The sequence below is a fragment of the Myroides gitamensis genome, from assembly GCF_029894455.1.
GTDB lineage: Bacteria > Bacteroidota > Bacteroidia > Flavobacteriales > Flavobacteriaceae > Flavobacterium > Flavobacterium odoratum.
Genome location: NZ_JARYHN010000001.1, coordinates 1614016 through 1671686 on the forward strand (window position 1 = coordinate 1614016; position 57671 = coordinate 1671686).

Genomic DNA, 57671 nt, shown 5'->3' on the forward strand with positions numbered 1-57671 from the left:
ACCTTTGTATGGGAACCAAAACAAGTTGGAGTTTGGCCGTTCTATTGTACGGATTTCTGTTCTGCTTTACACCAAGAAATGCAAGGTTACGTACGCGTATCTCCAGCAGATTCTACACTTCCTCTTTCTTGGTCTTTAGATGGTGAATAACAAGTAATATAAAGCCGCTTTTTAATCTTAATTCACAAAAGGACAGGCGTAAAACCCTGTCCTTTTTAAAAAGAAAAACATGAAAAAATCCTCTATTTTAATGATAGTGGGGGCTAGTTTACTCCTATCCTTATTCTATTTTCCGCTATGGAACATTGAACTTGGAGCTCCACAATATCCTATTCCCTTGGGAATGAATATTTATATTGATGGGATTAAGGGTGTAGGAGAATTTGACCTTCAAAATATTGACGGTTTGAATCATTATATTGGGATGAAAACCATCCCAAAACCAGAACAGATGTGGGAATTTACTGTGTTCCCGATTGTAGTGGCCTCCATGGCTATCCTCGGTATTGCCTTGGGGATTGGGGGATACTTCAATAAAGTAAAACCTTCTTTCTTTTTGGGTTGGCTTGTGCTTATGGCCGTTTTAGGAATTGCAGGGATGTATGATTTTAACCTTTGGTTGATTGATTACGGAAGTGATTTAGATCCACATGCCATCATGAAGATGGTCGATGCCCAAGGAAATCCTTTAACCTATGAGCCTCCGTTATTTGGTCATCGCAAAATACTAAATTTTGACGCTTATTCTTATCCTCATCTTGGGGCTTACCTCATGGGATTCGGATTGCTGCTTACCTTCCTCGCTTATGTGCTGGGAATTAAATCTAAAAAAAAGTAATATGAAACCATTCGCTTATCTTATCCTTCTTGTACTTTTTGTTTCTTGTACCGTAAAAGTACAACCCATTGAATATGGCACGGATGATTGTGACTTTTGTAAAATGGGAATTGTCGATAATAAACACGCCGCTCAATTGGTAACCACCAAAGGCAAAAATTATAAGTTCGATGCCATCGAATGTATGTTGCATTATATCGAACAGCAAAATCAACCCCTCACCGTCTATCAGCATCTTTTGGTTGCCGATTTACTCAATCCAGGGGTCTTGATTCCAGCAGAGGAAGCGAACTTCATCATCTCTAAAAACATTCCGAGTCCGATGGGTGCTTTTTTATCTGCTACAAATACCAAAGAACAAGCCACCAAACTATTGGAAGAATATACCGGCGATCACTATACATTCGCTACGCTTCGTCAACAATTGTCTCATCACTAATCTACTTCGTCTATAACCCCTTACATCTATGAAAAACACACTTAAAATTGCATGTGCTATTATTTTACTTGTACAAGGATGGGGAACAATTGCCAAAACCATTACCGTTCACCCACAAAAAACGGTAAATACGATACAAAAGGCTATTGCATTGGCTGAAGATTATGACCTCATCATTGTAGAAGCAGGAACGTATAAAGAAACGGATATCCGCATTACGAAACCCCTCACACTACTGAGTAAAAATGCGATCGTCGATGGAGAAAACAAAGGCGAAATCTTTATCATTCAAGCCGATTACGTCACCATCAAAGATTTTACGATTATCAATGTTGGAACGAGTTACATCAAAGATTATGCGGCCATTCGCGTACGAGAAAGCAAGCACTTTATCATTGAAAACAATACCATCAGGGATTTATTCTTTGGTATTTACCTTGAAAAATCAAAAGAGGGTAAAGTAATATCCAATAAAATTTACGGCAAAGCCAAGAGTGAATTTAATTCAGGCAATGGGATTCAGCTGTGGTACTGCAACAACATCGAAATCAAAAACAATTATGTAGAAAGAGTACGAGATGGAATCTACTTGGAGTTTTCTAATTATTGTACGATACACAACAATATCAGTAAAAACAATGTTCGTTATGGATTGCATTTTATGTTTTCCAACCATGATGTGGTTACGAATTGCTCGTATACCAACAACGGAGCTGGTGTAGCGATTATGTTTTCTAAATCCATGAAGATGAGTCACAATTTATTTAGTGACAACTGGGGCTCTGCCGCCTATGGTGTGCTCTTAAAAGAGGTCAACGATACTGAAATTAGCTACAATGTGTTTAAAAATAACACCACGGCAATTAATATTGAAGGATCGAACCGCGTACAATATACCCACAATGATTTTATCAGTAATGGATGGGCACTAAACTCTAGAGGAGCAAATTATCAGAACCTCGTGAATCACAATAATTTTTTGAATAACTCTTTTGATTTACTCTATCAAGGACAGCTCAACCAGAATAATTTTGATTCTAATTACTGGAGTAATTACACGGGGTATGATTTGGATAAAGATGGAATTGGGGATGTACCCTATCGCCCAATTAAACTCTTCTCTTATATTGTCAATAAAACACCTGAGTCCATTATTTTTCTCCGCAGCCTATTTGTGGATATCATAGATTTCTCAGAGAAAGTATCTCCTGTATTTACGCCTGATAATCTAGTAGACGCCAAACCTTTCATCAAACAAATTCAACATGATAACGATAACTAATTTACATAAGAGATTTGCGGATAACCAAGTCCTTCAAGGGGTTGATCTCACCATTGACCAAGGGGTATTGGCTATTTTAGGTCCGAATGGAAGTGGTAAAACAACGCTAAACAAGTGTATTTTATCAATGGTTTATCCGGATCAAGGCACCATTGAAATTAATGGACAAAACATTGCCAATCAATGGGAATATCGAAAAAACATCGACTATTTGCCTCAAATTGCCAATTTTCCAAACAACATCACCGTTATAGAACTCATTCAGATGATTAAGGATCTACGGGATGATAAGGGAAAAGATCACCAACCGTTGATTGACTTGTTTAAGCTCTCTCCTTTTCTCAACAAGAAACTGAATAAGTTGTCTGGAGGAACCAAACAAAAGGTCAATCTCTTGTTGACGTTTATGTTTGACAATCCTATTTTGATTCTCGATGAACCGACAACAGGACTTGATCCTGCTGCTATGATTACCTTGAAGCAGCTCATCCTCAATGAAAAACAAAAGGGAAAAACAATTCTTGTTACTTCTCATATTATGAGCTTTGTGGAAGAAATATCCGATCAGATTATTTTTATTCTCGAAGGAAAAATATACTTCAAAGGCACCATTGAGCAGCTAAAAGAATCCACGCAACAAGATTCTTTTGAACACGCTATTGCTAATCTTTTAATCGATTAATATGCTTAAAATTCTAAAATATAGTTGTTACGACTTAATGCGCAGTAGATGGAGCTACTTCTATTTAGGCTTTTACTTGCTCTTGGGATTTGTCTTGTTATTTTTGAATCACGATATTGGCAAGGCCATTATTACATTAATGAATATCATTATTGTACTCGTTCCGCTAATCAGTACAATTTTCGGAATCATGTACTACTATGACTCCAAAGAGTTTACAGAGCTTTTATTAGCGCTACCCATTAAGCGATCTTCCATCTTTATTGGGACAATACCTCGGTGTTGCGCTATCATTATCGATGAGTTTATTAATCGGATTGGGTATTCCTTTTATTTGCTATGGTCTCTTTGAATCGGATATCATCTTTGAGTTTCTCTCCCTCCTTGGGATTGGTGCTTTCTTAACTTTTATCTTTAGTGCACTGGCCTATAACCTAGGGTTGAGAAATGAAAACAAGATCAAAGGGTTTGGTCTAGCCATCCTCTTGTGGTTGTTTTTAGCGGTTATCTACGATGGTATCTTCTTGAGTATCTTAATGGTTTTTGGCGATTATCCTTTAGAGAATATTTCTCTTATTGGAACCATCCTCAATCCCATCGACTTATCGCGTATTCTCATCTTACTCAAACTCGATATCTCTGCGCTATTAGGCTATACAGGAGCGGTATTTAAAAAATTCTTCGGCAGTAGTTCTGGAAGTATTATTTCTTTTCTACTCTTATCCCTCTGGACCTTACTTCCTATTCTATTGATTTATGTAACAGGGAAGAAGAAAAATTTTTAAGAAGGGTGAGGCGGTGTGAATGGTGAGGGGGGGAAGACGGTGTGAAGGTGAGGCGGTGAAATCGGAACGCAGTGGAGATTCATCGAATACGAAAACAAATATAAACCCATGAGATAGACGGTGAGGCGGTGTGAATGGTGAGGGGGTGTGATGGTGAGGCGATGAACAAACCTCACAAAGAGCAAACCCTCACAAAGAGCAAACCTCACAAAGAGCAAACCTCACAAAGAACAACTCCTAACCCTAAAAAAACAACTTCCCTTTTTTAATTCGAATTTGTTGTTTGACTTCAATTTCCTTAATAGTTCGGATGACCGTTTCTACGCGTAGTCCAGTCATATCGGCAATTTGTTGTCTGGTTAAATCGACCTGAAATTCCTTTTGATTGGCGTTGCTTTGGTCTTTGATGTAGTGAAGGAGTGTTAGTATTCGTTTTTCTGAATCATTAGACGAAATCTCAGGGGCCATAATCGACTTGTAGTACAAACGAGAAGAAAGCGCTTGTAAAATAGCAAAACAGCTTTTCTTTTCGTTTTCCAACAAGGTAAAGAAATCACATTTACTAATGAGGAGGATACGCGTGGGTTGTAAGGTAACGGCATTGGCAGGGTAATTCACGGCGCAAAATAAAGGAGGTTCGCCGAAACTTTCTCCATCAGTAAACAGCCCTTGGATGAATTCCTTGCCATCTTCATTGTAATTATTCATTTTGACTTTTCCTTGTACAATTTGGTAGTAGTATCGCGGTTCCTCTCCTTGAGAAAAAACCGTTTCATTCTTGTCAAATTCTTTGATAAAACCCTGATAACGAAGTAAAATACTTGGATCAATCATAGTAAAGTGGTATTGGATGTAAATACTTCTAAATTTACGACTAATTTCAGGGATAACGACAAAAAAAGAGCGATAATCTGAGGATTACCGCTCTTTTCTATTTATTTTCTCTTTTCAAAAGATGCTTTATCTAATCGATACCAATGATGGGGAATTCCGTCTAAATCAAACGTTTCTAAACGCACAAAACCAAGCTTGTTTAAGATATTATTCGATCCATCATTACCACAATCCGCCGTGGCAAATACTTCTTGAAAACCAAGTTCTTTAAACCCATAGGCTAAGCAAGCAATCGCTCCTTCTGTCGCGATTCCTTTTCCCCAGTATTTCTGACGCAAGCGATAACCCAAGTCATAGTAATGAGTGTGTTTATTGGTTTCTTCCGTTTCATACTTAAATCCCGTCCACCCAATAAAATCTTGCGTTTCCTTATCAATCATCGCCCAACGTCCAATACCGTTATCTACATACTGTTGACGGATAAAAGCGATTACCTCAGCTGCTTCTTCTTTACTTTGTACGGGGTGATTTCCCAAATAGAGGTGCACTTCTGCATTGGAATCTAAATCAAACATCCCTTCCACATCTGTGGATAATAATTCTCGAATAAGCAATCGCGAGGTTTCTATTATATGTTCCAAATTCTTAGATTTTTAAAATTATGACCCCTCGTTTCCATACATCATACGAAACGAACGAGGTAGATTCAGAACAAAAATACAAAAAAAGAGCTGTTTTTTTGATGGGAAATTCACGGGATACCCCACTACTTGACCTCCTTTTATTTTTAATGGACCAACGCAGTTCGTATAATCGTTGATATAAATGCGCATTTTTCAAATCAAAATCCTAAATTTGAAGGTTAACCTATTCAATTTTATTGATGATTAGACTCGCACATCACCTTGATTTAGCTGCCATTCAGCAGTTGTATACCCTACTCTTCAAAGGTATGGGAGAATTAGAACCGGCCTATATGAAAAAAGCTATCCAAGACAAAGCTTTTGTAGAAAGTGTCATTCGTGGGGAACAAGATTTTGCTTTATTTGTTGTTGAAGATGAGGGAGCCATACAAGGATTCGCTATTGCACAACTGCAAAACAGTCCGCCTTACAATGCCTTTGTACCTCAGCGCTGTGTATACTTGATGGATTTGGTGGTTCATCCTACTACTCGCGGTAAAGGATACGGTAAAGCCTTAATCCAACACGTTAAAGAATGGGGAATCGAAAATCAGGTGGATTATTTCGAATTGACCGTATTGCATCGCAATCAACAAGCTATTGCCCTTTATGAAAGAGAAGGCTTCCTGCCTTTTAGTCAATCCATGCGCATGCGTTTGGATGCAGAATAATGCAATAATTAAACCCGTAATCCAGTCAAAAAAGCAGTGAAATACCTTCATACAAAAAGGCATGATCCTCCCGGTCATGCCTCTTTTCTCAAACCAAAATATCCATGAAAAAGATAATTTTTCCTTTTTAATTGAACGAGTGAATCCTCCTTCGTCCTTACAAGATGCGATTCAGATTTGCCAACTGAATCAAATAGACAATCTTGGCTTCAATCACCTGACTAAACGCTTCTTGCCATAAGGCATTGGCCTCCAACACATCTTTGCTTACAATGGTGCCTGCTTCAAAGCGATCTTGAACAATACGTCTATTCTCTGTACTCTGCTCCAAGGCAAGTTCTGAAGATTTCAAATCTTCTCGCGCTTGGCTCACTCCTATTTCTACATTTCGCACCTCCAAGTACAAGAGCTCTTTCGTTTGTTCTAATTCCTCTTCTGCAGCTAAGGCTTTTAAGCGTTGTTCTTTAGCCTTTGCCCCTCGTTTCCCCCAATCAAATACGGGAATTTCAATACTGACCACCCCAACATAGGAAGTCAAATTATCTTTCCCATTGGTGAAATTAATACCCTCTCCAAAACCAGAGATTCCAATCATACTCAAGGCAACCGTTGGATAATACTCCGATTTGAGCATCTTCGCTTGTAGGTTTTCCAAGTGAGTTACTTCTTCCAAAATCTGTATTTCTGGACGAGCTAAAATTGAATTCTCTCGTTGTTCATCCGAGATTAGCGTGGTATACTCCGTCATATCCAAGCGATAGTTTACCTCTATTTCTTCACTTTGATCCAACCCAATGAGTTGTTTTAATGCTAATTGAGAGAGATACTGTCCATCTTGTACTTTGGTTAACCCTGCTCTAGCATTCGTTAAAGCCACTTGTACTTTGAGCAGATCATTCTTATACGTTAGTCCCACTTCATAACTGTTCTTAACATCTTGTTCCAACGCTTCTAACAACGTAATATACTCTTGGGCTAACTTTTCTTTCTCTTGTAATTTGACTACCTCATAATAGGTTTTCTCTGTTTCAAACAAGACCTCTCTTTCTGTCATTGCGACTGTTTGAGTCGCTATATGTTGTTGAGATTTACTTGCTTTTACTCCATCTCTTAGTTTACCCCCTGCATATAAGGGTACACTTGCCGATACCATTGCATTGGCCATTTTTTCGGGTATCAGACCATTCATGGCTCCTCCTAAAGGATCGCCTAAATAAGCACCAGACACCGAGGCATCAAGCATGGGATAGGCACTTAATTTAGCCGCTTTTATTCCTTGATTTGCTGCATCGACTTGTCGTTTTGCTTTGGTTATTCTTCTATTATTATCTAGGGCTAACTGCTTACACGTTGCCAATTCAAGTACTTTAGAATCTTGTGCAAAAGAAGTTAATGTAAACAGAAAGCCTAGAAATATGATATAATTGCGATTTACTCTCATGATTTTCTTTTTTAATGTTGAACGCATTACTGTTCGTGTTGCGGGACATACTTGGTAAATCGATAGTATAAAACCGGTACCACAAACAAGGTCAGTACCATAGATACAATCAATCCAAAAGCAAGTACACTTCCCAAGGGTGCCCACATCGGGGATTTTCCAATAATCATTGGCAATACAGCTACAGCTGCGGCTGCGGAGGTAAGGAAGATTGGTCGCATGCGTCGTTTTGCGGCAGCTAGGGCTGCTCCACGGCGGCTATATCCGTGATCGCGAACTAATTCATCCGCATAATCGACAATGATAATTCCGTTTCGCACCACAATTCCAATCAAACTAATAATACCCATAAAAGCCGTCATACTCATTGGATTTCCCGTCACCCATAAACCTAAAAAGGCACCGAGTAAACTCAAAGGGAAAGTAGCTAAGACAAACAGCGACTTGCCAATTGTTTTGAATTCCATCATCAGAATCAGGAAAATCAAAACCAAGCTCACTCCTAACGCTTTCATCATCGCTGGTCCGTTTTCTTCCGATGTTTCCATATCACCACCGTATTGAATTTTAATTCCATGTGGCAAGTTAATCGCCTCAATTTCCCCTTTTACATCCGCCATAATAGAAGCCGCTTTAATGCCCATTTGCGTTTCGCTATTTACTTCTAGCGTACGAAGTCCATTGCAATGTGTAATCACACCGGGAGTCCATTGTGGCTCTACTTGTGCCACTTCACTCAACGGAACGGCATGCCCAAAAATAGAAGGCACATAAATTTGTGCAATATCCCCTAAATCCTTTCTGTTCTCCTCTACAAAGCGCAACTGTACATCCACGGGTTTATCTCCTTCGTAAAATCGCGTCACTGGTGCTCCTTTTGTTCCAGTTCCCACCGTTTGCACAATAGACGAATTCAATACACCATAGCGTTCAGCTTTATCTTCTAACGGAACGATGTTCAACGAAAACAAATCCTCTTGGTAACTCGTGCGTACCCAATTTGTCCCTTTGTGGCGTTTCAATATTTGTTCAATCTGATCCGCTACTATTTTTTGATTTTCTATATCCTCACCAATAATGCGGATGGAAATAGGTGCTCCTTCTTGTAAACTAAGTTGACGCAAGCGTACATACCCCTCTTCCAAATAGGAGTCAAACTGTGGCAAATAATCTTGTACCACTTGATTGGCTTCTTTGGCATCGTGGGTTGTAATGAAAATCTGCGCATAATTTTCTCTTGGAATTTCTGGTGAATACGTCACATTAAAACGAGGAGAACTCATCCCAATAAAACTAGCAATACTCACTACACGTTCATCCTTTTGGAAAATAGCTTCTACTTCTTTGGCTACTTTTATCCGTTTCTTCTAAGGAAGTTCCCGTTGGCAACCACAATTCCACATTAAACTGTTTGGTTTCACTCAACGGATAAAACTCCTGCTCTACTTGAGAAGCAATTCCCAGTGCCAAAACAACAGAACCAATGGCAATAACATAGGTGTATTTCGGATGTCTAAACGCCAAGGCAATTCCCTTATTGAAATAATGCTGTAAGTAATCCAATACATTCTTTTTCTTCTTTTCTTTCTTTTTACTTCCTGTTTCCTCTGGGCTATGTAATCCCTTCTTAATGAAGATATAACAAGTCAAAGGCGTAATAAAAAACGAAACAAAAAGAGAAGAGATTAAGGCAATGGCAATCGTTATAGGCAAAGCCATTAAGAAATCCCTTGCAATTCCATCCATAAAAAACGGAATCGGTGCAAAAGCACAAATAATAGCTGTAGTAGCAGAAAGCACTGGAATCGTTAATTGTCTAGCCGATTGCCAAGCAGCAGTCCAAGGTTCAATACCCTCATCGAGCTTTTCGACGTAATTATCGACAATTACAATGGCGTTATCAATCACCATCCCTAATACAATCACCAAAGCAGCTAAGGATACTTGATGCAACTCAATGCCAAACAAACTCATGATTCCAAACGTAATAACAAATGAAATCGGAGCAGCGATTGAAGCAACAGCAGCCACGCGGAACGGTAGTAATAGCACAACAACCAATACACACGCACCAATTGCCATAACAAACTCGGTCATAAAGTGAGAAACACTCAAATCCACAGCATCGGGCTGACTAACAATCGTATCAATTTTAATGTCTTGCGGCAATCGCTCTCCTATTTCTGCTAATTTCTGATCAATTAACGCCCCAAACTCAACGATGTTATTTCCACTTTGCATCTCTATAGCAAGCATCAATACTTTATCTTCTCCCATGCGGATAAAGGACGTGCGATCTGTATACGAACGTTCTATTTTAGCCACATCTTGTAGGCGCACTACTTCCCCATTGGGATGAGTATACACCATCAGGTTTTCAATATCGCGTTGGCTTCCAAGTTCACTGGTCGTAAAAATAAGAATCGTATTGTTGAGCATTTTTACTTCCCCTGAATACATGGTTAAGTTCTGCGCTTGTAAAACCGAAACAATTTGCGCGGCCGTAATACCGTAATCCAGTAACTTCTGGTTGTTAATCTCTACGCTAATTTGCGGCTGCTGAAGTCCCGAGCGATTAATCTTAGCCACCGTTGGAATGGTTTTTAACTCATCTTCTACCTGATCCAAATACCCCTCTAATTCACTATAATCTTTCGTGGGTGACGAAAGGGACAAAATCAAAGCGGTAACATCTCCAAAACTACTGTTGACAATCGGCCCAATACTTCCCTGAGGTAAATTGGGCATTACTTCTGTATTCATCCCGTGTTGTAACGTTGCCCAGAAGCGCTTTCTATCTTTGACCTCCGTACGCAAACGCACCGTAATAAATGTCTGTCCAGCTTTGGTTTCAGAGGTTGTTTTCTTTTTGTCTATCTCCTCAAACGTAAACAAGTATTGTTCAATCTTCTTGGTGATTTGCTGTTCCGTTTGATACACATCTGCTCCGGGATAAAAAGAGACCACCATTGCAATGGGCATCTCAATATTGGGGTTTTCTGCTCTGGACATATGCTTGACTGCATAGATTCCCAATCCCAAGAGTATTACTGCGAGTGCTAACGTCACTTGACGATATTTCATCGCAGCTTCTATTATATTTATCTTTATCTTTTTTGACATAATCCTTTTCTTTTATTGCGCAACTACCGCGCCTTCATATAACTTAGCGCTAGCCGTTGTCACCAGGCGCTCTCCCGCTTCCAAGCCCTGTTGAATGATTAATTCACTTGATCCGCGTACTTGTGCCACTTTCACTCTTTTTCGTACTACCCCTGTAGAACTTCCATCCAACACATATACATGGGTAACGCCATTCTCTCCAATCTGAACGGCACTAGCCGAGATGATAATTTTGTTCTTGTGGTTCATCTGCTACCCACACATCTCCTAACATTCCTCCGAGTATTTCGCGGTTTTGATTGTCCAAACGCACCTTTACACGATACGTTCGCGTTACTGGATCAGCTTGTGGATTGACCAAATCAATAATGCCCTGATATTCCTTTTGTAAAGAAGGGATGTACAAACTCGCTAGCTGTCCTTTTTTAAATTGGTTAATTTCACTTTCGGGAACATTAATTTTGGCAAAAACCACAGCTAAATTGGACAAGGTAAATAGTGGTTGTCCTGGAGCAATCACCATGCCCTTTTCTGCCGCTTTCATCGTAATAATACCGGAGAAAGAAGCCGTTAAGTTGGCGTCTTTCAACTGTTTGGCATTGATGTTTTTATTTGCTTGGGCTTGAGCTAATTTGGTCTTTACATCTAAATAATCGCGTTCAGGCAAACTTCCCTTCTCATAAAGCTTGTGTAAACGCTGATATAAATCCACCACTTGATCGTAGCTCACGGCTGCAATTTGATAGGTATTTGCATACGCTTGATCATCCAATTTTGCCAATACTTGTCCGGCGCTAACTGTTTGTCCTTCTTTGACATAAACGCCTGTTATTGTACCCGGAACTGCAAATCCTACCGTTGCCATTTGGTCGGGTTCTAAGGTAGCAGCATACGATTTGGGATTGGCAATCTTGACTTTTTTGACTACTTGACTTTTTACTTGTATAGCAGTCGGAGGTGCACTAAGATTTGATTCTTTTTTTGCACAACTCATTGTTGTTAACAGCAAGGCAGCAAAAACAGTGCCTCTTACTAAATTCCTTTGCATAGTACTTGATTATTTATTCTTTAGCAAAGGTCAAGTAAAGTCAAAGCTCCCAGAAGGGGAAAACTGCTTCTAATTTGGTATAAATTTCTGTTTTTTAATTAAAACACAAGAGACAAAGGACTTTATATTGGTTCAATTAACCTTTTTTGAAGTTCCTCGCGATATGCTTTAGGAGATACATTCGCTGCATTTTTAAAATACTTGCCAAACATGGATTGGTCATTGAAATTCAACATGGTAGCAATTTCATAGATTGGCACCGTCTGATCGGCTAATAAGTACTTCGCTTCGTGAATAACAATATCTTCAATCAGCTTTTTAGCCGATGAACCGTAATATTCCTTAACTACTTCAGATAAGTATTTGGGAGTAACGAATAGCTGATCGCTGTAAAAAGACAAGGTTCTATTTTGCTTCACGTGTTTTTTAACCAATAAAAAGAAATCCATAAATAGTTTTTTCTTTACTGTTGGCTTTTCATCAATCAATTGGGCATACTTGGTAACCATGCGAACCAACTCATAAAAAAACACTTTAAATAGTGCTTGTAGGCTATCTATGCGGTAAGCATAACTTGGATCAAGCTGAATGTACGTATCTATCATCTGAATCACTTCTTTGATACGCGCTAATTCTTCTGCTGGTAAGTTCTTGATGGGATAAAACTTCCTCGCAAAATAATAGGTAATCAATTGCGTAAATTCATTGCTAAACTCTAAGGGAATTGGCATATTGGATGCAAAAGTAAGCATCAGTAATTCGAATTCTTCAGAGTATTGCGGATAGGCCGTGAAAGGAATAAAAGAACTGACAATGAATACGGAGTTCTCCTCGAAATTATGGGTTTCTTGATCGTATTCAATGGAGATGGTTCCTTTTTGTAAAATACAAATGGAATAACTATCAATACGCGAATCGAGATAATTGAGTACATCGTCAATAGCATGCGTATTGTTTTGATTCGCATGCAGAACGCTAACACCTAATTCTCTAAGATTTACATCTAACATAGTTTCCTCCTTACCTCATCAAAAATAAACACTTTAATTGAAATTCGTATCCGAAAGTCAAAAAAGTCTAGGAATAGTTTATGCTGTTTCTTTTTGTTCGATGCAGATAAAAAAAACGTCCAGACAAGTTCATCTTATCTGGACGTTCGACTCATAACATAAAAAATAAAAATAACTGGTTGTTTGTTTTAGACTCCTTTATTTTGTTGTTCATTTACTTGTTCTACTTCTGCTTTGGCTAGGGCTAACGCTTCTTCATACGTTTCAACTACAATCAGCTTATGTCCCCAATATTTTTGAAAAATAGGTTGAAAATCAATCGCTGCTTGACGTTTGATTGCATCGGGTTCCACTTGAATCATCGCTAAAACGTTTGCTGAGAGTGCTACTCTATTTTGTTTCATCCAAAGGTTCATCTTCTTCATATGCGCTTTATCGCTCTTGGTTTCCTCCACATCTGGAGCACTCACTTCATTAATCATGACAAATTTTTCTCCTCGTTGAAGTAAATTCTCATAATCTATAAAATATTGATCTTGGTTCTTTTCCTTTTGTGTAGATGCGATAGATACATGCACAATTGGAAAATCGACTGCATTGATTGTACTCATGATATTTTTTTAACAAAGGAAGCAGTTTAAACACCTAGAGGCAATGGATATAACTTAGAAAGGAGTGGACATTTCAAAGGATTTCAGTGGATAAACAAAATCAAATTTTACAAAACACAAAAAATAAATTAGCTAAATTCAGTACATTTACGGTTAACCCTTAACTCCTAACCCTTAACCCTTAACCCTTAACCCTTAACCCTTAACCCTTAACTCCTAACCCTTAACCATTCCCCCATGCAAAGACTTCTAACCCATCTTTCTGAAAAATACAACATCGATGCAACTGCTTTAACGCTATTGCTTTCTAAAATGGAATACATTACGTTTGACAACAAGCAAACCATTTTAGACAATAGCAACACAAAATCAACCTTTTACATTCTTTCTAAGGGTATTTGGAGAGCCTATAAAGTAGTAGATGGGGATGAAAATACCTTGTGGTTTGAACGTTATAGCGATGTTATTTACAGTGAGATTGCACCAAATTACCTGCTTGAATCTGTGGGAGAAAGTGAGGCTTATCGCATGGATAAAAAGGACTTAGACGAACTTTGTTTAGCTTCGCATGACATCTCCAACTTAATTCGCATCTTGATTGAAAAATTCTATTTTGACGTCACGCGTATTTCTGTTGATTTGTCCCACCAATTGGCGAAAGAGCGCTATCTCTCGATGTTAGAAAATGATCCCGAGCTTTTTCAACTCGTTCCCCAAAAATACATCGCCTCTTTCTTGGGGCTTACTCCCCAATCTTTAAGTCGACTACGCAGAAAAATTTTGGATAAATAACCGAAGTTACCAAATGGTAACGTAGCTCTAGGGATAAACTTTTATTCTTGCAAAAAAAAGTTTTACCATGACGCAGGTTTATGATGTACAGCACTGGAAACAGAAATTTATTTTAATTTGGACGGGACAAACCTTTTCCATCTTGACGAGTTCAATTGCTCAATTTGCACTTGTTCTTTGGATTGGAATGGAAACAGGATCCGCCAAAGTATTGGCTTATGCCACTATTGCAGGTTTATTACCTCAAATTCTTTTAGGCCCATTTGCAGGGGTATTTGTGGATCGTTGGAACAAAAAAATAACCATGATTGCTTCGGATAGCTTTGTGGCGATTTGTTCTGCTCTAATTGCCTTGCTTTTTTACTTGAATCTACTTGAACTTTGGTCCATCTATGTACTCTTGGCTCTTCGTTCGATTGGGGGTGCTTTTCACTCTCCCGCGATGAAGTCAACGGTACCGATGCTCGCACCGAAAGATCAATTGGTCCGCGTTGCAGGAGTCAATGAAGTCATACAATCCATTTCATTCATTAGTGGTCCCGCATTGGGAGCCTTCTTACTGTTGCAGTACAATATGACCATCGTGATGTTATTGGATGTGGTAGGTGCGTTTATTGCGTGTGTGATGTTGTTATTTGTTTCTTTTCCTAAAGTGAAAAAAGTAACGGAAACTACAGCGTCTGTTTATAAAGATATGGTAGAAGGTGGTCGCGTAATTCTAAAAAACAGGCCGATGTCTTGGTTATTATTTTCTGAAATTATCGCGCGATTCTTCATCTTTCCTGTTGTAGCTGTAACGCCTTTGGTTACCCTAAACTATTATAAAGGAACTCCTTATCAAGTTAGTTTAGTGGAGATTCTCTTTGGTGTTGGGTTGCTATTGGGTGGTGGTTTATTAGCTGTGCTCAATCAACATTTTAGAAAAATATCGCTAGCCATTGTGGGGTATATCATCCTCGGACTTGCTCTTTTGGTGTGTGGTTCACTCGCCCCGCATTTGTTTATTGTATATGCTGTGCTGACTGTTTTTCAAGGAATTGCAGTTCCACTTTATGAAGGTTCTATTACAGCCTTGATTCAAACGCAATTCGAATCCCAATACTTAGGTCGAATCTTTGGCTTAATCGGTAGTATTTGTCAAATACCCGCAATCATAGGACTCTTATTTACCGCTGAATTGGCTGATCAATTCGGCGTTCAAAATGTATATGTAGCTGGAGGTATTGCCTTGTGCTTCTGTGCGGTATTAGTGGGAAGTATTAAACGAGTTCGACAGCTGGAGGGGGAATAGTTTAAGGGGGAATAGTTTAAGGGGGTATTTGTGAGGTTTGTAAATCGAGGGTTTGATCGATTAAAGATGATTGTTGCAAAAAAACAAAAAAGCTTCGTGCAAAAAAGCATTATGTGAGCGCTGGATGCGACCCTTCGTTGCCTCAGGGGCATACTGGGTGTGGATTATGAGACGATGAGAAATTCTTCTTTAATCGACAAATCTCACAAAGCACAAACATCACAAAAAACAAACATCACAAAGAGCAAAACACAAACATCACAACGCCCCCTTCCCAATATACAACAAGGTATCATATCGAAATATTACCTTACCGTCTTCTTGGTATTTAGCAAAGAGTGTAGCTATTGCTTCCATGACTTGCTCGTAATTTGCGTCTCCTTCTTTAGGAGCATAGGAGGATGACTTCAAGCGTCCTTTTAGTTCTTCCAGATCGAAAACTTGTTGGTTATACAACATCTCTGTTTGCATGATGCGCGGAGCTAAAAATGCACGAATATCTTCTAGGTCGATATTGCGGTGTGTCACTTGACTATATTCTGGAATTAAATCACGCATTAACTGTTCATATTCTTGTTGCAGTGGATCAAGTCTACTGCGTTCATTCCAAGCGAGAACAATCACCCCTGTAGGTTTCAGGATTCGGTTAAATTCTACTTGTGCTTTTTCAAAATCAAACCAATGATAAGCTTGTCCGCAAAAAATCAAATCGATGGATTGCGTCGCCAAATTGGTTTGTTCTGCAGTTCCTTCCAGGGCTTTAAAGTTTTTAGCCCCTTGAAAGAACACCTCACTGGCTTGTCTCATTTCTTTACTGGGCTCTACACCATAAACAATAGCATCTGCCTCAATAAAACGCTGAGATGAAAATCCCGTTCCACTACCAATATCTGCAATAACAAATTGAGGATTTAACCCGACCTCCTTTTCCAATCGGTCAATCATCTCTACGGGATAGGTTGGTCTATAGCGAACATAATCGGCTACGCGATCTGAAAATCGCGTAGTATTTGATTTTTGGATTTGCATTACAATTAGGTATTTAAGTGGATATCTTATAAAGATACGACTTCTCTTTTTGATTTACCTTGTTTGTTCTTCTTTTCTTTTCGTATAAGTCAAGACGACCATCCCTGTTTTAAAGGTTTTGGTATCCGTAAGTTCCCAATGAGAAGGCAAACTCCCTTCAGGGAATAAACGAATACCTGCTCCGAGTAATTTTGGGGTAACTGACAGGATCATTTGATCTAAAATTTCAGCATTTAATGCCATTTGAACTACTTGACCTCCTCCAACGAGCCAAATATCCTTTCCTGTCTCTTGTTGTTTTAACTGTTGAATCGTCGTTGTGATATCTGTAGATAATACGCTTGTTTTTGGACTTTCGATTGTCAATTGTTTATTCGACGTAATCACGTGGGTTTCTTGTTCCATATAAGGCCAAGGAAAACCAAAATCTAAGATTGCGCGATAAGTAGCGCTCCCCATTATGCAGGTATCAATAGTCGATACAAAATCTTGGTACCCGTAATCCCCAACTGTTTCATCCTGAAAATCATCTAAAAAAGCTACACTTCCATCAGGTGAGGCAATGTAACCATCCAAACTCATCGCGATATATAAAATAACATTTCTCATTTTTCACACTTTCTTTTTTACCAATGTTTCACTACATGAGGCTTCCAATCTGCTGGTAGTAGTGACTCTAAGGTTACAATAGTGTCTTCATTAATCATGACTTGGGTTTGGTTGTTTTCTTGTGTGAGCTGACTCATCAATTCACGACAACGCCCACATGGTGGTACAATTGTGCCTGAATCTGTTACAGCGATTACTTTTTCAATTCTTACTTCTTGATGCTTGAGCATTTCTGCTACAGCCCCATGTTCTGCACAGAATCCCATAGAGCAAGCCGTATCAATACTAATACCGACATGCACTTTGCCTTCTGCCGTTAAAATAGCTGCAGCCACAGAGCCACAAGCAACAAAATTATTAATCTCTCTGTGCTTTGCATAAGCTAAAGCATGTTCTTTTAATACACTAAATTCCATGGATATTGTTGTTTATGATTGTTGTTGATTAGCTAATTAATCCGTACTGTTTTGCATATTCCTCTTCAAGCGCATAATTAAATTGCTCAAATGGATATGCAGCTAATTGGGGGTAGTTCACCTGCCAATTTTCACCCGCTGCTTGTTGAAGCAATCCTCCGATTGCATCCAATACGGCTGTCTTATAATTTGGGAGTACCTGATGATCTGCTGCAAGTAGTTCTTTTGATACGGTTGTATCCAATAAAAAAGGCCCAGGCACAGACCAAGGAGATACACCTACCCATTGGTAGGGAGCCTTCGCTGCTGGTATAGGGCTAATTTTCCCTTCGTATCCCAAATAATCAGCAATACAGGTGATAATCTCATATACGGTTAAGGGGTTTTCATCTCCTACATTCACTATAGCCGCTGTTTTATGGCGAAAGGCGGCGAAGCCTACTTGAGCCACCAGCTGAGCTGCTGTGGTATGAAATAAACTTGTTCCTTCGTAGGTAATAGGAATAAATGGACGTTGATCTAGTATGCGCTTCACTACCCACCACTCTCGTGGATGATGCGTAAAACGCCCATAAATAGCACAAGGTCGTAGAATAGTAAAGGGAACCTGTGCTTGTTCTAACAAAACATTTTCTACCGCCACCTTTTGTGTCGAATAGGTCTGATTGCCAGGAGCCACTCTCGCTTGTGTTTCTACAATCGGTTTCTCAAATAATGGAAAACCGTGTAAACCCGCTTCATCTAAGGTACGTCCTGCTATATCTGCATAAACACTAGAAGAAGAAATAACCGTCAAATGACCGATATTACTTTGGTATTGCAGCAGTTGCACGACATCTTGGGGATGAAAGGCTAAAAGATCAATAACCCAATCCGCACCCTCTTTTAGAAGTTGATGGAGCCCTTTTGAATCCTTTCGATCGAGACGACAATGTTGAGCCTTAGCTGCTTCAATGGCATAAGGCAAGTCTGTACGAGAAACGAGTACCAATTGGCAGTCTCTTTGACTTAATTCGCGATAAAAAGCATAGCCTAGTTGTCCAGAAGCACCAATAATAATTACTTTCATTCCGTTGTATTTCTATTTGAAGCCAGCACGAGTACTCACTAATTCAAAGATAAAAGCTTTTCGGGAACTCACCTTCATTTATATGACCAATCCTCAGAAAATTCATCAAAAACAAGCTAGGTTATGCCTTTTTATGTTAGACATCAGCATCCCTACATTAAAGCAGTAATGCTTCTTGTTGATATAGTTCTTCCTCCTCTCTGTGCATAGGTACACAGTAAAAGCCATTTTTAATCAGGCGGTTAGCCAAAAATTGTTGGGTGTCAATGGCAGCCATACATCCCGTTCCTGCAGCAGTAATGGCTTGTCGATACACCGTATCTTGAACATCCCCACAAGCCTGAATGCCAGGTATATTGGTATAGGTACTACCTTTTTGTGTACGGATGTATTCTTGTGCGTCCAAAGCTAATTTATTTTTAAAGATATGAGTATTCGGTTGATGTCCGATGGCAATAAATACCCCATCAATCGCTTTCACTTCTCGCGTATGGGATGTATTATCCAGCACTTCGACCCCAGTTAATTGGTCTTGATCTCCCAAAAGTGCCACAACTTCCTTATTAAATTGAACTTCGATATTGCTATAATTCGCTAATCGGTCAATTAATATTTGCGAAGCGCGCATATAATCCTTGCGGACCAGTACATACACTTTACGAGCTAATTCAGCAAGGAAAAAAGCCTCTTCAATCGCCGTATCACCACCCCCTACTACGAGAACGTCTTTTCCTTTATAGAAATAACCATCACAGGTTGCACAAGCTGAAAGTCCTTTGCCAAAATATTGTGTTTCATTCGGCAAGCCCAACCACTTTGCACTAGCCCCTGTGGCCACGATAACACTGTGTGCATAATACACTTCCTCTGTATTGGTAATCAACTTAAAAGGGCGGTCATGGGTATCAATTTCCTCAATCGTTTGGTAGATAATCTGTGTACCAAATCGCTCAGCTTGTTCCTGTAAATCAGTCATCAATTCTATTCCTTGTATCCCTTTGGGATATCCAGGAAAATTATCCACATCTGTCGTTTGGGTCAGTTGTCCGCCCAACTGAAGACCTGTGAACATAAGGGGTGTTTTTCCATATCTGGCCATATAAATCGCTGCAGTATACCCTGCAGGACCCGATCCAATAATAATACAATCGTGAATATTCATCTTGTCTATAGATTTAAAAATATAGGAAATATAGCAGCAAGTAAAAGAGGCTCCTTTACTTGCTGCATCTCAACAATAACATAAAAAAAATTACTATCAGTTGATGGTAGTACTTTAAAAATTATCCAAGCACAGCTGCATATTAATCGACGCACCTGCTTGGGACCCAGTAGCTATAGCAGTGGCTAAGGATCTAAAACTACTCGTATCACCACAGGCATAAATACCTGAAATACTAGTTTCTTGTTTTGCATTTACTTGAAGTAAACCTTGTGGTGTTAACGTACATCCTAAGTGGATGGGAATCGCACAATGTTGCTTTGCATCGGGTTTAGCATAAATAGCTTCAGTAGCTACAACCTGACCGGTTTTTAAAACAACACGCGTCACCTGTCCTTGTTGATGGATTAACTGAGTGATCTCCTCTTCAATTATTCCTATTTTATTCTTTGCCAGCGCTTGCAGTTGTTCGGGGGGAAAACTAGCTTTCCCTTGGGTTACAATTTGCAAATCTGAAGTAAGATTATGAACTAAAATAGCATAGTGAAAGGCTAAATCGCCATTCCCTAAAATCAGGGTTTTCTTATTTTTCACTTCATACCCATGACAATACGGGCAATGTAAAATCGAAGTTCCCCAACAAGCCTCAAAACCAGCGATATCTGGCATAATATCCGTCAGTCCTGTTGCAAATAAAACATACTTTGCGCGAAAGGTTTTCCCTTCTTTACTCTGTACAGTGAAACTCCCGCTTTCTTTCTTTTTAACGTCCGTTACTTCATCCAGGTAATAATGAACAGTGTCATAACGCACTACATCTTCTTTTGCCTGATGGGCAATCACGACTGGGGAATTACCGTCTTGCGCCAATAAATTATGGGTATGCTTCACCATTTTATTGCATGGGTTCTGCGTATCTAAAATCAATACCTTGCGATTGGAACGCCCCAAGGCCAAAGCCGCTGATAACCCAGAGAAACTACCCCCTATAATGACAACATCAAATAAGGTATCGCGCTGTTCGGGGGCTAAGGGAGTAAATGACCACAAAGAATCGGACATTAGCAAACCCAAGGTAAACAAGCTACTCTTGAGTAAAAAATCTCGTCTTGAAGTCATAAAATAATCTTTACTTTATTGTGCTACTTGTTTTAAAATATCAGGTACTGCCATCACTCCTGTATGTTTCCATAAGATTGCTCCTTGTTGGTCAATTAATACCATGGTAGGTACCGCACGAACAAAAAACTCAGCAGCTAATTGCGGATCGTGATCCACATCAATACGTTGTAATTCAACTTTTTCTGTTACAGCATCCATTGATTCATCAATCATACGCGATAACATTTTACAGGGTCCACACCATTCAGCAAAAAATTGCACTAAAATCGGTTTGTCTGATTTTCCTAATAGGTCTTCTACTTTCATCTTTACCTTGTTTTTAATTTACTTCAAAAGTAAAAAGCGCAGCACAAACCGCTGTTGCACAAGTTGGAGTAAAAATCGGATAAATCACAGCAGGGGGTGTTTTGTGAGGTTTGTGCTTTGTGAGGTTTGCTCTTTGTGAGGTTTGTATGTCATGCTGACGAAGGAAGCATCGCATCCGTTACTCAACACTCGTTACTCTAACCAGTCACTCCACACAGTATCCCGTCTAGTATGTATACACACTCAGTATGTCATGCTGGCGAAGGAAGCATCGCATCCGTTACTCAACACTTGTTACTCTAACCAGTCACGCCTCACCGCCTTGCGTCAGCGCGGGATGCGACCCTTCGTTGCCTCAGGGTGATTACATACTGGGTGTGGATGGTGAGAGGGTGAGGTGGTGAGAAATTCAACACTAGTCACGCTACACAGTCACTCCACACAGTATCCCGTCTAGTATGTATACACACTCAGTATGTCATACTGACGAAGGAAGCATCGCATCCGTTACTCAACACTTGTTACCCTAACCAGTTACTCCACACAGTATTCCGTCAGCGCGGGATGCAACCCTTCGTTGCTTCAGGGTGATTACTGGGTGTGGATGATGAGACGATGAAAAATTCTTCTTTAATCGACAAATCTCACAAAAAGCAAACCTCACAAAAAGCAAACCTCACAAAAAGCAAACCTCACAAAAAACAAACCTCACAAAGAGCAAACCTCACAAAAAACAACCATACAGCCTCCATTCATCATAAAAAAAACGAACCCCAAAAAAAACCATGTAACTTTACGTCACGATAAATCCTATACCACCATGTTTAATCCAATGCATATTCAAAACCAAGTCTTAGACTTAGCATCCAACGATACGAGAATACGTGCAGTGCTATTAAATGGTTCAAGGGCTAATCCTAACGTAATTCCCGATGTATATCAAGATTTTGATCTTGTCTTTGTTGTGGAAGATTTGCCTTCCTTCTTGAATGATCGCAGTTGGTTTTTAGCTTTAGGAACACCGATACTGCAACAAAGACCTGATGAGATGGAATTGGGTAGTGATCCCAATAATCCTCCTATTTCTTTTGGTATACTTACCTATTTTGAAGAGGGATATCGCATTGATTTGACCTTGTTTCCAAAAGAAAAGCTGCATCTAGCATACCAAGCGGATAGTCTGACTGTAGTTTGGTTAGATAAAGACAATCTATTTACGGGGATTGCAGCCACCTCAGATCAGGATTACCAGGTGCAACGACCAACACAACGTCACTTCTCCGAAATGAGTAATGAATTTTGGTGGTGCGTTGTCAATGTAGCCAAAGGGTTGAAAAGAGGGGAAATAACCTACGCGAAAGACATGATGGAAACGGTGGTCCGTCCTGTTTTTATGGAAATGATCGCATGGAATATTGGTTTTCAAACTAATTTTGAAGTAGCTGTGGGTAAAGCAGGGAAATTTATGAACCGATATCTTACGGCTGAAGACTATCATACGCTCTTACAAACCTATAGCGATTCGAATATTGAACACAATTGGAAGGCATTATTTACGATGATGCAGTTCTTCTTAGCCCAACAACAAAAACTAGCCGACGGACTTCAGTATGAAATAAACCTAGAAGAGGCCAAACAGGCCAATCAACTGGTTACAAACCTATACGAGGCTTAATAACAAGGTCTACTTGCGTAATCTGCTTATGAGCACATTCCCTTTTAAACAAAAAAAACGAACAACATAAAACAAACAAATGAAACACGCAATTCACGAATTTGAACAGCTCATCGAACAATTTCCTACAGAGGTATTGGCGATTCCTTTAGCAGATCTCCAACATAAATTATCGGAAGAAAAATGGAGTAAAAAAGAAATCATTGGCCATCTAATCGATAGTGCTACAGTTAATTACCTTCGTTTTATTAAAGCTCAGTTTCAAGAGAATCCTCAGCTTTTTTATGAGCAAGTGGAATATTGTGCGGGTGCTAATTATCAAGAAACAGAGTTAACGCAGCTTTTATCCTTATGGCAAAGCTTAAATAGACAATTGGTGTTTTTATTTCACACCATACACACCCGTAATCTAGGCGATCGCTTGTGCAATGATCAGACCCTCGCTTATTTAATAGAAGATTATGTGCAACATTTTAAACATCATCGCGCACAAATTCTAGCTTAACCACGCATACAAATTAAACTAAGTTGTTATTTTATTCTCCTCTTTGCTGCTACTTGATAATCCCTATCTTGTAATTTTACTATATCTATTATTTTAGGTAAATTTACAAGTATAAAAATCAAAAAGAGCCATGAAGATTTTAGTTATTGAAGATGAAAAAGAACTGCGTTCCATCATGAAGGAATCTTTAGCAAAAGAGCTTTATGTGGTTGAAGTAGCAGAAAACTATAAAACGGGAATAGAAAAACTCATTGGATATGATTATGATTGTATCTTATTGGATATCATGCTTCCCGATGGCAATGGCATTGATTTACTAAGAGAAATTAAGCGCATGGGGAAGGATGATTCTGTTATTATCATTTCAGCCAAAGACTCCATTGACGACAAAGTATCGGGATTGGAGCTCGGTGCGGATGATTACCTGACCAAACCTTTCCATTTATCGGAGCTACTCGCCCGAATTAAATCCGTTTTACGAAGAAAAAATCAGCAAGGTTTTCAGAGCATTAAGTGGAACAATGTAGAGATTTTTACCGATGAACGCACCGTATTGGTCAATAATACGCCCGTGACCTTAAACCATAAAGAGTTCGAATTATTATATTATTTCGTGGTGAATGCCAATCGATTGGTTACTAAATCCTCTCTCGTCGAACAAATTTGGGGCGACAATATGGATGAGGCAGACAGCTATGATTTTGTGTATTCTCAAGTCAAGAATCTTCGAAAAAAATTAAAAACGCACCACGCTGAGGTGAATATACAGTCCGTTTATGGCATGGGATATAAACTTGTACAAGAATAAGATGAAATTACATCATTATATGTTGGGCTATTTATCGGTGGGAATCATTGTGGTTTTAACTGCTTGGATTGTCATTTTTTATGCCTTCATGACCGATGAAGTATATGATAATATTGATGACGGATTGAAAAATAGCAAGACTGAAATCATCAAAAAGGCGTATACCAATCCCCAAGTGGAGAGCTTCTTGCCCTTTAGCACCAATGGTTTTCGCATTACTCCTTTAGCTCCAGGAGAATACTCTCGAAAGAATGTATTCACTACGGAGATGATTTACATGGATTCGGATGATAATGATGAACCTGTTCGCATGTTAACCACGACTTTTATCGATCAAAAAGGGGATCCTTACAAACTGGAGATTCGTACCTCTACTATTGAGGCAGATGATTTATTGCGCGACTTTGGCCTAGCGGTCTTTATCTTATACCTCGCTTTGTTAGCGAGTATTTACCTCATTAATCACATCATTTTGCGCCGTGCTGTTTGGAGTCCGTTTTATCGCTTACTCCACAACCTCAAAACCTATACACTTGGGCAAAAGATTCTCACCGCAGATACGAAAACGCCTATTAAAGAATTTACAGATTTACAAAGTGAAATCAACAAAATGATTGGTCGTATTGAGGATATGGTGGAGCAACAAAAAACCTTTGTTTCCAATGCGGCTCATGAATCTCAAACTCCCCTCGCTATTATCAACAACAAGCTTGAATTATTAGTAGAAGCGGAGGAATTAAATGAAAATCAAATCAATCAAATTCAATCCATCCACCAGAGTTTAACGCGATTAATTAAATTGAATAAATCCCTTTTAATGCTCGCAAAAATTGAAAATAAGCAGTTTGTTCAAGTGCAAGAAGTTTACTTCAACCAGATCGTTCAAGATCTTGTGGAAGACTGGGAGGATATATTTGCCTATAAACACGTGGAAGTCGTACTGAATGAACTGGCTCCTTCAAATCCAGTATTAATGGATAAAGGGCTCGCCATTACTTTGGTGCAAAACCTATTAAAAAATGCCATCGCTCATAATATACCTCAGGGAAAAGTTATCATTGACTTACAGGCAAATTCCTTCTCAATCAGCAATACAAGTACAGCCAAAACTCCTTTGGATGAAAAACTAATTTACAATCGCTTTTATAGAAGCACCACCAATGAGGAATCTACAGGATTGGGATTATCCCTCGTACAGACGATTATTAGGGTCACTGACGCCTTGTCTATTCGCTATGAGTACAATGGCATGCATTGCTTTACGGTGAGTTGGTAGAGGGAGTTTTGTGAGGTTTGCTTTTTGTGAGGTTTGTGCTTTGTGAGAGGGTGAGACGATGAGGTGGTGAGGGGAGAGATTTATCGATTAAAGAAGAATTTCTCACCCTCTCATCGCCTCACCACTATTTGGTAAGCCATACTGGGTAAGATAAAATTTATCGATTAAAGAAGAATTTCTCAACTTCTCATCGCCTCACCACAATAATGATGTGAGGTTCGCTCTTTGTGAGGTTTGTTTTTTGTGAAATGGTTCAATTAAAAGAAGTCTTTCTTTAATTAGAATTTACTTCATACTTTGGAATGACATACGAATTGGTAATACATACTGGGTAACCGCACACTCTTAACTCTTAACCCTTAACTCTTAACTCTTAACCCTTAACTCTTAACCCTTAACTCTTAACCCTTAACTCCTAACCTTTAACTCCTAACCCCAAAAAAAACACACCCCATAAACGATGTTTTTTTGAGGTGTGTTCTACTTAACATTACATAAAATTGAGTACAGTTCGTTAGTACGAACTTGGTTTTTATTTTGTGTACTGTTTTTCGCCGTGGATGTAAAGTACACCTTCTTTAGCGTCAAACTTGTACGTATTATCTTCATACAGATTTTCTTCTTTTCGATCTAAAATAAAACTGGTCTTCTCTTCCTCTGGTAAAAACAATTCCAATTTAGATTGATCGTCGTTATACACAACAAAAGCACTAATAACTGCACTTTGTTCTGTGGATATTGGGTCCAAGCGTACACCAGCTTCAAACAAACGCAAACAATTTTGTTTCAACGTACTCCAGGTTTCTCCGGCACCAACAAGACAACCATGATCATCTTTATCCCCTCCTACTTGTTGTACTTCTTTGGATAGCTCTTCCTCGCTATTAGTTGCGCTTTTGGGTGTATTGTTACAAGCAACCAAAATAAATAATCCTAAAATTAATCCGATTCCTTTCTTCATCTTTTTTATCTTTTGATTTTAAATTTTAAGCTGATAAAACTTGTACGCTCTACTATTGATTTAAAAATTTGTCTTCTCAAATTAGCTCTCTCTAATACCTTACAAGGTACAAAAAATATTTAAGGACAGCTAAACCAAGGGTTTAATCTTAATAAAAATTTAATATATATCACTGTTTTCCAATAACATAACAAACAAATACTAGACAAAAACTATTCTTTTGTAAAAATGTAGCGCAAAACACACGTTCTTTTTCTATTCCCAATTCATTCCAGATTCTCTCTGTAAGTTTGTACTATAAATTTAAAAACAGAAACAGCTATGAAAACATTAAGAACATTATTTTTAGGAATTTTCAGTGTATTTGCTTTAGTTATGAGCCAACCTGTACAAGCCAAAGACGTTATTATCACAAAAAATGAACTTCCTAAAAAAGCACTTGCTTTTATGGATACGCATTTTAATGGTAAAGCGATACAAACGGTAGAGAAAGATGCTGATTTTCTATCTGTATCCTACAAAGTAACCTTTGCTGATCGTATCGAAATAGAGTTTGATAAAGGAGGCGAATGGGATGAAGTAGACGGAAACAGAAATCCACTTCCAACTAGCTTCATCTTAGAACCGATTGTAACCTATGTGAAAACCAACTATCCTGAGGCTCACATTATCAAGATCGAAAAGGAAACAAGATTATATGAGGTTAAACTGGACAATGGACTTGAATTGGAGTTTTCTACATCAGGTGTATTTAAAAGAATTGACAATTAATAAAAGTAAAAAAAAATGAACAAGAAAATAATCGCTATCGCTTTATTTGCAGCACTGAATTTGAGTTTCACTGCTTGTAGTAGTGACGATTCCAATGCTGTTGAATTAGAACAAGTAACCGTAGAACAGTTACCTGCCAATACCCAACAATTTATTGCAGGTATATTTCCAAATGCTGCAGTAATACAGGCTAATAAAGTAAACAAACCAAATTATTACGGTTCTTTTTATAAGCTAAGATTAAACAATAAGATTGAAATAGATTTTGATCAAAATGGAAATTGGACCGAAATTGAAACAGAAGACCGTTCAGCTATTCCTGCTGACTTCCTAACTCAAGAAGTTCCACTTATCCAGGCGTATGTAGCGGAGCACTATAAAAGCAACCACATCATTGAAATTGATCGCGATCGCAAGGGATATGAAGTAACATTGAATAATGAGTTAGAGTTGATTTTCAACGCAGCACAGGGCTTTATTGGTATAGATACGGATTTAGACGAAGAGGAACAACTAATTGACTATGCCGCATTACCTACAACCGCTCAAACGTTGCTAAAAACGCATTTCACAGCTTCTGAAGTTGTATTGATTAAACAAGAAACAGAGGCGAAAGAAACAACATACAAAGTGTATACACAGGATGGATTTAAGATTGAATTCAACCAACAAGGAGATTGGACAGAAATGGAAAGCAAACAAGGAAAAACAATTCCTTCTGCCCTACTTCCAACTCCACTAACTACTTACATCCAAACAAACTACAGCGATTTTCAATTCACTGGTGTAGAGAAAAAAAGAAATGGATTTGAAGTAGAACTGAAAAAAGGGAAACAAGAAATTGAACTTCTCTTTGATCGTGAAGGAAATTTCCTTCAACTAGATGATGAATAACCTAAACCACATTTCAAAATTTGGGGGTTGCCTTAGCTAAGGCAACCCCCTCGTTTTAGGTAGTGCTGTTGGTTTTATATCCTACAGCAGGATAGTGAAAAAATTATTCGGCTACTTGAATATTTTTTCGTTCTTACTTGCTTGTTGTTTTTGATTTTTTCTTCTTGATGTACCTGTAAACACACAAAAACAGATACCCTCACTCCTCTATTTTTGAACAATAATTAGGCCAAAATTTCGGATGGTGCAAAACCATAAACATCAACGAATGCCCGATAAAAAGACAACCGTGTGTTAAAACCACAAAGCAAGCTCAATTCTTCAACGGTATAACTTTCTTCTCGTTCTCGAATTAACAGAATCGCATATTCTACCTTCAACCGATTGATGTATTGCTTAAAGGTTAATGCATGTGATTCTTTGAAAAAACGCGTTAAATCACTTTTGGGTAATTGAAGTAAATCGGTCAATTGATCTAAGGTTAGCGCCGGATTTAGAAACAACCGAGTATCAATTAACTGTGTACTTATCATCCCTCGAATATCAACTGTTTTAACTGGTGCATGAGCAGTCAAAACTTCCTGTACTACAGGAAAATTGGCAACAGCAATCTGATTAAAAGCATGATGACTTCCCAAATCAATCTGTTGTGTCTTTAATCCAGATATATCCAAGGCTATTTTCTTCAGTAAACGTTGATCTAATCTTGTCATTGTCGCAATTTCATTGGAATTTATCCTTTTCTTCTTTGTGTAGAACAACAAGCTTGCTTCATAAAAGAAAGCACCAAAAAGGAGGCAACCACTAAGTAGTAGAAATAAAAATCGGACGTACTCAAAAAAGGATTCTTGATAGAAATAAATAATCAAAAACACAATAGACGTACAATACAACGTCGTGATATAAAATGCTGTAAACTGTCGTAAGTTTTTATAAAATTTTCCCTTAATTAAACACCAATACCCATAATTAGCATAGACAAAGGACAAAATCCCAATGTAGGCTATTCCCTGTCTATTCAGTGTAGGTAATGTAAGCAGCGTCCAATCGGAAATAACTGCCAGTAGATACAAAAGTCCAAACAAAACAAAAGGTAACACATGTAAATAACGGTTCCATCGACTTGTCTTTATTAGCTGTACCAAGCCAAATCCTTGCAGAAAAAACAACACAATGCTCAAATGCAAACAAGGCCTATCGGGATAAACAAGTTCAAATCCGTACAAGAAAACATTCAACACTAAAATGCCACAACTCATCCATAGCATTTTCCTTCCCCCTTTATATCTTACATTCGTATCCAAGCACAAACAAAAATAACCTGAAAAAATAACCAATATCCAAAACATCCTTACCCTCTTTTTTTATCCAAAATAACACGATACTCCACAGGAGTTAATCCTGTTAAATCCTTAAAATATTTATTAAATGTATTAATTGACTTAAAACCAACACTTTCCGCAATAGCCAGTACAGTCCAATCATTTCGATCTGTAAGCAATTTCAATGCATATAGAATCCTATGATAGACAACAAGCTTATAGAACGTAGAATTTAAATGATGGTTAATTACGAAACTAATGACATGGAGATTGGAATTTGAAATACACTGCCCTAATATTTCTAGTGTAAAATCAGTCTTTAAATAGGCATCACTTGTTTCAAAGAAATCCAGTACCTGCTCCATCACTTCTTGATGTTTATAGCTGACCTGATGAGAAACGGCCATTTCCTTTTGAAGTATCAGATTCGCTTTTTGCTTCTTTCCAACCTTTAACGTACGATCAGTAGCTCCAAAAAAAGCATTGATCTTTCTCAATCGCAAGATTCTACTATAGAAAAGATAACTCGTTAAAGAGAGCGTTAACAAGATAATTTGAAGTCCCACCTGAAGATAACTCAACATCAGCATAACGGGTACTTCGCTTTGATTAAACAGCAGTACTTGTAAATTAAGCGTTATGAGGTAAGTAATATAAAACAAATGCACTAAACTCACGTAGGACTTAATAAACCTATACTTCTGCTTACTTTTTTTGCGATGGAGGTGTAAAAAAGCAAAATACACCAAGGCAAAAAAGTTATTTACAGTAACGATAATCCACAGCGAAACAGGTAAAAAACTGAGAATCAAAATAAAAACTCCCATACTCATCAACTGCACAATTTGCTTCTTCAAGAGGCGGTCGGCTACATCAGCCATAATACAAAACAGTTTGATGCTAAATATAATTGCGAAAAAATTCACGATATAAACTGTTTTATGGGCAATCATGGCATAGTAATAATTCACCATGAGCAAAAATGAAAAACAGATAAAAAACATAAAGAAAAAACGCTCCATTTGAACATTTGCATTCCAATCGTACAACTTCATGATCTAATTTTATTTAAAAACCAATGGGTATTTCTAAAGCATCTATTTCTTTCCTTTACAAGCGTGTAACCATCCGAAAAAGCGCTTTTCAAGCCATTGATTTGTATTTATATATTCACCTAATTTGTTCTTTCAGCCAATTCTTTAACCAGCAATAACATTTTGTTAATATCTAATGAATTATCATTTTTTTACTTATTTCAATTCATTTTTTTGCGTAATTCATTTAAACAAATTTAACTTTTGATATGTTAATTCCTGTATCAAATCCTATTTAACATGATCAAGGTAATTTATTGAAACACGCTTTAACTACGTATTAACAAAAACAAATAAAATACCGTTATTTAACATAATACACCATTCATTAAAACACAAACAAGCTAAAAACAAAAATATTAAACATAAATAAAACAAAAACAATAAGTTTAACTAACAAACAAAGAAAGCCCTTATTTTAATTTTTTAGGTAAAACCCTTAGTTACTTTACACGATACCCTTGAGAAAAAGACGAATAAAAGAGAAAAAATCGTTTTAAATTAATCGCAATAAAATAACATCTTCTTTAGAAAAGCAATTTAATACAACCAGATTCACAACTCCAAAAACACCTTTGTCCAATACTAGGCATCGGTTTGTCGAGCTAAAAAAGGTAGGAACTGACAAATCCATTGCCCTTTAGTGCCATATAAGAAAAAAGCGACGGGGTATACTTGTGAAAGAAAGGGGATTAAAGTAAAAAGAAGAAACAATTGAAAATTAAATCCACTTTTTTATTTGCTAAACTATTAAAAAGCTTATTTTTGTGCTACAATTAATAATACCCAAAATTTAATACTGTGGAAAACGCAAACGCAATTAAACTAATTAAGTTAATACAATCTGATTTAGTTACTAACGGTCTTGTAGTGGATCAAATAGTTCCAAACCTTAAGAAATTAAGAGAATACGCTTTACTAGAAGAGGTTCCAACTTTAGTAAAAGCAATTAGACTTACGTATGAACACATTGAGAACAACAATGGTTTTTTCATTGCAATTCCAAACGATGAACCAATTGAAGAAGAAGGGGAATCTGTAGAGGAAGCAGTAGTTCCTACAGTAAATGACATTGAGAGTTTACAATATCTTTTGTCTCTTTTTAAAGATCCAACAAATAAACACAACATTGTTGATTTGAAAGAATATAATGCTAAGTTATTAGCATAGTGAAAAGGCCTAGTTTGACTAGGCCTTTTTTTATGATTTATTTAGCATTAATCCGTTTCTAAATATTTGAATTATTAATCATTAACCCTATTTTAGCCCATTCAAATTAAAGACTCAAAATTATGGTTAATCTATTTAGGATTATAGCTTTTCTAGAAGGAGTTTCTCTCCTTATGTTATTGTTCATCGCAATGCCATTAAAATACATATGGGACAATCCTTATATGGTACAAAAAGTAGGTATGGCACATGGTGTATTATTCATTGCTTATATCGTTTTCGCCATTTTGATAAAAAATGAGTTAAAATGGTCAAACAAAACACTATTTTTAGCATGTATCGCCTCAATAATCCCATTTGGCACCTTTGTAGTGGAGAAAAAAATAAAAAACCAAATTAGTTAATAATAGAAAGAAAACTTATATTTTTTTCAACGCATCGCTAAAAAAACAACATTTATACAAAATAAAGGGAAGTCTCACTGATTTTATATAATTCAGTTATTCTTTAAAAAATTGTATTTTTCTTGTAAAAAATGCATATTTAAAAACTTTATAGTATATTTGCCAAGTAAACGAAACAATAGTAGCTATTACGATAGCGCACAAGTGAAAGTAAAAATTAAATTATGAAAAAAATCACATTATCTTTGTTAGCACTTACGGTAGGTATTTGTGCTAATGCGCAAGACAAGCCATATAATAAGTGGTCAGTTGATTTAAATGCAGGTTTTGCAAAGCCAGCAAGAACATTAAGCTCAGGCTATTCTGCTGAGACTTTCAAAAACTTACATTTAGACGGTGGTGTTAGATATAGCATCAACAACAAAATTGGAGTTAAAGCTTCTTTTGGTTATGACAAAATTGATAACTGGACAAACAGTAATTTAAAAGCTCAAAGTGATTACTACAGAACAAGTTTAGAAGGAGTTGTAAACTTAGGTAGAGTTTTAAACTTCGAAAACTGGACTAATACTTTAGGATTACAAGTTCACGCGGGTGGAGGTTACTCTTGGTTAAACGGAGACAACTTTACTAGTTCTGACAAAATGGGTCACTTAATGGCTGGTTTAACAGGACAAGTTAAATTACACTCTAGAGTAGCTTTAAATGCTGACTTTACTGTAATTCAAAATACACAACAAGACAGAAACTGGGATGGTGCTTCTGCAACAAACCGTTCTGTATTCCAAGGAACAATGTTTAATGCTTCAATGGGTATCTCTATCTATTTAGGTAAACATGGTCAACACGCTGACTGGTATTCTGAAGAATCTCAAACTAAAAATGAAATCAATTCTTTAGCTAACAGATTAGATCAAATCGAATCTATGTTAGTTGACTCAGACAACGACGGAGTAGCTGATTACTTAGACTTAGAACCTAATACACCAGCTGGAGCTTTAGTTGATTCTAGAGGAAGAAACATTGATAAAAATAACAATGGTATCGCTGATAACATCGAAGCTTATTTCCAAGAGAAATACGGAAATAACGAAACAATGAACGCTGATGACGCTGCTTTGGTTAAAGAATTAATCAACAAAGGTTATGTAGCTGTTAACTTCGATTTCGATAAAGCTGAGCCTACTACTTTAGAAGGTGTTAACTTCATCGTTTCTTACATGAAAAACAACCCTTCTGCTTCTTTAGAAGTTGGTGGATACGCTGACTCAACAGGAAACAAAGACTATAACCAAAAATTATCACAAAGACGTGCAGACGCTGTGAAAAACCTTTTAGTTAAAGCTGGAGTTCCTGCAGGTAAAATTACTGCTAAAGGTAATGGTATCGATTCAACACAAGCTAAAAACGTTGCTAGAAGAGCAATTTTCAAAGTAAACTAATTAGTAGATTAATTATACTAAAAAGCACAAGCGTTATGCTTGTGCTTTTTTTGTTTAAATGCGTACCTTTGCATTTAAATAAGTAGTTATGAAATTTGATTTACAATCTGATTATAGTCCCACCGGTGATCAACCGGAAGCGATTAGCCAATTGACCCAAAGTATTTTGGACAATCAGAAATATCAAACACTTGTAGGGGTTACGGGATCAGGTAAGACGTTTAGTGTTGCCAACGTAATTCAAGAGGTACAAAAACCAACCTTAGTTTTAGCACATAATAAAACATTGGCTGCGCAATTGTATTCGGAATTTAAAAGTTTCTTCCCCAACAATGCTGTAGAGTATTTCGTTTCTTATTACGACTACTATCAACCGGAAGCATTTATTCCTGTTACAGGGCAATACATCGAGAAAGATTTATCGATCAATGAAGAACTAGAAAAGCTCCGTTTAAGCACCACTTCTACCCTATTATCGGGTCGTCGCGATGTTTTAGTTGTAGCTTCTGTTTCTTGTCTCTATGGTATCGGAAACCCGATTGAGTTCCAAAAGAACGTTATTTCCATCGAAATAGACCAACAAATTAGCCGTACGCAATTGCTACACCGACTGGTGCAAAGCTTATATGCTCGTACAGAAGCTGATTTCACACCAGGTTACTTTAGAATCAAAGGAGATACAATTGAAGTATTCCCGAGCTATGCAGACAATCCGTACCGCATTCACTTCTTTGGAGATGAAATTGAAGCCATTGAGGTATTTGATGTAACAACAGCTCAAGTTATTGAGAAATTTACGCGTTTGAATATCTATCCTGCGAATATGTTCGTAACCTCTCCCGATGTGTTAAACAACGCTATTTGGGAAATACAACAAGACTTAGAAAAACAAGTCACTTATTTCAAAGAAATCGGGAAACACCTAGAGGCAAAACGCCTAGAAGAGCGAACAAATTTCGACCTAGAAATGATGAAAGAACTGGGATACTGTTCTGGAATTGAAAATTACTCCCGTTACTTAGATGGTAGAGAGCCTGGAACCCGTCCGTTCTGTTTATTGGATTATTTTCCGGATGACTACTTGATGGTTGTCGATGAGAGTCACGTGACGATTTCTCAAGTACACGCCATGTATGGTGGAGACCGCTCAAGAAAAGAAAATTTAGTTGAATACGGCTTTCGATTACCTGCAGCCCTCGATAACCGACCATTGAAGTTTGAGGAATTTGAGGCCATGCAGAACCAAGTCATCTACGTTTCTGCAACCCCTGCTGATTATGAGCTCCAGAAAAGTGAGGGTGTAATTGTAGAACAGTTGATTCGCCCTACTGGTTTATTGGATCCCATTATTGAAATACGCCCTACTGAAAATCAGATTGACGACTTAATCGAGGAAATCCAACAACGCGTCGATAAAGATGAACGAACCCTCGTCACCACTTTAACCAAGCGTATGGCAGAAGAATTAGCCAAATACTTTACTCGCATGGGTGTTCGTTGTCGCTATGTCCATTCGGATGTAGATACCTTAGAACGCATCGAAATTATGCAAGATTTGAGAAAAGGGCTTTTTGATGTACTAATTGGGGTGAATTTACTTCGAGAAGGTTTAGATTTGCCTGAGGTATCGCTTGTAGCTATTTTAGATGCAGATAAAGAAGGTTTCTTACGCAGCCATCGTTCGTTAACGCAAACTGTGGGTAGAGCTGCGAGAAACGTCAATGGAAAGGCAATTATGTATGCGGATAAGATTACGGCCAGTATGCAGAAAACAATAGACGAAACCAATTATAGACGCACGAAACAGATGGCCTATAATACACAACATAACATTACACCGAAAGGATTAAATAAAAAGATCAGCAACGACCTCATTAAGCCAACCTACGACGAGCTCATGACAGAACAAGTGAAGAAAGTCGCAGAAGAGCAAGTGAAATATCACACCAAAGAGGAAATACAGAAGCTAATCAACAGCAAGCGAAAGGAAATGGAAAAAGCAGCCATGGACCTCAATTTTATGCTAGCTGCCCAATTACGAGATGAAATACAAATATTAAAAGATAAATTATAACTATCGCCCATGACTAATAACGATATTTTAAAGAAACTGCGAGTTGCTTTACAATTAAGAGACGAACAAATAGTAGAAATTCTTGAACTAGTTGATTTTAGAATTTCTAAAGGAGAACTAGGTAACTTCTTTCGAAATGTCGACCACCCAAAATACATGGAATGTGGCGATCAAATCTTGAGAAATTTCTTAAACGGATTGGTGATTTATCTTAGAGGTACAAAAGAGGAACCGAAGAATCCAATGGAGGTTTTACAAAAGAACAAAGAGAATATAGTGAAGAAAGTAAAAACGGACCGACCAGCTGAACCAAAAGCTTTTGGAAGTAAACCGAAAGCCGCAGGAACTGCAGGTAAAAAACCTTTCGCTAAATCTGATAAACCTAAAAATCCACTTGGAAACATTAAGTTTAACAACGGAAAGAAAAAATAAGATTGGAGAAGGGAAAAGGGTGAGGCGATGAGAGGATGTGGTGAGGTGGTAAGGCGGTGAGAAGTGAGCAAACCTCACAAAGAGCAAACCTCACAAAGAGCAAACCTCACAAAGAACAAACCTCACAAAGAGCAAATCTCACAAAGAGCAAATCTCACAAAGAGCAAATCTCACAAAGAACAAACCTCACAAAAAGCAACCCCACAATCCAATGGATCATAAAAAAGGGATGAGTTTTAATAAAACTCATCCCTTTTTATTTTCTATTTTATCAAGCCATTTGGCAAATTGCCATTTGCCCCTACTGAATTTTCACCCATACCCCATAACCAACCAACCATAACCTAATCCATAACCACCCACTAATTCCCCCTAAAATACTCAATCTTACTCAAGAACATTGCTGCCATGCGTTCTGCACGCCATTTGGCTTCATCGGCAATTTTACCTTCAAATAGCTCATCTACTGTACGGTTAAAAATTTCCTTCCAACGTTCAAAATGCTCTTGGTGAACAGGTAATTTTGCGTGTGGCGGAAAAGGTCTTCCTGAATACGTATGTTCTTCTAGCAAAACAGTCTGCCAAAACGCATACATTTTCTCTAAATGGTAGTCCCATTTACCCGCTAAGCGCTCATTAAATATGGGGCCAATCAAATCATCTTGTTGTACTCTACCGTAAAACGTATTGACCAACAATTGAATATCTTTAAGGTGTTCTATATCTTTACTCATACAATTATTTCTTTTAATTCCTCCCCGCTTTACCGCTAAAATCTTTATCTTTACCTTATGGTTACAATATCAATTTTAGGCTCGGGAAAAGTTGCGCACCACCTGATAGGAAACATCCTAGAAAGTGATCAGTTGACATTACAACAAATATACGCAAGAAATACGAATTCAGTTACTGATTTAGTACCTGAAAACAGGGTTGTCAATGACATAAAAGCGTTAAAGCCCGCGGATATTTTTATTATTGCCGTCAGTGACATTTCCATTGAAGAAGTTTCAAAGCAAATTCAAACCCACAATCAATTCGTTGTTCATACCTCAGGGACTATCCCGATGTCTGCCATACAGCAAGAACGCAAAGGGGTGATGTATATGTTACAATCGTTTTCGAAGGACAAAGAATTGGACTTCTCCTCTATTCCTTTTTGCATTGAAGCCAATCACAAGGAAGATTTTCAACTGCTAGAAAAAATAGCCGTTAGCTTTTCAGAACGCGTTTATAAAATCTCATCGGAACAAAGAAAAGCCATTCACTTGGCTGCGGTATTTGTCAACAACTTCTCTAATCACATGTTTACCATGGGAGAAGATATCTGTAAAGAGTACCAAGTCCCTTTTGAGATCCTTAAACCCTTGATTTTAGAAACAGCCAATAAAATTATGCACCTCTCTCCCTTTGAGGCACAAACTGGGCCTGCATCGAGAGGGGATCAAAATACCATCAATCAACATTTAGAAATGTTGACGGATCCAACCAAAAAAGAAATCTATCAACTTATTACAAAATCAATACAAAATAGATAATGTCTAAACACTTTAAAGAAATCATGAACGATATCACTACATTCATATTTGATGTAGATGGAGTCCTAACAGATGGAAAAGTTCACGTTACAAACAATGGAGATTTATTGAGAATCATGAGCATCAAAGATGGTTATGCTGTCAAAGCTGCTTTAGAAAATGGCTATCGCGTGTGTATCATCTCTGGTGGAAGTAACGAAGGTGTAAAAACAAGATTGAGCAATTTAGGTGTGAAAGACATCTACTTGGGTGTTTCCAACAAAGTGGAGATTTTCAAAAAGTATTGTGCAGATCACAACCTACAACCAGAAGAAATTTTATATATGGGGGATGATATTCCAGATTATCACGTAATGCAGCTAGTAGCCCTTCCAACGGCTCCTCAAGACGCATCTCCTGAGATCAAGCGTATCTCTCGTTATATCTCTCATAAAAATGGCGGCGAAGGTGCTGTACGTGAAGTAATTGAACAAGTGATGAAAACCCAACACAAATGGTTTCAACACTTTGATGCTAAATACGATTAATCCATCCTTTATGCCCTATCAAATACTACATGACTATGCCCTTGTACTGGGATCTAACTCACCCAGACGCAAACAATTTTTAACCGATTTGGGGTTAACTTTTGTGGTTCGAGCATCAGATATAGAAGAAAATTATCCACCTGAACTACAAGGTGCAGCTATTACCGATTTTATCGCTAAGTTAAAAGCAGATGCCATCGCATTAACGCATGACAAGGAGATTCTAATCACCAGTGATACTACCGTTTGGAGTGAAGGTCAATCCCTAGGAAAACCCGTAGATAGACAAGAAGCAATTGCAATGCTACAGCGCTTATCAGGCAAGATGCATGAAGTAATTACTTCTATCTGCTTGAAGACAACGCAAAAAGAGCATGTTTTTCACGTTATTACAGCCGTGCACTTCAAAGCATTAAGTCTTGAGCAAATTGAATATTACATTGATCAGTATCAGCCCTATGACAAAGCTGGGGCATACGGTATTCAAGAGTGGATTGGCTTAGTGGGCATTGAACGCATTAACGGATCCTATACCAATATTGTAGGATTACCGACCACCGAACTTATGGAAGAATTAATACAGTTTATTAAAGCATAAAACATGCCTGAAGGATATTTATTTAAAGCTATAATTACCGTAATCGCTATCCTTATCTTTTTAATATCTAGAAAGATAACAACAAGCATCATTCACTCTTTTTCCAAGAAATCCGAGATGAAAGAAGGCCGGGAAGCTGTCGTTATTCGCTTGTTTAACTTGCTGTTACTTGTCCTATTATTCATTATTATATTTACGATATGGGGCGTTGAAAAAGACAATGTATTATTGACCTTAACCTCTGTATTTACAGTAATTGGCGTAGCTATGTTTGCGCAGTGGTCTTTGTTGAGTAACATCACAGCGGGTATCTTGCTTTTCTTCTCTTTTCCTTTTCGCATTGGAGATATTATCCGAATTCAGGATAAAGACTTCCCTACTGAAGGGAGAATTGTAGACATCAAAGCCTTTTACCTTCTGTTGATCACAAAGGATGGAGAGCAGATTTCCTATCCCAACAACCTTCTTTTACAGAAGGGGATTGTCATCCTCAGTCCTGATCATTTTGAAACACATGAGAAAAATACATTACAAGAATAAAAAAAGATCTTCCTAGGAAGATCTTTTTTTATTCTTTGTTGTTTGGTGAGGGTTGTGAAAAGTAAAAGTTGAATAGCTCAAAGTCTATGCCTTTACGCCTTCACAAAAACATCACTCCTTTCCTACTTCTTGTGCAAAAGGCAAACTCCATTTATAGCGAACAGCAAATAAACGAAGGGTAATAATACTTCCTGCTGTTGTAAGATATATCACTTCTTTATTGACGTTATAGTGTTCTAATAAATAAAACACACATCCACCAAATATACAAGCGGTAGCGTAAATCTCCTTTTTGAAGATAATCGGAATTTGATTTGCTAAAATATCGCGAATCACCCCTCCAAAACAAGCTGTAATTGTACCTAAAGCAATACAAAATACAGGATGCAATCCTACGGACATTCCTTTGGCGATACCGATTAAAGTAAATACGGCGATACCAATAGTATCAAATAAAAATAGCGAATAGCGCAAAATCGTAAAGCGTTTATAAAACACCAACGATAGGAAAACACCAAAAAAGGTTACATAAAAGTAACTTAAGTCGGTCAACCAAAATACAGGGGTAATTCCAATCATCATATCCCGTATGGTACCGCCACCCACTGCTGTGGCAAATGCCAAGATAATCATACCAAATAAATCTAGCTTACGCTCACGCCCCGCCAATGCTCCGGAAATTGCAAATGCCAATGTTCCAAGCAAATCTAAAATCTCAAAAAAACTAAACATTTAAAAAAATATATTACTCTTTACCTGTAAAATGACTATAGTCCTTTAGGACTAATTCTACAAATTGTTGGTTACTTAACTCCAATTGCCTCTTGTCTATACTCAATTCAGACTCGAGCTTATTGGCCAATGCTTTGATTAAGGAATAATCTCTGCTTTGGATGAATCTCAAATAAATCTCTTTTACTACGCCAATATCCGCATCTGATAGGCGAATAACCTGAGGGAGTAAAGGACTATACTCCTGCTCCACTTCTTGAAAAATCGTAGTGGATAAGCTCATCCTTGTTTTTGTACTAATGACCGTGGTTCCCGCAAAGAAATCGCCCAACCGTTGGCTTTTTGATGTGCATAAAATACTGACTACTGCAACGATACCATTCCCTACAAAAAGGTCGATGACTCTAAATATCCACCGTACAAAATAATCGACAATCGTTGCTTGATATCCGTCAATCTTAATCACTTTGATGCCTAGTATTTTTTTCCCTGGTGTATATCCTTGCATTAAGATCTCAAAGAAAACGGTATAAAAGATAACGGGAATACTAATGAGGATAAAATAAGCATTGATCGACCAAACATCATTTGAAAAGAGGTTCGAAAAATGAAAGATGGTATCAAGATAATAGAATACAATAAAATAGAGGATTTTAAAGATCATATCCAGTATGAATGCCAAAATACGCTCCCCTATCGAAGCCGCTTTAAAATCAATTTCTATGTTTTGTGTTGTATTTATTGTTAATTTAGCCATAAATATACTTTTAATCAATCACAGCATGAGAGAAGTCGCGTTTATTAAAAAAAATAAAGAACACTGGCTTTCCTATGAAAAGGCCCTCTATTCCTTACCAACGCAAAAACCAGACTATCTTGCATCCATGTATATGCAGATCATGAACGATTTAGCATATGCCAAAACTTTTTATCCCAATAGTAAAATTACACAATATTTAAACAGTTTGGCGATACAAACTTACCAAAAAATATACAAAACAAAAACGAATTGAAGAAAATAGAATTAAACGCTTCTTTTTATACGATGTTCCCTTAGCAGTATACAAACACCGACGCAAATTAAACTTCACTTTAATTGTCTTTGTGGTATTTGTTGCAATTGGCGTTATTTCAACCCATTACGACCCTAGTTTTACGCGAAATGTACTCGGCGATTACTATGTCAACTCCACCATCACCAATATTAAAAACGATGATGCTATGGCGGTTTATCAATCGGGAAGTAATTGGGGTAGTTTTATAGGCATTACTGCTAATAACCTCTACGTTGGTTTGCGTTTCTTTCTCTTTGGATTAAGTGCAGGATTGGGTACCTTGCTCTTTCTCTTTTACAACGGGATCATGTTGGGAACCTTCCAATACCTCTTCGTCAATGAAAATGCATTTATGGAGAGTGTACGCGGTATTTGGTTACACGGAGCGATAGAAATAACCGCTATGATCATTGAGGCTTTCGCCGGGTTTGTCTTAGGGGCAAGTTTACTCTTCCCTAAAACCTTATCGCGTGTCAATTCACTTAAACTGGGATTCAAAGATGCTTTAACCATCTTTATTGCCACCATCCCTTTTACCATTTTAGCAGGATTCATTGAAGGATATATAACTCGTTATGCGAAAACAATGCCGGATGTGCTCAACTATGCCATCATCTTGAGTACGTTTAGCCTTATCTTTTTCTATTTCTTCCTTTATCCTAAACGATTAGTAAAAAAACTAAACCACATATAAACAATTGCTATGTTTTTATTATTTCAAAAACGCGACTTTAGCGCGCTTGTCAGTGACACCTTCACCTTCTTTCGATTAGAAGGGAAAAACTATTTCAAACACTTTTTAAAACTGTGCGGAATTCCCCTGTTTTTAGCCCTTGTATTCATCTATTTACTGGCTGATATTGGCATTTCTTCTGCAACAACGGCATTACGCCCAGCAGGCTTGAATGATGAAGCTTTTTTTAGAGCGGTTTTTGACGACCATTTAGGAGTAAGTATCCTTGCTATTGTCGGTGTATTCGTTGTGGCTGTAATCATGGGAATCGTCTGTTATTCGTATCCAGTATTTTACTTAAAAAACTTAGGAGATGCTACGGAAGCACAACCCGCAGATCAAAATCTAATTGGCAAACAAATCAAAGGAAAATTAGGCGCAATTATCGTCTTCTTTTTAGGAACTACCTTTATCATGATGCCTTTAGCCATGATTCTATTCTCCATTTCTGTTCTTTTGGTATTTTTGTTAATTGGAATTCCGATCTTACTCTTAATGGTTCCTACTTTTTACTCTGTTTTTACGCTTGCAATCTATGAGTACCTAATTAAAAATACAGGATTCTTCACGGCTTATGGTAATGCCTTCAAATACGTACGCAACAACTACTGGTCCATTATTGGTAATACCTTCGTGTTTTACATCATTACCTCGTTGATAACCTTTATTCCATCACTAATTATTCAGTTACTTACTCTTGGTGGTGGTGCTTTTTTTGACACACTAAACCTAGAAGACCAATCGTTTAGTGCAGTCCTTACTTGGGGGATTGTACTGGTATATTTTATCTACATTTTATTGGCTACCTTGGCGCAAAACATTATGTTTATCAACCAGGGAATTATCTACTATAGTGAAAGAGAAAAAGAAGAAAATTTCTTTACCAAAAGTAAAATTGACAGTATTGGTTCAAACAATGAATAAACACTCGACGACTTTTCTTGTAACGATTTTACTGCTTTTCTGTTGTATTGCCCCTATACAAGCGCAAACTACAGAAGAAGAGGACTGTGAAGAATGTCCAACGGAAGTAGCAGTAATCTTACCTGCCACTACACCTAAAAAGGTAGTGGCAACGGATTCGCTTTATCTTTTACAAGATAAGGGCAGCGAAGTATACAACAAGAAATTCAGTACGAAATACAAAGATAAATACAAGGGAAAACAAGAATTCACCTATGTAAAAGTAGAGAAAAAAGAAGGTTTATTTAAGCGAATCAAACAAGCGATTCGAGAGTGGTATTACCGCAACTTCGTTCAAAAGGTTGGAACAGAACTCAACAATTACTATTACGTGGTTATTTTGCGTGTGCTAGGCTTTCTTATTTTTGGACTTGTAGTCTATTACTTGGTGAAAGCGTTTATCCAAAAAGATATCTATTGGATCATAAAAAAGAAAGGAAAAAAAATCAGTGCCTTGGAGCATATTACAACCGAAGACTTCAAAACGACAAATTTTGAGCTTTTAGTTGCGGATGCCCTGGAACAACAGCATTATCGCTTAGCCATTCGTCTATACTATCTGTGGCTATTACAACGCCTTCAAGAACAAGGAAAAATCATTTGGGCCCCTGAAAAGACCAATGCAGATTATAGTTATGAATTAAAGGAAGTAAGTGAAAGAGATGAATTCACTTACCTCTCCTATCTCTATAACAACATCTGGTACGGAGAATATGAATTAACGTCGGAAGATTTCATCAAAGCGAAAAACTCTTTCGATACCAAACTTAAAACCAAGTAACGATGAACAGCTCTTTAAAAAAGTTTGGCATTGCCCTATTGGTTTTAGTCACCTTTGTTTTCATTTATGAAAGCGGAAAACAGAAGCCGGTTAATTGGAATGAATCCTTTAACAATAGAGACAAGAATCCCTATGGTTTATACATTCTTGACCAAGAAATTGATGCCTTACTAAAAACCGATTCTTTGACGCGTTTTAACTCTTCTATTTACGAGTTTTTAGAATATGAAGACTATGACACGCTTTCCCCTAGTACATTAATTGTAATTGGCTCCGCTGGGATTGATTTAGATCAATATACGGCTGATTATCTCAAAGCGTATATAGAAGCAGGAAATACAGCACTTGTTCTCTATACCAACCCTAATATCGCCTTTTTAGAAGCCTTTGGACTTTCTAAAGAAGAAACAGCATACAATGACATAAACGACACGGAACCGAATACTGTTTTAGAACTTACGAACGAACACCTAACGAAGCAAAGATTTCGAATTAAAAATGACTCCTATAATGTCAATTTACAAATCCTAGACAGCACAAAGAGCAATGTTGAAGTTTTAGGATATAAAACAGTCAATGGAGCAAGCAAACAAGTGGATTTAGTACGGATAAAACAAGGAAAAGGTCAATTAATTTTAGGTACCTCTCCTATTATTTTTACCAATTTCTATTTACTAGAAAGCAACAACCACTTATATGTTGAAAGTGTATTCTCATATTTACCTGAGAATCAAAACCATTATCTTTATGTCAAGTCCTTAGGCACACCCGACACACCCGAAGAGAGCAGCTCTTTGCTGCATTTTATCTTTGGCAATGTCGCCTTAAAATGGGCGTGGTATTTCTTCTTGTTGGGATTACTAGTCTTTACTTTATTTACAGCCAAGCGAAGACAACGTATTATTCCGATTATTCCACCAGTGAAAAACACAACGATAGAATTTACCAAAACCGTTTCGAATTTGTATATTCAATCCAAAGATTACAATGATTTAATGCACAAAAGCATCATTTACTCCTTAGAGAAAATCAGGCGCGTGTACTATATTGATACGGCGGTATTAGATGAAAAATTTGTGCATCATTACCAATTGAAAACCAACAAAAACAAAGCCGATATTCTTGCTTTTGTCAACCTAGTCAATGAATTCAAAAAGACTAACTTTTTGGCAACACAAGAAGATCTGGTTCGATTACATCAAGTAACCACAAAAATATTAGACTAAAATACTATGGAACATACAACAGAACCTACCACACCACAACCGGACAATCTAGCGTTTGAATCGCGTTTAGATTTAGGGCCATTGACGGAAAAAGTCACAGCGATTAAGCGCGAAATAAGCAAGGTTATCGTTGGTCAACACAAAACGATTGACCGTTTGCTTGTCGCATTACTGGCTAATGGACATATTCTTTTAGAGGGAGTACCTGGTGTAGCCAAAACATTAACTGCAAAGGTTTTATCCCAAACGATTGATACTACGTATAGTCGTATTCAATTCACTCCGGATTTAATGCCTTCTGATATTTTGGGAACTTCTGTTTTCAATATGCAAACGTCTGCCTTTGACTTCAAGAAGGGACCTATATTTGCCAATTTGGTGTTGATTGACGAAATCAATCGCGCACCGGCTAAAACACAAGCGGCTTTATTTGAAGTAATGGAAGAAAGACAAATTACCATTGATAACCTACAGTTTCAAATGGATCAGCCTTTCTTAGTTATTGCAACACAAAACCCAATTGAACAAGAAGGAACCTACCGTTTGCCAGAGGCACAGTTGGATCGTTTCTTATTCAAAATTGATGTGGAATACCCAAGCTTAGAAGAAGAAATCAATATATTAGTGAAAGAACACGCCTTTTTAGGTCAACAAAAAGTAACCCAAATTGAGAAGGTAGTAACACCAGAAGAAATAATCGCTTTTCAACAGTTGGTTAAACAAATTGTTGTGGAGGAAAAAGTAATGGAATACATTGCTAAAATTGTACACCAAACGCGTACAAATCCGATGTTATATTTAGGGGCATCTCCTCGTGCTTCTATCGCTATTTTAAATGCAGCAAAAGGTTATGCCGCTTTAAATAATCGCGATTTCGTTACACCAGAAGATATTAAAGAAGCAGCTTATCCTGTATTGACACACCGCGTTATTGTAGCACCAGAACGCGAAATGGAAGGAATTACAGCCAAAGATATTATTCAACAAATTGTAGAAACCATCGATATTCCAAGATAAAAGAAGCATATAATGAAACATCTTTTTCTACTTCCACGTGTTTACTACGGATTCGGTATCATCTTTGTGCTGTTTATCCTAGCTTTTCTATTCCCTGTTTTGTATTTCATAACATGGGGACTTGTAGCCGTGGGGTTTATTCTTCTTTTTACTGATTATTTTGTTCTATTTCTAGGGAAAAACAAAGTAGTTGCGCAACGTTTTTTACCGGAAAAATTATCAAATGGAGACGACAATCCTATTGATATTCAATTATCGAATCACTATTCTTTTGCTATTCATTGCGAAATCATTGACGAGATTCCATTCCAATTTCAAGAACGCGACTTCCTCCTTGAGGAAGAACTACAACCAGAACAAACCAAGCGCTTAACCTATACCTTATCTCCTAAATTTAGAGGGGAATATCACTTTGGAAAACTCAACGTATACGTGCGTTCTCCCCTACAATTGGTATCCAAACGCTATATTTTTTCAGCAGGTCAGATGCTTCCATGTTATCCTTCTTTTATTCAAATGAGGAAATATGACTTGATCGCTTTTGCCCAGAATAAATATGCCTTTGGATTAAAAAAACTGCGCAAAATCGGAAATACCACTGAATTTGAACAGATTAAAGAGTATGTTTCTGGAGATGATATCCGCACCATTAACTGGAAAGCAACAGCAAAGAAAAACGATCTAATGGTCAATCAGTTTCTCGATGAAAATACAGAAACGGTCTATGCGATTATTGATAAAGGACGTTTGATGCAAATGCCCTTTGAAGGAATGAGTTTACTCAACTACGCCATCAACTCTACGCTTGCTATTGCGAATGTAGTATTGAAAAAAAATGATCGCGTCGGCATGCTTTCTTTTTCTAAAAAGGTAGAAAATAGGGTTGCCGCTTCCAACAAGCGAACGCACTTACAAAAAATCATTTCCAATTTATACAACTTGGAAACTGATTTTAGCGAAAGTGATTTTGGTCATTTGTATAGTGCAGTAAAACAATCCATTACGCACCGTAGTTTATTGTTACTCTACACCAATTTCGAATCACTGTCAAGTTTACATCGCCAATTGCCTTATTTGCGTGCCTTAGCGAAAAGCCATCTGGTAGTCGTGATATTTTTTGAGAATACAGAGCTTAAAGCCCTGACGGAAAAGAAGGCTAAAAATACAGATGAAATAATAGACAAAATTATTGCAGAAAAATTTAACTTTGAAAAGCGTTTAATCGCCAATGAATTGACGAAATACGGAATACAAAGTATTCTGACAACTCCTCAAAATCTATCTATTGAAACGATTAATATGTACCTCAAAATCAAGGCAAAAGGTTTCTAAACTATGATTACAAAAAAAATAGAAAGCACACAAAACCCCCTAATAAAGACGATTCTTCAATTACAGGATAAAGCAAGAGCGCGCAAAAAAGAAGGTTTATTTATCATTGAAGGCTTACGCGAGCTCAAACTGGCTCAAGCAGGCGCCTATCAATTGAACACCTTGTTGTTTTGCCCAGACATCTTGCCTTTTGAACAAGTGCAACCTTTTATTGGAGCACAGACAACGTGTATTGAAATTTCCAAAGACGTCTATCAAAAATTAGCGTATCGCGATTCTACGGAAGGCGTATTGGCTTTAGCGCAGCCAAAAACACATGCTTTAGATCAATTGCAATTACCCGAAAATCCAATTATTCTTGTAGCAGAAGCGACAGAAAAACCAGGAAATATTGGCGCGATGCTACGCACTGCTGATGCAGCTAATATTGATGCTGTAATCATCGCTAACCCGCGAACAGATTTATACAATCCCAATATTATCCGCTCGAGTGTTGGTTGTTTATTTACCAACCAAATTGCCGTAGCAACAACAGAAGAAGCCATTGCCTTTTTAAAAGCTCGTGGTATTCACACGTATGCAGCAACCTTGCAAAACTCATGCAGCTATCATACCCAAGACTATACCACACCAACGGCTTTTGTAGTTGGAACTGAAGCAACTGGCTTAACAGAACCTTGGCGAGCAAGCAGTACACAGAATATCATCATACCTATGAGTGGCACCATTGATTCTATGAATGTATCTGTTGCAGCCTCTATTCTATTGTTTGAAGCAAAAAGACAACGCGATTTTAAGTAATACAACTAAACCCGCATAGACCCTAATGATTTCAGTCCGAATAAAGTAGGGAAAAAATCACAATATATTCAACAATAATACGCACTAGCGAACGTTTTATTAGAATAATTAAAATGTTAATCTCGCGTTACAGCTTGCTTATTTTATTTATATTTGATTTTTATTAATTTTTCCTTAACAAAAAACTTAAACAGACAAAGCGCTATGAAAAGAAGCAACAGATTCTTTAACCTATTCACCCTTACTATACTTCTTTCTTTTACCACTGCAGCAATGGCTCAATTTAAGCCTAAATACAATTACGAAGAACGCTTGCACTATAATTATCCGTGGAAAGTAAATCTTCAAATGAGTATGCTGAACAATAATTTTGATTGGGATGATCCCACAAATTTTGACGAATTAAAAGCGGCCTCTTTACCTAAGTTATCCGTTGAATATTACGCAGGTAAAAACGTTAGTTTTAAACTAGGTGTACTATCTAGTGAAGTCAAATCGGAAGATTTAGTGAACGGTAAAGTGGCGCATGATAAATTTAACGTTTTCGCAGTAGACGCAACCATGATCTATAGCTTAGGAGGTTTATTTAATATTCCAATTGTTGATCCTTATATTGAAACAGGATTAGGCTATACCAAATTCAACAAAGATGACAAAGCGATGTTCAACTTCGGTGGAGGTTTAAACATTTGGTTATCAGACACTGGATTATTTAGCGTTGGACAATACAACCGTGATTTATTCATCAATCGCTTTGGGTTAAACTTTGAAGTTCTAGGTAAAAAGAACTTGAGTGGAGGACCTGGAAGTAACGTTCAAATTAACGGCGGGGTATTCTTTGTATTCTAAAGTAAAAAAGATAAATTGGCGATTTGAGTAGCCACAGAAAAAAAACAACAGTAGGGGTGTATTGCGATACACCCCTACTTGCATATACAGGCTTTTTTTCTTACATTTAGTATATCTTTATCGATCAATAGTAGTATGACAGAAGCAGAAATTGAATTAGAAAATAAGGCAATAGCAAAAGAATATAAAGAGTTACTGAAAATCAGTTATCAAACTTTATCTGATGCAGATAAAAAATTAATTAGAAAGGCGTTTGACGTGGCCGTTGATGCCCATAAAGATCAACGCAGAAAATCGGGAGAAGCTTATATTTTTCACCCCATTGCCGTTGCAAAAATCGTCGCTTCTGAAATTGGATTAGGTGCAACCTCCATTGCGGCAGCTTTAATGCACGACGTAGTTGAGGATACGGATATCACCGTAAAGCAAATTGAAGAGTGGTTCAATCCCAAAATAGCGCAGATTGTTGAAGGATTAACGAAGATGGCCCTATTAGAGCCGGATTCTCACATTTCAATGCAAGCGGAGAACTACCGCAAAATGTTACTTACACTAAATGATGATGTACGCGTAATTCTGATTAAAATTGCCGACCGTTTGCACAACATGCAAACCATGGAAAGCATGGTGGATTACAAGCAAGCTAAAATTGCTTCAGAAACCTTGTATATCTATGCCCCACTCGCCCATCGTTTAGGCTTGTTCAACATCAAAACCAAGTTAGAGGATCTCGGTCTGAAATACACAGAACCCGAAGTGTATAAAGACATTGTCCTCAAAATGAAAGAAACGAAAGAAGAGCAAGAAGCTTATATCAAATCCGTTTCGGACATCTTGAAACAATCCCTAGATGAAGAGCATATCCAATATTCGATGAAAGGTCGTCCGAAATCGATTTATTCGATTCGACGCAAGATGAAGGCACAGAATGTAACCTTTGATGAAGTATACGACAAATTTGCCTTGCGCATCATTTATAAATCAACCCAGCATGAAGAGAAGTTCATCGCTTGGAAGATTTATTCGATTGTAACAGATCACTTCCGCCCTAGCCCTAGCCGTTTAAGAGATTGGATTTCCTCTCCTAAATCTACGGGGTATGAAGCCTTGCACATTACTGTGATGGGCCCTAAAGGACGTTGGGTTGAAATACAAATCCGAAGCGAACGCATGGATGAAATTGCCGAGCAAGGATATGCTGCACATTACAAATACAAACAAGGCGTTACGGAAGAAAATAGCTTAGACCTTTGGTTGAACCAATTGAAGGAAGCACTTGAAAATGCAGAAACCAATGCCGTAGATTTTGTGGAAGACTTCAAGCTAAGTCTTTATGCCAAAGAGATTTATGTCTTCACACCTAAAGGAGAGATTAAATCCCTTCCGAAAGGAGCTACTGCACTTGATTTTGCTTTTGCTATTCACTCGGAGATTGGTTTAAAAACAAGAGGAACCCGTGTAAACGGTCGATTGGTACCTTTAAATCACATCTTATCTAGTGGGGATCAAGTAGAAATTATCACATCGGAAAATAAAAAACCGAATGTCAACTGGTTAGATTATGTTACGACCAGTAGAGCTCGAAATAAAATCAAGAGTTCATTAAACGAGAATACGAAGAAGATTGCCGATGAAGGAAAAGAGCAATTACAACGTAAACTGAAACATTTAAAAATCAATCTGGACGAAACAACAGTCAATGAAATGGTCAACCATTTCAAACTCAAAACCAGTCAAGATTTATTTTATCGCGTTGGTGCCGGTTTAATTGACAATGCTCAATTAAAGGAATACGCATCGAAACGCAACAATACGTTGTTCAACTTTTTCAAGAAAAGCATCAAACGAACTCCTTCTGCTCCAGTAATTCAGGAGTCAGAAGATAAAAAATCATTAGATTTACTTGTTTTCGGAAAAGACAAAGAAAAGTTAGATTATAAGTTAGCCACTTGTTGTAATCCGATACCTGGTGATGATGTTTTTGGATTTGTAACGATCAACGAAGGAATAAAAGTACACAAAACCGATTGTCCTAATGCACTGAGTATGCGTTCAAACTACGCGTACCGCATCATGCAGGCGCATTGGGTTGCTTCTTCTACTTCGTTGAACTTTGAGGCAACGATTAATATTACGGGACTAGACTCTGCCGGTTTAACCACGGAAATCACCAAGATTATTATGGAGAGTAAAGCCGTAAATATTCGAAGTATCGCCTTGAGTGAAAATGCGGGATTATTTAAAGGATCGATTACCGTAATCGTTCCAAACAACGATATTTTGAAGAAAATGATCACCAATATCAAGAAAATTGAAGGAGTAGATAAAGTAACTCGAGTGAATACCAATTAAACGCAGTCAATACGCCTGTCTTTAATTTTTAAAAAAGATAATCAATCAATTAATTTTCTCACAAGAGAAAATACAACTATATTTGCATTTTAGTATTTAGTTATGGGAAGCGAGAATAATCAAGAAATAGTAAAAAACGTTTTTACGAAATTTTTAGAAGAAAGAGGTCATCGAAAAACGCCTGAACGATACGCTATTTTACAAGAAATTTACGATAGTGAAGAGCATTTTGATATCGAGTCTTTGTACATCAAAATGAAGAATAAAAACTATCGAGTAAGTAGAGCTACGCTGTACAATACTATTGAAATTTTATTAGAGTGTGGTTTAGTTCGAAGACATCAATTTGGACAAAATCAGGCACATTACGAGAAGTCATATTTTGACAAACAGCACGATCACATCATTTTAACTGATACAGGAGAAGTGATTGAGTTCTGCGACCCTCGTATTCAAACCATTAAAAAAACAATAGAAGATATTTTTAATATTGAGATTCACAATCACTCGTTGTATTTCTATGGCAATAGAAAAACGAATGAAGAAGAATCTGAATCCTAACACAACTAATTTAAAACTTTAACAACACAAAAGAATGGCAGTAGATTTACTACTTGGCTTGCAGTGGGGTGATGAAGGTAAGGGGAAAATTGTGGATGTCCTTACTTCAAAATACGACATTATTGCACGCTTTCAAGGTGGACCAAACGCAGGACACACCTTAGAATTTGACGGAATTAAACACGTTCTTCGTACAATTCCTTCTGGTATTTTTCATAAAGATTCAATCAACATCATCGGAAACGGTGTAGTAATTGACCCTGTTGTTTTCATGAAAGAAATTGAAGGTTTAGAGCAATTCAAAATTGACTTTGTCAATCGCTTATTGATCTCTAGAAAAGCGCACTTAATTCTTCCTACGCACCGTTTACTTGATGCTGCTTCTGAAGCTGCAAAAGGAAAAGCAAAAATCGGTTCTACATTAAAAGGAATCGGTCCTACTTATATGGACAAAACCGGTAGAAACGGTCTTCGTGTTGGTGATATTGAATTAGAAGATTTCGAACAAAGATATCGCACATTAGCAGACAAACATGAATCTATGATTCAATTCCACGATGTGGATATGCAATACAATTTACCTGAATTAGAAGAAGAATTCTTCCAAGCAGTTAAAGAATTACAAAAGTTAACTTTCATTGATAGCGAGGAATATTTAAACCGCGCATTGAAAGAAGGAAAAACAATCTTAGCAGAAGGAGCTCAAGGGTCATTATTAGATATTGACTTCGGAACATATCCTTTCGTAACTTCTTCGAATACTACAGCAGCTGGTGCTTGTACTGGTTTAGGAATTGCACCAAACCGCGTACAAGAAGTGTTTGGTATTTTCAAAGCGTATACTACACGTGTTGGAAGTGGACCATTCCCTACAGAGCTTCATGACGAAGTAGGTACTACAATGGCTTCTGTTGGTAGAGAGTTTGGATCAGTTACAGGTCGTGCAAGAAGATGTGGATGGTTGGATTTAGTTGCATTAAAATATGCAGTTGAAGTAAACGGTGTTACTGAACTTTACATGATGAAAGCAGACGTTTTATCTGGATTCGAAACATTGAAAGTTTGTACGAAGTACACATACAAAGGAGAGACAATCAACTATCTTCCTTACAATATCGAACCTGAGAACGTAGAACCAATCTACGAAGAAATCAAAGGTTGGAATGCAGACTTAACAGGAATGACATCATACGATCAACTTCCTACTGAATTAAAAGCGTATATTCAATTCATTGAAAATTACCTTGATGTTCCAGTAAAAGTTGTTTCTGTTGGTCCAGATAGAAAACAAACGATTATAAAATAATAAAAATCCCACTTCTTGAGAAGTGGGATTTTTTTTGACTCCTCTTATCATTTTTAAATCAAGATTTCAAGAAGTTTTCACTTACCTTCACTATCCGACAAGATCAGCTACCATAGATTTCGTCTCGGTGCCATTGGTCATTATTTGGTGCATTTTCACCAAGATCAACTAAACCAAAAGCATTATAAATAGAAGGATGGTCAATACTATCAAAACTTGCATCGGGATACTGTTCTTTTGCTTGTTCGATTTCAAGATTTAATTTAGTAGGATGAAAGGTATTTAAGAAGACATTGGTGTCGTTTTCAGCAGAAAATCCATAATTAGAAGATATATGGGTAAACTGTGCATAATTATTATATGTATAACAAGGACCTTTTTGTCCTGCCCCTTGAGTCACATAATCCGACACTTCCCTTTTAAGGCTTTTTAATTCAGTTATAACGATACTAGACGCATAGCTAAATATTCTTTCATTCGAAAAACTATTCGTAAAATCTGCCATAACCTCAAAATACACTTCACTCATCGCCACTGGAACATTTTGACGCTCCGAATATAGATTAGTACCAATTGTTAGAGACTCGTATTGAACATTGCTACCTAAAAGCGCAGGCCAAATCAATTGCGGATCACAAGCAAAATCATCTTTAACCGATGTGCGTATTTTCTCAAGAAGCTGTCTCAAAGCATCTTGTGAAGAACGAACCTGATTTAAATAAACTTTTTCTCCTTGCTCAAAATATCCCCCACCAACATCAGCATGAGCACCAGGCACAAAAATTTCTTTTACTTTATCCGTGTGATACTGCTTAATTTCAACTAGTTCCCTAGCTCCATTTTTATTCTTTAAACTGGTTAAAGGGAAAAATTTACGGCATTCATTAATTGCAGTGAGATGTAAAATCTGATCAATACGCGTCAACTCTTGATCACTAAAGAAAATTTCAGGTCTTTCTGTCAATAAAGTAACAACCGTGTCATAAATTCCCAAAAAACGTATTTTTACATTGGAATTCAACAAAGCTCTTTTAGTAAAATCACGCGCTAAAGTTGCTCCTCTACTAAAACCATAAACAAATAGCTCAATTTGGCGATTTGAATTAGCACTAACCAGTGTATTCAATTGATTTAATCCCAAATTCAGTTTATCCTTATAAGAATAACCTGGTTTACCAACCACATTGTTTCCTGTTGCCTTAGCAAAATCAGAATCCTCCTTGTTGTCCATCGTTCCCACACCTTCTATGTAGAATTTTTTAGTTTCATTCGTAGCTTCATACAATTTTGCTACATTGGTTAAATTTCCAAATTTGGCAGGATTGGCCTTAGAATTTGTCTTATTATCTCCTGTACCATCAAAAAAGAAAAGTGCTCTAATTGTTACATCGTCTTCCATAATTATTTTAAATTTTTGGGTTAATAAATGGGCATAGTTTACCCACACAAAAAACAAACAAGACTGCATTTCAGGATCCTCTAATGATGCAATTAACTTCTTGTAAATTACATCATCGCGCAAAGTACAATCCTATCTTATTTTTGCTTGTGAATACACTACTTATTAGCATCCCTACTACACTTGGTTCAAGGCATATAGAATAAAACGAAAACCGACCTGCAGTGTCAATGTTTCATGCTTTTAGCTTCTGCTTCTACTGTTGTTTATACATACAGTAGAGCACACCTACGTTCCCTCTTTTGGTAGGGTATATCTTTGTATTTCGAAAAAATAATTGATTTTTTAGCGTATAGAACCTAAGGTGGTGGTTCTATCATTCAATCGAACTAACGGTTCGGTATACGGTTCTTTTGACGCTGTGAAGACAAGAATATATAACAAACTAAACTTCTCTTTTCTCACGTTCAATCAAAACTATTAAGATCTATTTTTAATCTACAATAGGACTGATACAAAATCAAATTCTATACCAAAAAAAGATGAGGCAGTGAGGTTTGTTTTTTGTGAGATTTGTTTTTTGTGAGGGTTGTGCTTTGTGAGGTTTGCGCTTTGTGAGGTTTGCTCACCGTCTCACTATCTCACCACCTCACTCATACCCCTTATCATCTCATTGGGAATTATCCAGTTACTTGGCAAATTGCCATTTGCCACTACGGGATTTTACATCTCACCCCCTCACCATCTCACCGCCTTTGTCGGAAATCATCCAGTTACTTGGCAAATTGCCATTTGCCACTACGGGATTTTACATCTCACCGCCTCACCGCCTCACCGCCTCGCTTTTTTGTTAAATCGTAGGTTTATCGATTAAAGACGATTTGCAAAAAACAAGATAAAACCCTTTCTTTTTTAAAGGGTAAAAAAGAAACAAAAACCCCTTCAACTAACTCAAATAAAGGTCAAATTAGTTTTTAAGGCTGAAAACAAAAGAACTCGCTACGCTCAAACACTTTTTATTTTTACAGCCTTTTCAAACATTTGACGCTCTTTATTTGATTTACGTTGGGGTTAAATTATCTTTTGTAAAGGTATTTTACGCTTTTAAGTAAATTGGTTTTCTATTGTCTGCTAGGTCGCTTTTTTTTGTTTTTTGTGAAGTTGTAGGTATATCGATTAAAGAAGGAACTCTGTCTTCACTCACCCCCTCACCCCCTCACCACCTCACCACCTCACCCCTTCACCCCTTCACCTCCTCACCCTCTAACCCCTCTCCCATTGATATTCCTATAATTTATTCTTAAGTCAAATTGAACTTCGCATATTTTGTTTAAATTTGAAAAAAATATAGACTTGAGAACATTATACTTCTTTATCCTATTCACGTTAATTAGCATTCCTAGTTTTAGTCAAGATAAAAACAAGATTATCATTCACCATGCGGATTTATCAGATCGAAATCAAGCGGAATTGCCTGATGCGACTTTACTAAGGGGAAATATCACGGCAGAACACAACGGAATTATACTCAATTGCAACAAAGCCTATTACTTTGAGAAAGAGAATTACATCAAACTTTTGGGTGATGTAAGGATGAATCAAGGGGATACTTTATTTCTGGATAGTAAATACGCAGAATACAATGCGATTAATGGATTTGCTTATGCAGAAGGAAATGTAATTGTACGTTCTCCTGATTCAACATTAGAAACCGATACGTTGCGCTTTAACCGCAATGAGAACTTGATTTACTATAATACGCCTGGAACTATTGTAAACAAAGGCAATATCTTAAAAAGTAAATCAGGAAAATACTTGATGTCCGAAAAGAAATTTCAATTCTTTACGGCAGTTACCATTACTACCACGCAAGGAACCATTGTCAAGTCCAATCACTTGGACTTCTATGAAGTTCCGGAACACGCGTATGTATTTGGTCCATCGACTATTACAAATAAAGACGATTATATCTATACTGAAAATGGCTATTACGACGTCAAGCACGACTTGGGTAAAATGGTTAAGAACTCCTATATCTGGTATGATCAACGAAAAATAGAAGGTGATTCCATCTACTATAACAAGCTCAATGAATTTGCTTCTGCTACCAATCACGTACGCATTACCGATACGATTAATAAATCAAGAATAACGGGACACTACGCAGAGCTTTACAAGCTAAAAGACTCGATGTTTGTGACGCAAAAAGCGTTGGTCAGTATGTTGACAGAAGAAGGTGATTCGGTTTGGTTTCACGCCAAGCGCATTGTATTGACGGGGCCTGAGAAAGATCGAATTATCCGCGGGTATCACGATGCTCGAATCTTTCGAGATAGCATGAGCGGAAAAGCTGATTCCATTCATTCCAGTGAGCGATTGGGATTAACCCAGCTAATTGGACGTCCTGTTTTGTGGAATGGCGATAGCCAAGTTACAGGTGATGTGATGCATTTAATCAACAATTTACAGACGAAGCAAATGGATTCCCTCAAAGTGCTCAACAATGCGTTTATCATTGAAAAAGACACCATTGGCACGGGATATAATCAAGTCAAAGGAGTCAATCTCTATGGTAAATTTAGAGATAACAAGCTTAGTGAGTTAGACTTGGTTAAAAATGCGGAGATGATTTACTATGCGTACAATGAGAAAAACGAATTTATCGGTATAGACAAAGGAATTTGTAGCCACATCAACGTAGGCTTTAGTGACAATGAAATTAGTACAGTCACCCTATTTGTTTCACCAGAAAGTGAGCTCTATCCCGATGAGATGTTACCCCAAAATGCAAGGTTTCTAAAAGATTTCCTCTGGCGGGGAGATGAAAAAATCAATTCCTTAGCGGAGATTTTCAGTGATGAAGAAATGCAAGAGGAAGCCGATAAGAAAGAAGAACGAGAACAAAAACAAAAAGAGGCAGAAGAACCGATCGAGATTCAAAAGGAAACTTTAAATCCAGAGACGGAGCCTCAACAGACAAAAGAGAAAAAAACCTCTAAATAAAATGAAAGAAGATTTTTTTAAATACCAAGCACAGACTTCACCCAATCCCCTAGCGATGGAGATTTCCCACGCAAAAGGATCATATATATACGATAAAAACGGAAAGGCATATTTAGACTTCGTAGCGGGAGTTTCTGCTTGTACTTTAGGGCATCAACACCCAAAGGTAAACAACGCTATTAAAGATCAGCTAGACAAGTATTCACACGTGATGGTGTATGGAGAGTATATCCAAGATCCAGCTGTAGAATTCTGTAAGATTTTAGCCGAAAATATTCCTGCACCAC

Annotated in this window: 58 protein-coding genes and 2 pseudogenes (2 of these 60 only partly in view); 37 read left to right on the forward strand and 23 right to left on the reverse strand. The window is 37.4% G+C overall.

Features of this window, described 5'->3' with window-relative positions; genetic code table 11:
* The 6 genes and pseudogenes from nosZ to M2306_RS07055 all read left to right on the forward strand — a co-directional run.
* A protein-coding gene (nosZ, locus tag M2306_RS07030) for a Sec-dependent nitrous-oxide reductase (RefSeq protein WP_259188448.1) crosses the window boundary here: on the forward strand, positions 1-150 show its 3' end. Its footprint begins 1809 nt before the window's first position; 150 of the gene's 1959 nt are visible here — the last part of the coding sequence; its start codon lies off the left edge, out of view; it ends in the stop codon at positions 148-150.
* A 79-nt stretch (positions 151-229) separates the two neighbouring features.
* Entirely contained in the window at positions 230-838 is a 609-nt protein-coding gene (locus M2306_RS07035; protein ID WP_115090128.1) for a hypothetical protein, read from the forward strand.
* A 1-nt stretch (position 839) separates the two neighbouring features.
* The gene (locus M2306_RS07040) at positions 840-1277 is read left to right on the forward strand and encodes a nitrous oxide reductase accessory protein NosL (RefSeq protein ID WP_259188447.1); all 438 of its coding nucleotides are present in this window, start codon (positions 840-842) and stop codon (positions 1275-1277) included.
* Positions 1278-1305: 28 nt separating this feature from the next.
* Positions 1306-2559, forward strand: a complete 1254-nt coding sequence (gene nosD / locus M2306_RS07045) for a nitrous oxide reductase family maturation protein NosD (protein WP_002991904.1) — start codon at positions 1306-1308, stop codon at positions 2557-2559.
* On the forward strand, positions 2543-3241 hold the full coding sequence (locus M2306_RS07050; RefSeq protein WP_002991903.1) for an ABC transporter ATP-binding protein: 699 nt from the start codon (positions 2543-2545) through the stop codon (positions 3239-3241). The genes nosD and M2306_RS07050 overlap by 17 nt, the downstream gene beginning before the upstream one ends.
* A 1-nt stretch (position 3242) precedes the next feature.
* Positions 3243-4026: pseudogene (locus tag M2306_RS07055) on the forward strand (ABC-2 transporter permease).
* A 243-nt stretch (positions 4027-4269) separates the two neighbouring features.
* On the opposite strand, the gene M2306_RS07060 reads toward M2306_RS07055, so the two are convergent.
* Together M2306_RS07060 and M2306_RS07065 are read right to left on the reverse strand one after the other, a co-directional pair.
* The gene (locus M2306_RS07060) at positions 4270-4860 is read right to left on the reverse strand and encodes a Crp/Fnr family transcriptional regulator (RefSeq protein WP_115090125.1); all 591 of its coding nucleotides are present in this window, start codon (positions 4858-4860) and stop codon (positions 4270-4272) included.
* A 101-nt stretch (positions 4861-4961) separates the two neighbouring features.
* The gene (locus M2306_RS07065; protein ID WP_259188443.1) at positions 4962-5501 is read right to left on the reverse strand and encodes a GNAT family N-acetyltransferase; all 540 of its coding nucleotides are present in this window, start codon (positions 5499-5501) and stop codon (positions 4962-4964) included.
* A 242-nt stretch (positions 5502-5743) separates the two neighbouring features.
* Between M2306_RS07065 and M2306_RS07070 the strand changes: the two genes are divergently transcribed.
* Positions 5744-6214, forward strand: a complete 471-nt coding sequence (locus M2306_RS07070) for a GNAT family N-acetyltransferase (RefSeq protein ID WP_259188440.1) — start codon at positions 5744-5746, stop codon at positions 6212-6214.
* Positions 6215-6371: 157 nt separating this feature from the next.
* On the opposite strand, the gene M2306_RS07075 is transcribed toward M2306_RS07070, so the two are convergent.
* The 7 genes from M2306_RS07075 to M2306_RS07105 all read right to left on the reverse strand — a co-directional run bounded on the left by M2306_RS07075 (position 6372) and on the right by M2306_RS07105 (position 13447).
* Complete coding sequence (locus tag M2306_RS07075; protein ID WP_259188438.1) at positions 6372-7655, reverse strand: TolC family protein; 1284 nt, start codon at positions 7653-7655, stop codon at positions 6372-6374.
* A gap of 26 nt (positions 7656-7681) precedes the next feature.
* Complete coding sequence (locus M2306_RS07080; protein ID WP_498882798.1) at positions 7682-8962, reverse strand: efflux RND transporter permease subunit; 1281 nt, start codon at positions 8960-8962, stop codon at positions 7682-7684.
* Between the two features lie 7 nt (positions 8963-8969).
* Positions 8970-10778, reverse strand: coding sequence for an efflux RND transporter permease subunit (locus tag M2306_RS07085; RefSeq protein WP_498882799.1), 1809 nt, complete (start codon positions 10776-10778; stop codon positions 8970-8972).
* Between the two features lie 12 nt (positions 10779-10790).
* Positions 10791-11027, reverse strand: a complete 237-nt coding sequence (locus M2306_RS07090) for a permuted SH3 domain-containing protein (protein ID WP_498882800.1) — start codon at positions 11025-11027, stop codon at positions 10791-10793.
* Positions 10993-11826, reverse strand: a complete 834-nt coding sequence (locus tag M2306_RS07095; protein WP_498882801.1) for an efflux RND transporter periplasmic adaptor subunit — start codon at positions 11824-11826, stop codon at positions 10993-10995. Before M2306_RS07095 ends, M2306_RS07090 begins: the two co-directional genes overlap by 35 nt.
* Before the next feature lie 122 nt (positions 11827-11948).
* Entirely contained in the window at positions 11949-12836 is an 888-nt protein-coding gene (locus tag M2306_RS07100) for a helix-turn-helix domain-containing protein (protein WP_259188430.1), read from the reverse strand.
* A 188-nt stretch (positions 12837-13024) separates the two neighbouring features.
* Entirely contained in the window at positions 13025-13447 is a 423-nt protein-coding gene (locus M2306_RS07105) for a hypothetical protein (RefSeq protein ID WP_259188428.1), read from the reverse strand.
* A 237-nt stretch (positions 13448-13684) separates the two neighbouring features.
* Between M2306_RS07105 and M2306_RS07110 the strand changes: the two genes are divergently transcribed.
* On the forward strand, positions 13685-14239 hold the full coding sequence (locus tag M2306_RS07110) for a Crp/Fnr family transcriptional regulator (protein ID WP_259188425.1): 555 nt from the start codon (positions 13685-13687) through the stop codon (positions 14237-14239).
* 67 nt (positions 14240-14306) lie between these two features.
* Entirely contained in the window at positions 14307-15530 is a 1224-nt protein-coding gene (locus tag M2306_RS07115; protein ID WP_259188423.1) for an MFS transporter, read from the forward strand.
* Between the two features lie 258 nt (positions 15531-15788).
* On the opposite strand, the gene M2306_RS07120 is transcribed toward M2306_RS07115, so the two are convergent.
* From M2306_RS07120 to M2306_RS07150, 7 genes are all read right to left on the reverse strand, one after another.
* A complete protein-coding gene (locus tag M2306_RS07120) occupies positions 15789-16559 on the reverse strand; it encodes a class I SAM-dependent methyltransferase (RefSeq protein WP_259188422.1) in 771 nt (256 codons plus the stop codon).
* 54 nt (positions 16560-16613) lie between these two features.
* On the reverse strand, positions 16614-17168 hold the full coding sequence (locus M2306_RS07125) for a dihydrofolate reductase family protein (protein ID WP_259188420.1): 555 nt from the start codon (positions 17166-17168) through the stop codon (positions 16614-16616).
* A gap of 17 nt (positions 17169-17185) precedes the next feature.
* Positions 17186-17584, reverse strand: a complete 399-nt coding sequence (locus M2306_RS07130; protein ID WP_259188419.1) for a cytidine deaminase family protein — start codon at positions 17582-17584, stop codon at positions 17186-17188.
* Positions 17585-17612: 28 nt separating this feature from the next.
* Positions 17613-18653 (reverse strand): NAD-dependent epimerase/dehydratase family protein, encoded by a 1041-nt coding sequence (locus M2306_RS07135; protein WP_259188418.1) that lies wholly within the window; start codon positions 18651-18653, stop codon positions 17613-17615.
* Between the two features lie 157 nt (positions 18654-18810).
* Complete coding sequence (trxB, locus tag M2306_RS07140) at positions 18811-19815, reverse strand: thioredoxin-disulfide reductase (protein WP_259188417.1); 1005 nt, start codon at positions 19813-19815, stop codon at positions 18811-18813.
* A gap of 114 nt (positions 19816-19929) precedes the next feature.
* Positions 19930-20934, reverse strand: a complete 1005-nt coding sequence (locus M2306_RS07145) for an NAD(P)/FAD-dependent oxidoreductase (protein WP_259188415.1) — start codon at positions 20932-20934, stop codon at positions 19930-19932.
* A 15-nt stretch (positions 20935-20949) separates the two neighbouring features.
* Positions 20950-21243, reverse strand: a complete 294-nt coding sequence (locus M2306_RS07150; protein WP_115090114.1) for a thioredoxin family protein — start codon at positions 21241-21243, stop codon at positions 20950-20952.
* An 820-nt stretch (positions 21244-22063) separates the two neighbouring features.
* On the opposite strand from M2306_RS07150, the gene M2306_RS07155 reads away from it, so the two are divergent.
* The 4 genes from M2306_RS07155 (at position 22064) to M2306_RS07170 (ending at position 25507) form a co-directional block, all read left to right on the forward strand.
* Positions 22064-22918, forward strand: a complete 855-nt coding sequence (locus M2306_RS07155; RefSeq protein ID WP_259188413.1) for an aminoglycoside 6-adenylyltransferase — start codon at positions 22064-22066, stop codon at positions 22916-22918.
* Between the two features lie 79 nt (positions 22919-22997).
* Entirely contained in the window at positions 22998-23423 is a 426-nt protein-coding gene (locus tag M2306_RS07160; protein ID WP_259188412.1) for a DinB family protein, read from the forward strand.
* Between the two features lie 130 nt (positions 23424-23553).
* Positions 23554-24231: a response regulator transcription factor gene (locus M2306_RS07165; RefSeq protein WP_002991865.1), complete on the forward strand. Its 678-nt coding sequence runs from the start codon at positions 23554-23556 to the stop codon at positions 24229-24231.
* Positions 24200-25507 carry a sensor histidine kinase gene (locus M2306_RS07170; RefSeq protein WP_259188408.1) on the forward strand — a complete coding sequence of 436 codons (1308 nt, stop codon included), beginning with the start codon at positions 24200-24202 and terminating at the stop codon, positions 25505-25507. The genes M2306_RS07165 and M2306_RS07170 overlap by 32 nt, the downstream gene beginning before the upstream one ends.
* A 532-nt stretch (positions 25508-26039) precedes the next feature.
* Here the strand turns inward: M2306_RS07170 and M2306_RS07175 are convergent.
* On the reverse strand, positions 26040-26468 hold the full coding sequence (locus M2306_RS07175) for a hypothetical protein (protein ID WP_259188407.1): 429 nt from the start codon (positions 26466-26468) through the stop codon (positions 26040-26042).
* A gap of 321 nt (positions 26469-26789) precedes the next feature.
* On the opposite strand from M2306_RS07175, the gene M2306_RS07180 reads away from it, so the two are divergent.
* A complete protein-coding gene (locus M2306_RS07180) occupies positions 26790-27239 on the forward strand; it encodes a PepSY-like domain-containing protein (protein WP_115090110.1) in 450 nt (149 codons plus the stop codon).
* A 15-nt stretch (positions 27240-27254) separates the two neighbouring features.
* Positions 27255-28133 (forward strand): PepSY-like domain-containing protein, encoded by an 879-nt coding sequence (locus M2306_RS07185; protein ID WP_259188406.1) that lies wholly within the window; start codon positions 27255-27257, stop codon positions 28131-28133.
* A 224-nt stretch (positions 28134-28357) separates the two neighbouring features.
* Here the strand turns inward: M2306_RS07185 and M2306_RS07190 are convergent, their stop codons facing one another.
* Both M2306_RS07190 and M2306_RS07195 read right to left on the reverse strand, forming a co-directional pair.
* Positions 28358-29392 carry a helix-turn-helix domain-containing protein gene (locus M2306_RS07190; RefSeq protein ID WP_259188405.1) on the reverse strand — a complete coding sequence of 345 codons (1035 nt, stop codon included), beginning with the start codon at positions 29390-29392 and terminating at the stop codon, positions 28358-28360.
* 92 nt (positions 29393-29484) lie between these two features.
* Positions 29485-30510, reverse strand: a complete 1026-nt coding sequence (locus M2306_RS07195) for a helix-turn-helix domain-containing protein (RefSeq protein WP_259188404.1) — start codon at positions 30508-30510, stop codon at positions 29485-29487.
* Positions 30511-31350: 840 nt separating this feature from the next.
* On the opposite strand from M2306_RS07195, the gene M2306_RS07200 reads away from it, so the two are divergent.
* From M2306_RS07200 to M2306_RS07220, 5 genes are all read left to right on the forward strand, one after another.
* The gene (locus M2306_RS07200; protein WP_115090106.1) at positions 31351-31719 is read left to right on the forward strand and encodes a hypothetical protein; all 369 of its coding nucleotides are present in this window, start codon (positions 31351-31353) and stop codon (positions 31717-31719) included.
* Positions 31720-31841: 122 nt separating this feature from the next.
* Positions 31842-32123, forward strand: a complete 282-nt coding sequence (locus M2306_RS07205; protein WP_115090105.1) for a DUF3817 domain-containing protein — start codon at positions 31842-31844, stop codon at positions 32121-32123.
* A 224-nt stretch (positions 32124-32347) separates the two neighbouring features.
* Complete coding sequence (locus M2306_RS07210) at positions 32348-33565, forward strand: OmpA family protein (protein WP_259188403.1); 1218 nt, start codon at positions 32348-32350, stop codon at positions 33563-33565.
* Positions 33566-33653: 88 nt separating this feature from the next.
* A complete protein-coding gene (uvrB, locus tag M2306_RS07215; RefSeq protein ID WP_259188402.1) occupies positions 33654-35639 on the forward strand; it encodes an excinuclease ABC subunit UvrB in 1986 nt (661 codons plus the stop codon).
* Between the two features lie 9 nt (positions 35640-35648).
* On the forward strand, positions 35649-36071 hold the full coding sequence (locus tag M2306_RS07220) for a DUF1456 family protein (RefSeq protein ID WP_259188401.1): 423 nt from the start codon (positions 35649-35651) through the stop codon (positions 36069-36071).
* A gap of 362 nt (positions 36072-36433) precedes the next feature.
* Here M2306_RS07220 and M2306_RS07225 read toward each other — a convergent pair whose 3' ends face one another.
* Positions 36434-36805, reverse strand: a complete 372-nt coding sequence (locus M2306_RS07225) for a group III truncated hemoglobin (protein WP_002991853.1) — start codon at positions 36803-36805, stop codon at positions 36434-36436.
* A gap of 57 nt (positions 36806-36862) precedes the next feature.
* Here M2306_RS07225 and M2306_RS07230 point away from each other — a divergent pair, with 57 nt between their 5' ends.
* Genes M2306_RS07230 through M2306_RS07245 form a run of 4 tightly spaced genes read left to right on the forward strand, consistent with a single transcriptional unit; the run spans position 36863 to position 39274 of the window.
* Entirely contained in the window at positions 36863-37609 is a 747-nt protein-coding gene (locus M2306_RS07230; RefSeq protein WP_259188400.1) for a Rossmann-like and DUF2520 domain-containing protein, read from the forward strand.
* Positions 37609-38136 carry a KdsC family phosphatase gene (locus tag M2306_RS07235; protein ID WP_002991850.1) on the forward strand — a complete coding sequence of 176 codons (528 nt, stop codon included), beginning with the start codon at positions 37609-37611 and terminating at the stop codon, positions 38134-38136. Before M2306_RS07230 ends, M2306_RS07235 begins: the two co-directional genes overlap by 1 nt.
* 10 nt (positions 38137-38146) lie before the next feature.
* Complete coding sequence (locus M2306_RS07240; protein WP_115090100.1) at positions 38147-38734, forward strand: Maf family nucleotide pyrophosphatase; 588 nt, start codon at positions 38147-38149, stop codon at positions 38732-38734.
* A 3-nt stretch (positions 38735-38737) separates the two neighbouring features.
* Complete coding sequence (locus tag M2306_RS07245) at positions 38738-39274, forward strand: mechanosensitive ion channel family protein (protein ID WP_259188399.1); 537 nt, start codon at positions 38738-38740, stop codon at positions 39272-39274.
* A gap of 111 nt (positions 39275-39385) precedes the next feature.
* Here the strand turns inward: M2306_RS07245 and M2306_RS07250 are convergent, their stop codons facing one another.
* Both M2306_RS07250 and M2306_RS07255 read right to left on the reverse strand, forming a co-directional pair.
* On the reverse strand, positions 39386-40006 hold the full coding sequence (locus M2306_RS07250; RefSeq protein WP_002991844.1) for a trimeric intracellular cation channel family protein: 621 nt from the start codon (positions 40004-40006) through the stop codon (positions 39386-39388).
* 13 nt (positions 40007-40019) lie between these two features.
* Positions 40020-40763 (reverse strand): RDD family protein, encoded by a 744-nt coding sequence (locus M2306_RS07255; RefSeq protein WP_259188398.1) that lies wholly within the window; start codon positions 40761-40763, stop codon positions 40020-40022.
* 25 nt (positions 40764-40788) lie between these two features.
* Here M2306_RS07255 and M2306_RS07260 point away from each other — a divergent pair.
* The 11 genes and pseudogenes from M2306_RS07260 to M2306_RS07310 all read left to right on the forward strand — a co-directional run bounded on the left by M2306_RS07260 (position 40789) and on the right by M2306_RS07310 (position 52982).
* Positions 40789-41755: pseudogene (locus M2306_RS07260) on the forward strand (stage II sporulation protein M).
* Positions 41756-41764: 9 nt separating this feature from the next.
* Positions 41765-42718, forward strand: a complete 954-nt coding sequence (locus M2306_RS07265) for a hypothetical protein (protein WP_259188396.1) — start codon at positions 41765-41767, stop codon at positions 42716-42718.
* On the forward strand, positions 42711-43538 hold the full coding sequence (locus tag M2306_RS07270) for a hypothetical protein (protein ID WP_259188395.1): 828 nt from the start codon (positions 42711-42713) through the stop codon (positions 43536-43538). The genes M2306_RS07265 and M2306_RS07270 overlap by 8 nt, the downstream gene beginning before the upstream one ends.
* 2 nt (positions 43539-43540) lie before the next feature.
* Positions 43541-44764 carry a DUF4350 domain-containing protein gene (locus tag M2306_RS07275; protein WP_259188394.1) on the forward strand — a complete coding sequence of 408 codons (1224 nt, stop codon included), beginning with the start codon at positions 43541-43543 and terminating at the stop codon, positions 44762-44764.
* Positions 44765-44770: 6 nt separating this feature from the next.
* Entirely contained in the window at positions 44771-45781 is a 1011-nt protein-coding gene (locus M2306_RS07280) for an AAA family ATPase (protein WP_115090095.1), read from the forward strand.
* A 12-nt stretch (positions 45782-45793) separates the two neighbouring features.
* A complete protein-coding gene (locus M2306_RS07285) occupies positions 45794-47113 on the forward strand; it encodes a DUF58 domain-containing protein (RefSeq protein ID WP_259188392.1) in 1320 nt (439 codons plus the stop codon).
* Between the two features lie 3 nt (positions 47114-47116).
* Positions 47117-47914: a TrmH family RNA methyltransferase gene (locus M2306_RS07290; protein WP_259188391.1), complete on the forward strand. Its 798-nt coding sequence runs from the start codon at positions 47117-47119 to the stop codon at positions 47912-47914.
* Between the two features lie 204 nt (positions 47915-48118).
* Positions 48119-48763 carry a hypothetical protein gene (locus M2306_RS07295; RefSeq protein ID WP_115090092.1) on the forward strand — a complete coding sequence of 215 codons (645 nt, stop codon included), beginning with the start codon at positions 48119-48121 and terminating at the stop codon, positions 48761-48763.
* A 135-nt stretch (positions 48764-48898) separates the two neighbouring features.
* Positions 48899-51115 (forward strand): RelA/SpoT family protein, encoded by a 2217-nt coding sequence (locus M2306_RS07300; RefSeq protein ID WP_115090091.1) that lies wholly within the window; start codon positions 48899-48901, stop codon positions 51113-51115.
* Between the two features lie 102 nt (positions 51116-51217).
* The gene (locus M2306_RS07305) at positions 51218-51676 is read left to right on the forward strand and encodes a Fur family transcriptional regulator (RefSeq protein WP_002991826.1); all 459 of its coding nucleotides are present in this window, start codon (positions 51218-51220) and stop codon (positions 51674-51676) included.
* 34 nt (positions 51677-51710) lie between these two features.
* Positions 51711-52982: an adenylosuccinate synthase gene (locus M2306_RS07310; protein WP_259188390.1), complete on the forward strand. Its 1272-nt coding sequence runs from the start codon at positions 51711-51713 to the stop codon at positions 52980-52982.
* A gap of 103 nt (positions 52983-53085) precedes the next feature.
* Here the strand turns inward: M2306_RS07310 and M2306_RS07315 are convergent, their stop codons facing one another.
* Positions 53086-54381 (reverse strand): T6SS phospholipase effector Tle1-like catalytic domain-containing protein, encoded by a 1296-nt coding sequence (locus tag M2306_RS07315; protein WP_259188389.1) that lies wholly within the window; start codon positions 54379-54381, stop codon positions 53086-53088.
* A 1353-nt stretch (positions 54382-55734) separates the two neighbouring features.
* Between M2306_RS07315 and M2306_RS07320 the strand changes: the two genes are divergently transcribed.
* Together M2306_RS07320 and M2306_RS07325 are read left to right on the forward strand one after the other, a co-directional pair.
* Positions 55735-57384 carry an OstA-like protein gene (locus M2306_RS07320; RefSeq protein ID WP_259188388.1) on the forward strand — a complete coding sequence of 550 codons (1650 nt, stop codon included), beginning with the start codon at positions 55735-55737 and terminating at the stop codon, positions 57382-57384.
* A gap of 1 nt (position 57385) precedes the next feature.
* Positions 57386-57671: the beginning of an aspartate aminotransferase family protein gene (locus M2306_RS07325; protein WP_115090090.1), read on the forward strand. It continues 908 nt past the right edge of the window; 286 of the gene's 1194 nt are visible here — the first part of the coding sequence; it begins with the start codon at positions 57386-57388; its stop codon lies off the right edge, out of view.

What these genes read in the sequence shown, in the direction of transcription:
- M2306_RS07110 (WP_259188425.1), top strand. Translation starts at nt 13,685, where the DNA reads ATGCAAAGACTTCTAACCCATCTTTCTGAAAAATACAACATCGATGCA.
- M2306_RS07115 (WP_259188423.1), top strand. Translation starts at nt 14,307, where the DNA reads ATGACGCAGGTTTATGATGTACAGCACTGGAAACAGAAATTTATTTTA.
- M2306_RS07265 (WP_259188396.1), top strand. Translation starts at nt 41,765, where the DNA reads ATGTTTTTATTATTTCAAAAACGCGACTTTAGCGCGCTTGTCAGTGAC.
- M2306_RS07070 (WP_259188440.1), top strand. Translation starts at nt 5,744, where the DNA reads ATGATTAGACTCGCACATCACCTTGATTTAGCTGCCATTCAGCAGTTG.
- M2306_RS07035 (WP_115090128.1), top strand. Translation starts at nt 230, where the DNA reads ATGAAAAAATCCTCTATTTTAATGATAGTGGGGGCTAGTTTACTCCTA.
- M2306_RS07190 (WP_259188405.1), bottom strand. Translation starts at nt 29,392, where the DNA reads ATGAGTTGTGGCATTTTAGTGTTGAATGTTTTCTTGTACGGATTTGAA.
- M2306_RS07155 (WP_259188413.1), top strand. Translation starts at nt 22,064, where the DNA reads ATGTTTAATCCAATGCATATTCAAAACCAAGTCTTAGACTTAGCATCC.
- M2306_RS07120 (WP_259188422.1), bottom strand. Translation starts at nt 16,559, where the DNA reads ATGCAAATCCAAAAATCAAATACTACGCGATTTTCAGATCGCGTAGCC.
- M2306_RS07220 (WP_259188401.1), top strand. Translation starts at nt 35,649, where the DNA reads ATGACTAATAACGATATTTTAAAGAAACTGCGAGTTGCTTTACAATTA.
- M2306_RS07185 (WP_259188406.1), top strand. Translation starts at nt 27,255, where the DNA reads ATGAACAAGAAAATAATCGCTATCGCTTTATTTGCAGCACTGAATTTG.
- M2306_RS07210 (WP_259188403.1), top strand. Translation starts at nt 32,348, where the DNA reads ATGAAAAAAATCACATTATCTTTGTTAGCACTTACGGTAGGTATTTGT.
- M2306_RS07270 (WP_259188395.1), top strand. Translation starts at nt 42,711, where the DNA reads ATGAATAAACACTCGACGACTTTTCTTGTAACGATTTTACTGCTTTTC.
- M2306_RS07240 (WP_115090100.1), top strand. Translation starts at nt 38,147, where the DNA reads ATGCCCTATCAAATACTACATGACTATGCCCTTGTACTGGGATCTAAC.
- M2306_RS07235 (WP_002991850.1), top strand. Translation starts at nt 37,609, where the DNA reads ATGTCTAAACACTTTAAAGAAATCATGAACGATATCACTACATTCATA.
- M2306_RS07060 (WP_115090125.1), bottom strand. Translation starts at nt 4,860, where the DNA reads ATGATTGATCCAAGTATTTTACTTCGTTATCAGGGTTTTATCAAAGAA.
- M2306_RS07250 (WP_002991844.1), bottom strand. Translation starts at nt 40,006, where the DNA reads ATGTTTAGTTTTTTTGAGATTTTAGATTTGCTTGGAACATTGGCATTT.
- nosD (WP_002991904.1), top strand. Translation starts at nt 1,306, where the DNA reads ATGAAAAACACACTTAAAATTGCATGTGCTATTATTTTACTTGTACAA.
- M2306_RS07100 (WP_259188430.1), bottom strand. Translation starts at nt 12,836, where the DNA reads ATGTTAGATGTAAATCTTAGAGAATTAGGTGTTAGCGTTCTGCATGCG.
- M2306_RS07305 (WP_002991826.1), top strand. Translation starts at nt 51,218, where the DNA reads ATGGGAAGCGAGAATAATCAAGAAATAGTAAAAAACGTTTTTACGAAA.
- M2306_RS07130 (WP_259188419.1), bottom strand. Translation starts at nt 17,584, where the DNA reads ATGGAATTTAGTGTATTAAAAGAACATGCTTTAGCTTATGCAAAGCAC.
- M2306_RS07095 (WP_498882801.1), bottom strand. Translation starts at nt 11,826, where the DNA reads ATGCAAAGGAATTTAGTAAGAGGCACTGTTTTTGCTGCCTTGCTGTTA.
- M2306_RS07280 (WP_115090095.1), top strand. Translation starts at nt 44,771, where the DNA reads ATGGAACATACAACAGAACCTACCACACCACAACCGGACAATCTAGCG.
- M2306_RS07150 (WP_115090114.1), bottom strand. Translation starts at nt 21,243, where the DNA reads ATGAAAGTAGAAGACCTATTAGGAAAATCAGACAAACCGATTTTAGTG.
- M2306_RS07040 (WP_259188447.1), top strand. Translation starts at nt 840, where the DNA reads ATGAAACCATTCGCTTATCTTATCCTTCTTGTACTTTTTGTTTCTTGT.
- M2306_RS07310 (WP_259188390.1), top strand. Translation starts at nt 51,711, where the DNA reads ATGGCAGTAGATTTACTACTTGGCTTGCAGTGGGGTGATGAAGGTAAG.
- M2306_RS07255 (WP_259188398.1), bottom strand. Translation starts at nt 40,763, where the DNA reads ATGGCTAAATTAACAATAAATACAACACAAAACATAGAAATTGATTTT.
- M2306_RS07075 (WP_259188438.1), bottom strand. Translation starts at nt 7,655, where the DNA reads ATGAGAGTAAATCGCAATTATATCATATTTCTAGGCTTTCTGTTTACA.
- M2306_RS07295 (WP_115090092.1), top strand. Translation starts at nt 48,119, where the DNA reads ATGAAAAGAAGCAACAGATTCTTTAACCTATTCACCCTTACTATACTT.
- M2306_RS07300 (WP_115090091.1), top strand. Translation starts at nt 48,899, where the DNA reads ATGACAGAAGCAGAAATTGAATTAGAAAATAAGGCAATAGCAAAAGAA.
- M2306_RS07135 (WP_259188418.1), bottom strand. Translation starts at nt 18,653, where the DNA reads ATGAAAGTAATTATTATTGGTGCTTCTGGACAACTAGGCTATGCTTTT.
- M2306_RS07225 (WP_002991853.1), bottom strand. Translation starts at nt 36,805, where the DNA reads ATGAGTAAAGATATAGAACACCTTAAAGATATTCAATTGTTGGTCAAT.
- M2306_RS07175 (WP_259188407.1), bottom strand. Translation starts at nt 26,468, where the DNA reads ATGAAGAAAGGAATCGGATTAATTTTAGGATTATTTATTTTGGTTGCT.
- M2306_RS07090 (WP_498882800.1), bottom strand. Translation starts at nt 11,027, where the DNA reads ATGAACCACAAGAACAAAATTATCATCTCGGCTAGTGCCGTTCAGATT.
- uvrB (WP_259188402.1), top strand. Translation starts at nt 33,654, where the DNA reads ATGAAATTTGATTTACAATCTGATTATAGTCCCACCGGTGATCAACCG.
- M2306_RS07125 (WP_259188420.1), bottom strand. Translation starts at nt 17,168, where the DNA reads ATGAGAAATGTTATTTTATATATCGCGATGAGTTTGGATGGTTACATT.
- M2306_RS07145 (WP_259188415.1), bottom strand. Translation starts at nt 20,934, where the DNA reads ATGACTTCAAGACGAGATTTTTTACTCAAGAGTAGCTTGTTTACCTTG.
- M2306_RS07195 (WP_259188404.1), bottom strand. Translation starts at nt 30,510, where the DNA reads ATGAAGTTGTACGATTGGAATGCAAATGTTCAAATGGAGCGTTTTTTC.
- M2306_RS07050 (WP_002991903.1), top strand. Translation starts at nt 2,543, where the DNA reads ATGATAACGATAACTAATTTACATAAGAGATTTGCGGATAACCAAGTC.
- M2306_RS07205 (WP_115090105.1), top strand. Translation starts at nt 31,842, where the DNA reads ATGGTTAATCTATTTAGGATTATAGCTTTTCTAGAAGGAGTTTCTCTC.
- M2306_RS07165 (WP_002991865.1), top strand. Translation starts at nt 23,554, where the DNA reads ATGAAGATTTTAGTTATTGAAGATGAAAAAGAACTGCGTTCCATCATG.
- M2306_RS07170 (WP_259188408.1), top strand. Translation starts at nt 24,200, where the DNA reads ATGGCATGGGATATAAACTTGTACAAGAATAAGATGAAATTACATCAT.
- trxB (WP_259188417.1), bottom strand. Translation starts at nt 19,815, where the DNA reads ATGAATATTCACGATTGTATTATTATTGGATCGGGTCCTGCAGGGTAT.
- M2306_RS07230 (WP_259188400.1), top strand. Translation starts at nt 36,863, where the DNA reads ATGGTTACAATATCAATTTTAGGCTCGGGAAAAGTTGCGCACCACCTG.
- M2306_RS07085 (WP_498882799.1), bottom strand. Translation starts at nt 10,778, where the DNA reads ATGTCAAAAAAGATAAAGATAAATATAATAGAAGCTGCGATGAAATAT.
- M2306_RS07160 (WP_259188412.1), top strand. Translation starts at nt 22,998, where the DNA reads ATGAAACACGCAATTCACGAATTTGAACAGCTCATCGAACAATTTCCT.
- M2306_RS07285 (WP_259188392.1), top strand. Translation starts at nt 45,794, where the DNA reads ATGAAACATCTTTTTCTACTTCCACGTGTTTACTACGGATTCGGTATC.
- M2306_RS07315 (WP_259188389.1), bottom strand. Translation starts at nt 54,381, where the DNA reads ATGGAAGACGATGTAACAATTAGAGCACTTTTCTTTTTTGATGGTACA.
- M2306_RS07245 (WP_259188399.1), top strand. Translation starts at nt 38,738, where the DNA reads ATGCCTGAAGGATATTTATTTAAAGCTATAATTACCGTAATCGCTATC.
- M2306_RS07290 (WP_259188391.1), top strand. Translation starts at nt 47,117, where the DNA reads ATGATTACAAAAAAAATAGAAAGCACACAAAACCCCCTAATAAAGACG.
- M2306_RS07275 (WP_259188394.1), top strand. Translation starts at nt 43,541, where the DNA reads ATGAACAGCTCTTTAAAAAAGTTTGGCATTGCCCTATTGGTTTTAGTC.
- M2306_RS07105 (WP_259188428.1), bottom strand. Translation starts at nt 13,447, where the DNA reads ATGAGTACAATCAATGCAGTCGATTTTCCAATTGTGCATGTATCTATC.
- M2306_RS07180 (WP_115090110.1), top strand. Translation starts at nt 26,790, where the DNA reads ATGAAAACATTAAGAACATTATTTTTAGGAATTTTCAGTGTATTTGCT.